This window comes from Anaeroplasma bactoclasticum, from assembly GCF_003550015.1.
Taxonomy (GTDB): domain Bacteria; phylum Bacillota_I; class Bacilli_A; order Acholeplasmatales; family Anaeroplasmataceae; genus Anaeroplasma; species Anaeroplasma bactoclasticum.
In genome coordinates this window covers 1-40,594 of the sequence record NZ_QXEV01000016.1, presented here as the reverse complement: position 1 = coordinate 40,594, position 40,594 = coordinate 1, and the positions used below count along the sequence as shown (strand labels likewise).

Genomic DNA, 40,594 nt, shown 5'->3' with positions numbered 1-40,594 from the left:
AGGAAAACATAAATAAACTAGATGATAAGACAAAGGCTCTAGTTTATGAATTTGCTGAAAGAGAAATATATGATGAAACCATTGATTTAAAATGCTTAAAATGTGATTATGAGGAACAAGATGTTGACTGGGAAATGATTGAAGAAATTTGGGATGGAAACAAATACCCAATTCTATACTGCCCAAAATGTGGTAAACCACATTATGTACCTTTAGATATTTGGAAAAAGAAAAACAAATATAAGAAATACTAAATCGAATTAATTTGTTTTAAAGCCTAGGTAACCCTAGGCTCTTTGTCGTTATAAATATAAAATTAAGCTTAATATACAATTTCCTAATAAATAAAAAATGCAGGCATCGCCTGCTATTCTTATTAAAGCAAATCATCTAAAATATCTAATATAAGATTTACGCCTTCAAAAATATGATCTGTTCTTCTTAATTTTTGTTCAGTAAGAACTTTAGGATCAGTATACACTGCTTTATTCATTGTATTAAAGCCATATGAAAAAGTTACAGTGGTTTTATCTTTATCAAATACTGCTTTTGCATCATATTTATGATATGTAATTGTATTTTCTTCTGTGTGAAGGTGCTTAATCCTACATGTATCTGATAATTCTTTTTTAAGTGCTTTTATTTCTACATCAGATAAATTCTTATATTCAATAGTAATATCCTTAACATAGCCCATAAGTGCAGCAACTATTGCACTATATCTTTCTTCATTAATAAATACCTTTGAGCCTTCTCTTTTATATGGAATACTACTTTGATCTAGCTTCTTTATAAACTCTTCAAGTCGAATACCATAATTTCCTATTGGTAATGTGTTTTTCATAACTCTCTCCTCCTCGTTATATATAACAATTCAATAAAAATTTTAGCATAATACAAAAGCAATTTCAAATTGAAAGAATAAAAGGCTTCCGCTGAAGCCTTTAGTTCTTTCTAGCATTATGAACAAATGCCTTTGTTTTTTCTTTGTCTCTTAAACCATCTTTTCCCCTACAGCCTGTATTCACATCAACGCCATAAGGATTACAATATTTTACTGCATCATATACGTTATCTGGATTTAATCCACCTGCAATAAATACAGGCTTATCTAATGTTTCAACTAATCTTTTATCTGTATCTAGATTATGGGATAATCCAGTACCACCAAATTGGTTTGTTTTTAAATTAATACTATCTGTAAAATAGAAATCTACATATTTCATTTTAGAAATATCATTTAAAAGATTTCCATCTGAATCAATATGAATTAATCTTAATAATTTTTTATTTGGTAATGCATTATGTATTTTTTCTACTTCACTCTCATCTAAATGAGAATGAAGCTGAATATAATCTACATCAATATATTTAGCAATTTCAATAATTTTATCTCCATCCTCTAGATGAGTAATTAATGTAGTTTTAATATCTTTTGGTAGATAATCTTTTATTTCTTTTGCTTTTTCTTTGGTAAGAAAATCATCAGATGTATGCATTTGACCTACCAATAAGCCTATAATATCTACACCTTCATTGACACACATAAGTGCGTCTTCTTTATTTCTAATACCTGCCATTTGAATATGTATCATTTTATACCTCTTTTATTCAATGATTCCACCAAGGGATACTAAGTCTTCTCCTTGAATACCTAAGCTAGAAGCATTATCTTTATAATATCTTACAAGATCTCTTACACTATAGCTTGAACTATTCATATAATAATCAACACCATTAATGGTAACATATGCCTTAGCATAAACAACCGTATTAAATTTGTCTTCAGTAACAGGAATTACTGCTGCCCACTGCGCAAAATTACCGTTAGGGTCAGCTTGAGTTTTACCATCAACATAAGATACTATTGCTGGATTACATTCATATTTAGTAAACTCTAAACCATCTTTAGATAATGCAACACCAAAGGATGCATTTTCATCTAATTCTAATAAAGCATCAAATATTTCTTTATCAATAATTGCACCAAAGCGAATATGCATATTACTGATTTCAATATCTACTTTATTAACAACTCCAACTCTCTTTACATATACAACAATATCTTTTCTATAAGATGATGATGCTGTATAGCAATTAAATAATTTATTCGTAGTATTAAATCCAATTTGATTACTAGCCACTTTCGTATCAACAATAACAAAAGAAACTGCATTTGTGTTATCATCAATGGAGACAGTAAAAGAGGATTTTGTTGTTAATTCATCTAATGCCTTAAATCCTGTACCAGATTCTTTATCATTGCCTAAATACTTATTATCAACTCTTAAAGAAATTGTCCCTTCTGTTGCGCCTGCACCAATAGTTATAACTGTTGAAGTTAATGGATCAGATATAATTCCATTATCTGCAGCAAGCCCTACAACGCCAAAATTACTTGTTTTAAAGGCACCCATTGTATAATCTTCTTCTAAAGATCCAATAATTATTTCATTACCAATAGATAAATCATCAAGACTTGTTACTTTTTCATAATATGTATCTTCTTCATCATAATAATTATTGGAGTAATTATACATTAAACTAGCCTTAGTATCTTCTCTAATAAACTCTGTTGGAGCATTTGTTTTATATCTATAAATATTTAAGTCATCAATATTTACATAAGATAAACCACTTGTATTTAGTTTTTCAAAGAAGAATCCAATTCTTGCCTTATCATATCCACCATTTGAGCTTAATTCAAAAGAATATGATTTTGCAGATGTAGTTAAATTAAAGGATTGTCCTTCCTGCCAGCTTAAACCAGAATCTGTGGAATACATAACATGTAATACACTTCCTGCTTGGCTAGCTTTAGCTTTAAAGGTTATTCTAGATAAGTTGTATACATCTTCTAACATGAAAAACTGAGCTTGTTGTAAGGAATTCTTTGCCACAGTTAATCTCATAGACTGAGAGTCTGAAATTGCACTTACTGTTGATGCAACTGCTTGATACCCACTCCACATAAAATTAGTTTTATGAGAGTATTGTTTATAATAATCATTGGAAGCGGTAGTTGCTGTAAAGCCTTCTGCTGCCTCAAAGCCTGTAGAATCAACTAAGAATTCATTCGTTCTTACTTCTGTATCAGGTGATTCAGGTTCTGTAGGATCTACTCCTTGATAATTACCAGAATTTTCAAATGCATATTCTACATATTCTGGATGATCAATAAATGGATTTCTATTCTTTTGGAACATATATACTACATTATTTCTATAGATTTCCCTATCAGAAACAGGATCCTGATAATGCCAAGCTAATATAGTAGAAAGCTTTGCAAGTCTACCATTTCCATTAGATATAGATGTAGTATCAGAATCATCAACAAGCATTAAATTAATATTCGCTGTTTTTGTTTCTGTTACATTTTTATTATTTTCATCCTTTACAACGTTTCCTTGTTCATCTAAAACATTTTCTTCCCAAGACATTGTAGTGTCATCATATTCACCATATCGAATCATCATATAAAGAAGCATTCTGGCTACATCGCCTTTTACTTCATCATTAGGTTCAAATACGCCATTTCCGTATTTGTTACCATAATTTTCTATATAGTCTCCAGTAACAATTCCAAAATCATTATTACTTTTTCCTATATTTAGTTTTCCTTCAGACGCTCTTAAATGATGACAATCTGAATATGGTTCACAGGTCTCTTTATTAAATCCATGAGATTTTGGCCATGTGTGCTCTCTATTCCAATATAGCTTATCAGCACTTGACTGATGGCTTCCATTTTCTATAGATAAGCCCGTATATAAGCACTGTATATGTCCTTCATTATATGGATCTGCATCTGCATAAGAATCAATATTCCATGCAGCAGTATAAGGATTTTTTACATAATTTGCAGAAATAACATCGTGAAGAGTTTCTCTAAATGTAGCTTCATCTACTGTTGTATCAATACTATCATAATATCCTGTTGGAATATTTTGAGCAGTACAGCTCATTAAATAGTATGAATTTGATGCATAGGAATGAACATTTAATAATAATGCGCCAAGCCCTAAAAATCCAAGCGCAAGTAATGGTTTTTGTAATCTCATAAAACACCTCCTATACCCAAGGTAAATCCGCTTGACCACTAGAGGTTTCTACTGGAGCTGTAGTTGTCTCAGTTGTTGTCTCCGTTTGAGTTTCTGTAGTGGTTTCTGTTGTAGTTATTGTTTCAGTAGTTACTGTTTCTGTTGTTGTCTTAGTTGTAGTTTCTACACTAGTAGTTGTTTCTACTGTAGTAGTAACTGTAGTTGTTGCAGTTGAAGTATTAGCACCTCCATTACAAGATACTAAATATACTCCAAACCCTAACATGAATAGTGGGATTATATATCTTTTTTTCATGGAAAAAACTCTCCTTTACGAAACAATTATACAATAGATTGTATAAAATAAAAAACTGTAAATTGTTGAAAATTACAATTTACAGTTCTATTTTTTATTTTCCCAAGCAAAACTTAGTAAATAAAGCAGTAATAAGCTCATCTGGATTAGCTTCTCCTGTTATTTCTCCTAAGTAATCAAAAGCATTTTTAATATCTATTTCAATTAAAGAAATATCATATCCTAAATCCATTGCGTTCTTTGCGGAATTTAAGGATTCCATTGCTTTTTCCATTAAGCTTGTTTGACGTGTATTATTTAAATAATTACCATTCATAGAATCAATAGAATCTATTTTAGTTACTTCTTCAATTCTTAAGGCTAGAGCATCTAATCCTTCCTTGTTCTTTGCAGAAATATAAATCATTCCTGGTAAGGATATTTCTTCTTTTAAATCCATCTTATTTCCAATAAGAATACGATTCTTGTCCTTAGTCATTTCAAGAAGCTTTTTATCTGTTTCATCTAATTCCTTTGAAGCATCAACAACAAGTAAAACTAAATCTGCCTCATCCATTGCCTTTTTACTTCTTTCAATACCAATAGATTCAACATAATCAACAGATTCATGAATACCTGCAGTATCTATTAAATGTAAGGTTACATTACCTAAGGTTAATGTACCTTCTACGATATCTCTTGTTGTACCTGCATAGCTAGATACAATAGCCTTATCCTCATCTAATAGCATATTTAATAAGGAACTTTTACCTACATTAGGCTTACCAATAATCGCAGTTTTAATACCATGGATTGCAACTGTAGTTATTAAAGAATTCTTTAATATTTGTTGCATTCCTATAATTAAATCATCAACAATAGGCTTTAAATATTCATGAGTAACATCTACTGCATCCTCATATTCAGGATAATCAATATTTACTTCTATTTTTGCTAATATATCTAAAATTTTATCTCTAAAGCTTTTTATTAATTTCGATGTTTGACTTCTTAAGGAAGCATTAGATGATTTTAAAGCAATCTTATTTGATGAAGAAATAATATCCATAATGGATTCTGCTTGAGTTAAATCCATTTTGTGATTTAAGAATGCTCTTTTAGAGAATTCTCCTCTTTCTGCTAGACGGAACCCATTCTTTAATAATGTATTTAAAACCTGGTTTGTAACATAAATACCACCATGGCAAGAAATCTCTACCATGTTTTCACCATCAAAGGATTTTGGGGCTAAATATACTAAGGCTAATACCTCATCTATTTCTTCTTCATTATCCATAATATGACCATAATGAATGGTGTGTGATTTTACTTTAGTTAAATCCTTACCCTTAAATATTTTATTTACTAGGGTAATTGCTTCAGGCCCAGATGCACGAATTACTGATATAGCACCAATACCATATGGGGTTGCGATTGCACAAATATTATCCACCATAATTGTCCCCTCCTTTTTTGCATATTCATTATACAAAATTTGGGGGTATATTTCAATTTAATGACGTTTTTTATAAACAATAATACCCATAATTCCAATCGCAATTAATAATGTAGAACCTATAGATAAGGATAGAATTAATGGTAAATGATTTTCTTCTTCAATAACTTTTGGAATATCAAAGGAAATATCATTTTTCTTTTCTGTTGTGACAATATCATATTCAATACCATCATCTCCTAAATCGATATATAAATCATATTCCCCATCTAAGGCATCTAAATTAAATGCTTCGCTAGATAAATTAGAACCATCAATATCATAGCCTAGGGATTGGAATAGTGCTACAATCTCTTCCTTTTTTAGTGGTTCTCCTCTTTCTGTTAATATGACATATTGATCTATAGTTAATACTGGAGATGTATGATCTTCTACATATACATAAAAATTAACAGATACTTTATTTCCTATAGAATCACTTGCAGAAACCAAGAATGCATATGCACCTAGATTCATATAATTATTCTCATAATCATCTAAATCAGAAACCTCTATAGAATTAGATACATCACCATCATAATCATCTCTTGCAGTAAATAATGCCTTTATTTCATCTATAGTATATCTTGTATGATAATCTGTATGAATTACTTTACTATAAGCTAAGATTGGAGGAATCTTATCCTCTACAGTAATTATGAAATCAAATGTATTCACATTATGATAATTGGATTTATCTACTGCAGTTATTTTAGATTCATAATCACCAACAATATTTGGGCTATTTAGGTAGTCAGTTATATCTAAAGTAATATCTACCCCTGAATCATCAAAAACGGAAAAACAAGCTAAAATATCCTCTTCTGTTAAGACTTCATCATATTTAGTTATTATAGATTTTGTTTGATGAATTTCAGGTATTACTAAATCAACTACATCGATAAATACCTTTTGAATTGTAACATTTTTAGCTTCGTCATAAACAACTAGCATAAAGGAATAAACACCAATGGATGAGGTTTCATAATCATAAGTATTATCTAATATTTCATAAGATGTATTCGTTGCATCTATAATAGATAAACCATCTAATATCTCATCCATTGTTTTCTTATTCTTATAGCTCATTACAATATGTAAATCATTATCAATATAGCTTTCGTTATAGGTATAAGTTAATCCCATTAAAAATGAGAAGGAATATGCTTGAGCAACGGATAAATAATCCTCCAATAAATCTTCATCATTTACTGCTATATAAATAGGAGTATCTTCCTTTACAAAGACCTTTCTATAATCATTTACATATTCTCCAATATTAAATTCTTTATCTACCAATATGGTATAGGAAAATTCATCTTGAAAATCAATACTATAAAACATTTCCTCATCAAAGAAATATTCTATTCTTTTTAATAAATCATTTTCATAGTATTGATTTTCTAATAAATAATGACTATCCTCATCAATCATTCCATATAAATAAGAGGATACTTTTCCAGTTTCTACATTTCTGCCTAAATCATAATATAATTTATCAAATAACGTAGAATCAACATAATACATTCCCTTTACCACATTAAAGGAATTTAATCTAGATACATTGTCATAATTTCCACAAGATACAATACTTGCGGAAGATGGAATCATAAATATTCCAAAAAATAGCATAATTGCTGTAATAAGTGAAAGAATCTTCTTTTTCATTTTTATCACCTTTTTTCCCTTTCATTAAATAAATAGTCAGAAAAGATAAAAAAATTGACAAAAAAAGAAAAAATCTGCAAAAAAATTGCAGATTTTACTTTTTAACCTCACTTACGAACTCATATAGCTCTAAAGCTTCGCTCTTTTTTACAGTAGCTTCTAAAGACTTAACTCTAACAGTTACAATCTTATTTCCAAATTCGATAGTAATTAAATCTCCAACCTTTAGCTCTTTAGATGGCTTGGCAGGCTTATCATTTACTAAGATTCTTTCTGCTTCAGCAACCTCTTTAGCTAAGGTTCTTCTTTTAATTAATCTAGAAACCTTAAGATACTTATCTAAACGCATCTTATTCGCTCTCTTTATTATCGTTATTTGTTTCAACTAGATTATCGTCTACGTTGAATTCTTTTTCTTCTAAAGCTTCTGTCTTATTCTCTTCAGGCTTTTCATCTAAAGCTTCAGTTTTAGGCTCTGTTGGAGTATCTATAGTCTCTACAGGAGAATTAACTTCCTTTGGTGCTACACCCTTAGTGTATTTTTCATCACACCACTGTAAGTGACCTGTTGCGACAATCTCATCAATATCTCTTTTGTTAATTGTTTCAATCTTAAGTAGATATTCAGCGATATTTGTTAATAAATCCATGTTTTCAGAAATTACCTTACGAGCTCTTTCATAGCACTCTTCAATAATTCTTCTTTGTTCACGGTCAATTTCTAATGCAACCTGATCAGAGAAATTCTTTTCCTTTAGGTAATCTCTACCTAAGAATACAGAACCACCCTGCTGTTCATATTGAACAGGACCAAGCTCAGACATACCAAATTGTGTAACCATGCTTCTAGCTAGGTTTGTAGCATTTTGGAAGTCATTAGATGCACCGGTTGAAACCTCATTAAATACTAATTCTTCAGCAACTCTACCACCTAAGAAGCCAGTAATTGTTTCTAGCATCTGAGTTTTAGTGTGGAAATAAGTTTCTTCCTTTGGCATCATTAGGTTATATCCACCAGCCTGACCTCTTGGTACAATTGTAATCTTTTGTACCTGGCTTGCGTTTTCAAGCTTAATACCAACAACTGCATGACCAGCTTCATGGTATGCAACTAATCTTCTTTCCTTTTCGGTATACTTCTTAGATTTCTTAGCAGGACCCATCATTACACGGTCTGTTGCTTCATCGATATCTCTTGGAGTAATTACCTTACGGTTATCTCTTGCAGCAAGTAATGCTGCTTCATTTAATAGGTTTTCCAAATCCGCACCAGAGAATCCTGGAGTTCTTTGAGCTACATCACCAAGTCTTACATCTGGAGATAGGTGCTTATTTCTAGCATGAACTGCTAAAATAGCTTCTCTTCCTCTTACATCTGGATTAGAAATAGTAATCTGACGGTCGAAACGACCTGGTCTAAGTAAAGCTGGGTCTAGTACATCTGGACGGTTTGTTGCAGCCATAATGATAATACCTGTATTACCATTGAAACCATCCATTTCAACTAATAGCTGGTTTAATGTCTGCTCACGCTCATCGTGTCCACCGCCAAGTCCTGCACCACGCTGTCTACCTACCGCATCAATTTCATCGATGAAGATAATACATGGAGCATTTTCCTTAGCAGTTTTAAACATATCACGTACACGGGAAGCACCAACACCAACAAACATTTCAACGAAGTCAGAACCAGAAATAGAGAAGAATGGTACTCCTGCTTCTCCAGCTACTGCCTTAGCAATTAATGTTTTACCTGTTCCTGGAGGACCTACAAGGATAACACCCTTAGGTACTCTAGCACCAATTTCATTATACTTTCTTGGGTTTTTAAGGAAGTCGACGATTTCAACCATTTCTTCCTTCTCTTCATCACAACCTGCAACATCCTTAAATGTTACACTCTTACCTCTAGATAGCTTAGCTGTGGATTTTGCAAAATCAAATGCTCCACCAGCACCACCCTGGCTCTTCATTAAGCTTCTAAATAAGAAGAAGAAAATGATAGCCATAATAATATATGGTAGGAAGCTAATTAGAATAGATAACCACATATTATCCTGTACAGGAACTAAATAGAATTTATATCCTGCATATTTTGTAATAAATGAAGATAATATGTCATTTGTTACATTAATAGTAAATCCAACAGTATCACCATTTCCATTAATATATGTACCTGTTAGGTTATACATTAAATAATTATCTCCACCAACTGGAGTTGCGTTAATTGTTCCTGTTACCTTACCAGAATCAAGAGCATTAACAAATGTTTGATAATCTAATGTATCCGGATTACTCTTAGTAAAGCCACGGATTAAGAAGAAAATACAAACAATTAAGATAACAACCACAAGGATAAAGACAATGTCAAATCTTCTTCTTGACTTCTTTTCCTGAGGCTCTTTTTGGTTATTGTCCTGCATAAATACCTCCTACTTCGAATAAACCTTTTCTTTTAATACACCAATATATGGTAAATTACGATAATGCTCATTATAATCTAAGCCATATCCTACAACGAATTCATTAGGTACAAGTCCACCGACATAAGCAGGTGTAATATCTACCTTTCTTCCTTCTGGCTTATCTAATAAAACACATATTGTAACACTTTTAGCTCCTGCTTCTACTAACATTTTTCTTACAGCATCTAATGTTCTACCTGTATCTAAGATATCATCAATTAAAATGACTTCTCTATCTTTAACTATAGGTAATCCTCCCTTAACTGTAACAACACCAGTAGACTTTGTTCCATCATAAGATGATACTTTCATATATTCTAATGTACAATCAATATCCACATATTTTAATAAATCAGACATAAAAGGAATACATCCCTTTAAAAGTCCAATAAATAATGGATTTCTTCCTTGATAATCCTTAGAAATTTGTGTACCTAGTCTTTCAACAATGTGTTTAATTTCATCTTCAGAAACGCTAATCTTCTGAATATCATCATTCATCATGCTTTATAACCTCACAAACTAAATAAATATCTCCACTATTTTTCTGTTTTGAAACAGAATCACTTTTGGCATAATCATATACCCAAAGTATTTCTCCATTTCCATTAATTACTACAGGAACTTGTGATCTATTCTCCTTAGGAACCTTCTTATCAATTAAGATTCTAGATACCTTTTTTGTACCTACATTAAGGTGAATATTATCCCCTTCCTTTATATATCTAATGGTAAATGGGAATTCTAAAACATTATAGCATAAATTAATGCTTTTTGCCAAAATATTATTATGTGATTTTGTGAAATAAAACATATAGTTTCCAATTGTAATGGTATCCTCTAGATTCATTAGATAAGAAGCATCGCTTATTTCTGTTTTTAAAACAATTTTTCCTATATTATAGCTTCTTACAAATAGATATTTTCCTTCTAAATGAATCTCTTTAGAACCATTAGATTCTTCCATTATTTTTAATATTTTAAGAATAATATCATTATTCTTTCTGATATTATTATTCTCTAATAATAAAGCGATAATATCCTTTCTTAAAGCGATATCTAAACCATTAAAGGATTCATAGCTTATTTCATCATTATTTTCCTTTAAATAGGCTTTACTTTGTCTTCTAATATAATCAAATGCCTCATGTGCTTGAATAGAATATTCCTCAATTTTCTCACCTAAGGAAGGACATTCCGCCTTTAATAAAGGAACTACATGATGTCTTAATCTATTTCTTAAAAAATCATCCTGATGATTAGAAGAATCCTCAAAATAAACTAAATTATTGTTTTTAACATAAGAATATATTTCTTCTTTATCTACACAAAGAAGTGGTCTTATAATTTTATATTCTCCATCATCATTTAATATTGCAATACCACCATAACCATATAGATTAGAGCCTTCCATTAATTTCATTAATACAGTTTCTATTTGGTCATCCATATGATGGGCTGTTGCAATCATATTTGTATTATATTTAGCACATAATTCTTTAAAGAAATTATATCTTGCATTATGAGAATCATTATGGAAATTATCCATTCCATCATAATGATAATTTAAAAGCTCAAAAGGAATAGATAAAGAATCTGCAAATTTCTTCATTTCTGCCTCTTCTATTTCTGATTCCTTTCTTTTGTGGTGGTTTACATGAGCTAAGATAACCTTATATCCTAATTTATATAATACATATAAAAGAGCTACAGAATCTGCACCACCAGAAACTGCAACAATTAAAGGCTTATCAATTATTAAGTTTTGTTCCTTTAAAAACTTTGCAATCTTTTTTTCCATACACTCTTTTAAAAAGGCTCTCAGGATTCTTGAGAGTCTTTTTCTTCTTCCTTTTCATAAGATACAATATCTAATACGTCACCACGTAAATCCCAATCCTGATTTGCTCCTACAGCAAATTTAACACGAACAATTTGGTTTTCTTTTCCTCTTAATTCTGATGCATAATTTTCAGCATCAGGTGTTATAGTACCAGCAAAATAATATTTAAATGCTGCACCATTTTCTTTGTAATTAATATCCTTTAATGTATATAATCCATATTGATTTTTAGATACATGTGCATCAAATTCATATACATTTCCTACAGCATCTTTACCTAAATTATATATTTCTTCTACAGTTTTTGATGTGTCTACCGCATCCCAAGATGGTGTATTATTTCTAGAAATAATCGTTAAATTATAAGGATTATATACCTGAGGGGTATTAAATCTTACGCTCTTAATTCCAGAAACATAAACCTCATCACCAACCTCAACATCCTCTGCCATATTACCATAAACATACACTGTACCTGTAGAATCTGTAACATAAAAGCCTGCACGATACTCTGGATGATCTCCAGAAGCATATAGGAATGCTGAAACAATTCCATGCATTGAAACCCTTGAACCAACCTTAGAATTTAAAACATCCGCAATAGTCATAGAATCATCTTCTAAAGCAGCTACTGTAATTTCAAAATCTCTAGATACAGCTGCATCTCTTAAAAATGCACTTGCTGTTATCTTTACCTTTTGATCTACTCCACCTCTTGGATGAAGTACATTCGCTGTACCACCATTGATAGATATTATTCTTTCATTAGAGGATGACCAATTAATAATGATATCATCAATAAATGTATCAAGTAAAAATGTATCCTCTGGCTCTTCAGGTAGCTCAATAGAATTTAAGGTATTCTTTAATAAAATCTCATCTACAGATTCTAATCCCTCTTGAAATCCTAAATATCTTTCTTGAGCCCCTTGGGCTTTATCTTTATCTTCATTACGCAGAGATGACATTGCGGTATGACCCATTGTAGCTAAGGCCGCGATGGCTGCAGCTAAACGGTTTTTAACCTTCATAAAATCACTCCCTGTTATTTAATTATTCTATAGCAAAGATATCAATTCCTTTACTACATAGCATATTATACTATAAAAATTCAAGTATCTAAAGGAAACTTTATGTGAAAACTCACAAAAATAATGTGTTTTGTAAACAACAAAAAGGGTTTCGAACCCTCGAAACCCTTAATGTTAATTTTCTCAATTAGTTTTTCTCAAAAACTGATTATTCAACTACAGAATAATGAATAACAATTCTCTGGAAACGTACCTGAGTATTTTTAGTTACATTTGAATTATCATCAATTAATGTGAATGTAGTACCATTAACTGTATAAACGCCATCAGCGGCAGTTAAGACTGTATCGCCAGCCTTAACTACTGCACATGCGCCATCAGATTCAGTATCAAATTGAATTAGAACCCAATCAATCTTATAACCTGTTTCTGTTGTAAATGTTAAGCTATTTCCATTAGCTTTTCCTTTTGTACCATATAAACGAACGCCATCAGTTCTAATTGCAGTATCGTTTGAACCATCGCCCTTAGCATATGTTACTTCAAAAATATCATCATTTAAACCTAAAGTAGTTGTCAAATTAATACCCTCTGCAGCTGCTGTAGTATTTGAAGTAACTGTAGAATGTGCGTTTGCAGTATTTGCATCATATACCTTGAATGTAATATCCTTAGTAGCTGTTACATCATCTCCAAGTTTAACTGTTGCAGTAACTGTAACAGTAGAAATAGTCTCACCTAATGTTACACTCATCTTATTATCTGTAATTGTTACACCTGTTCCAGACTTAACTGCCCAAGAAATTGTTGTATCTGTAAAGATTGTACCTGCTGTAGCTAACTGTACATCAGTAGCATTTGCAAACTGATCTGCGATTGCAAGTTCAACTCTTGTAGCATTTACCTTTTCTTGTGGAGTTGCATCTTCAGCACTATAAATTACTGCAGTTCCTTTTGCAGTTTCTTTTGTAGCACCATATAAAGCATACTCTCCAGAAGCTGTAATTACCTGACCAACTGTAAGATTGCTATAATCTAATGTTGAGCCTTCTTTTACAGCACCGAATACTTCAAATTCATTAATACCATCTGTAATCATTGCATATGGATCTTTACCTGATTCAGTATAAACCTTAGTTACAACACCCTTAATGAATACTTCATCACCGACTTTAACATCAGTTATGCACTCTGTAACATCCTTAAATTCTACTGGCTGTACATCAAAATAGAATTCTTCTACTAATTCCTTATCACCACATGTTAATGTAACTGTGAACCAAATTCTAGTTGTTGTTCCAACCATACCGAATGTAATATTGCCACCATCAACTGTTGCCTTATCAGATTCAGTCTTCTTTGCATATGTAGCCTTTACATCACTGAATACAGTACCTGAAGTAGGTAATACAACTGTAGCACCAGATTTTACTTCAGAAGCAATTGCAGCTGCAGTTCTTTCAAATTCATACTCAAGCTTTTCTTCTTTTGTCTTAGTTAAGCCAGTTGCTAAATATAATGCACCCTTCCACTGACCATCATTTCCAATATAAGAATCACTAGAAGCTGAGATTGTATTATATGTATTATAAGTACCAAAGAAATAATTCTTTCCACCTACAGTACCAACCCATGCACCATGCTCAGAATCATATGCCCAAGCAAACTGCTCATCAGCAAGATCTAGCTTACCAGCAGATGTTAATGATAAGTACTTACCATTAGCAAGCTTAATTGCATAAGAAGATTCCATCTTCTCAACTGTAACAGTAATAGCCTGTGCTGGAGCTGTTGTAGTTGCAAGTCTGTTAGATGCAATAGCACCTGTTGCATATAATACTTGACCAAGCTTTTCCTGATTTAATCCTAAGAAATAAACCTTATCTTCTTCTGGAGCAGTAACTGCAACATTATCAGAAACATATCTTGGCTGATTCTTAATTGTTAATTCAACTACCTTTGTATCTGTTTCATCACCTAAAGTGAATGTTACATTTAAAGTTACCTTTGTATCTTCATCAACAGAATCAATAATTAATTTAGAAGTAGCTGGATCAAATGTAGCAATATCAGAAGCAACTAATTCATAAGAAATCTGAACTGCAGCAAATGTCTTACCAGCTGTAGGTAAAGTATATTCTCCTAAATCATCAATATCTAATTCTAATGCTTCCTTTTCTGCAGCAACCTTATCAGCAGCAGTCATTTGCTTTGTATAGATTTCAATTTCCTTAGCAAATGAAACGCCATCCTTAGCTGCAGTAACTGTAACCTTGATTGTCTTTTCTGTTGTTTCTGGAGTAATAGTTAATACATTACCTTCCCAAGCACCTAAGCTAGATGCCTCAATAGTAAGTTCAACACCATCTGCAGTTGTAATTGTAGTCTTATCTAAAGTAAATACTTCAGTAATTGCATCTGGGAATTTTGCAAGTGCAGCAAATACCGGATCAACTAAATTCTTTAATTCGCCTAAAGATGCATTTGCATCATCAGTTGTCTTAGTGAATGTTGTTTCATCAGAAACATAAATACAATAACCATTATTATTAGATAAAATACCAGTTACGTTAACGAAATCACCAACAGCAAGTGTCTTAACCTGTGTTTCAGCTGCCTTAGCAATATCGCCATCTAATGTTGCAGCATATTTAGATAATTGAACCTTTACTTGTACGCCAGCCTTTTCTAATGTAGCAAATACACCACCGCTCTTAGCTGTAGTTGTTGCATCAATATCAACAACCTTCCAAGAAGTAAGATTTACTCTTTGGCCTGTATGATACATTAATTCCTTATCGCCCTGGCTATATTTTACAAATAACTGATCAGCAGCAAGACCCTTTGTTACTAATTCTAATTGCTCTGTTGTAAGTGCAGGAAGTTCTGTAGAAACCTTAACGATATTTTCCTTATTCTGACCTACTTCAATTAAGCCATTGTAATCTGTAGACTTACATGCTGGAATTTCAACTGGTGTACCAATTTCTAATTGATCCCAAGTTTCTTGGTCACAATATGCACGATATACATAGTAACCTCCTTCTAATGTCTGGTCTACAACATATAAATAACCATTACCATAAGAAGCATCAAATCCTGCCTTGTGTGCAACATAACCCTTTAATGTGTATGCTTCTGCACCTGGTTCATCATAGAATGTATGTAATAATTCTAATGCAGTTCTTACATGGTAAACATTTAATCTATAATTACGAGATAACTTCTCTTTCTTATATGTAAATTCAGCCTTGATTTGAGCCTTTTCTCTATTTTGCTGCTGAACTACATGGATTGTCTTTCCATCTTCATCAACACTTAAATACTCCTTTGCAGAATCAGGAATGCTCCATTCAATTGTAACAGTTTGCTTATTGAATTCAAATGAAGTTGGAACTTCAAAATCATCTTCAACTGTTCCATTATTATATGCAAACTTGAATGAATCGATTGCATCAGAAATAGTATATGGATTAACTAATACTGTAAACTGTCTTTTTGCTTCTCCACCAGCAAAAGTAATAGATGCAGTTAATGTAACTGTTACTGCTTCCTCTTCTGGTCTATCAACTGTTGCAGTGAAAACACCCTTTGTCTCATCGATAGTAGTACCAACTTTAACTAATTCATTATCAGATTCCCAATCAATAGTAACCTGTGTTTCGCCACTTGCTAAGTAAGCAGGAAGTGAAACATTACCACTAACAGCAGTACCATCCTGTTCGAAAATCAAATTAGCTAATAATTTTTCTGCTGCCTCATTAACTTTATTATCAGTTGTAGTTGTTGGCGCTGGTACAGTAGTTGTCTTTTCGTCAGTTGTTGTAGTCTGGTTATCATTTCCACAAGAAGCTAGCGCAAATACACCTGCAGCTGCAACTCCTAGTGCAGCGCGGGATAAAAATTTCTTCATTTTAAATATTTCCTCCTAAACCTTTTTATATATATTATTATTATTTAAAATTAAAGTTTGAATAGCGTAATACATGAATTACTTGACTGCCATCTTCCTCTTGAATACCTGTTGTAGAGAATTTCTTTCCAACAAGAGATGTTGCATTAAATCCATCTTCAACAGTAGTGTAGAAGGTAAATGTTACAGTTTCAGCATCATCTGCATTTTTATTAAAATCATAAGTATTTACAGCTGTTGCAGTTATAGTTAATGTATTTCCTTCGACTACTGCTGCAGTTACGGTTGCATCCTTATATAATGTCTTTTTCTCGAAATAATCCTTATATTCAAGATTAGAATTAAACTGAATATAATAATTCTTTTCTTTACGAGTTAAGTAGTCTCCACCAGTTTGCATTGGAACATAAGTTATACCAGAAACTTGGTATTGACCACTGTACTTTTGAACAGTTCCAGTAAATGTATATAAGCTACCAACCTTTATATATTTTGTTGCATTAGAGCTTGTATAACCTGTATATACATTTATTGTATATTGATTTCCATCTGAATCATAATCCGTTACCTTCCATGTATATGTTCCAGATCCAGAAATTTGAACATTTGAAACATATCCATCGAAACAAACCTTTTTACCTACTCCTTCTTCAGCATCATAATAATTATCAAAATTATCATGAAGATCTTTTACAGAAACGTATTCTGAATCTTCAGAGAAATATGGGTCTTCATCGTTACTCCAAATATGAAGTGGAACTCTTCTTGCGAATGTTTGTGCATTTTCAAAATAATCAAAATATGCATCTTCTACTAAAGCTTTAGATTTAGAATAACCATTTTCAACAATTTCAAGATTCAAATTCTTCCATGCTGAATCTGCTGTTTCTTTATACCAAATATATGCAAGGTATCTAGAACCATAAGAATCAACTACTGGAGGAGTTTGAGATCCTTCAAGTAATAGCGCATAAGCACTTTCTAATTTCTTCTTTGTGTAAAGAGATGCGCTTTTTCCCCATTTTTCAACACCACCAGTAGATTCTGGTGTATCTACAGAATAAAAACGAATAGTTACGGATTCACCACTATGCTTACACTTAAAATTAGCAGTATCGCCATCGGTTGCTGTTTGTAATGTAACCTCTTCTATACCATCGGTAAGGAAGCTTGATGTATCACTATAGCTCTTTGTAAGAGTCAATGTCTTTGTTATATCATCATAATTATCCTTTGGTACAAATGTTGTTGTAGTAGGAGTTGGATCTTCTGTTGTTGTTTCTGTAGTTGTTACAGTTGTAGTTTCTGTTGTAGTTGGAGTTATTTCCTTTGTTGTAGTAGGATTAGATTCTCCACAGCCAACAAGGCTTATGCCTGCAGCAAGAGCTGCTGCAGACACTGCCAAAAACTTAAATACTTTTTTCTTCACTTTTACTTACCGCCACAAGCCTTGTAAGCATCAGCTAAAGCTTCTGCTCCAGTCTTCTGACCACGAATTACATATAATAACGCAGCTTCCATCTGGTCTCTGGCTGTTGAAGAACCACTGAATGCTGGAGATGTATAGAATCTGTCACTCATTGTTGCAGCAACACCTGCAGTAACAGCAACGATAGACTCACCCTCTAAGAAATCTGCATATTCATCAATAGAGAATGTGCTAATTCTAGTTGGGTTATATCCAGAAGTCATTGAGAATGCTGCTTGGAATGTTGCATCCTCTAAGCACTTAACAAATTCCCAAGTCATTAACTGTCTTTCAGTCTCGTTCTTAGCCTCAGACTGGAACATAACTAAAGATGGACCCTGAGAAATTGCTGAAGAATTAACAGTACCATCTGCCTGTACAGAACCTGGCATTGGTGCTACACCCCATGTAAAGTCATCTGTTGCCTGATGAGATGCTCCACCAGATGAACCAATAGAGAATACTGTTCCACCATTTTCAGGACCCTTAACGAATAATCCAGATGTATATCCGCCGTTTTCAGTCTGAGTTGTGAAATAATAATCTTCATACTTCTCATATAAATCATCTAGCCAGTTAGCAAGATTATTGTTATTGAATAAGAAATGAGGTTCAGCTGCTGAAGTATAACCCCAACCATTTTGCTCTGCCATAGTAATTACCCAGTTTGCTTCTGAGTCATATCCTAAAGGAGTACACTTAGGGTAAACTTCATTTAAAGTCTCACAAGCAGCCCAAAGCTCATCCCAAGTTGTAGGTACTGTAAGACCTGCTGCATCTAATGCATCCTTATTATAATATAAAACCTCTGTTGACTTTACGAATGGGAATGTTAAGATATCGCCATCTTTGTATCCATATTCAGCATATGCACCATAATTTGTTGCGAAACCTTCCTTATAATAACCCTGAACGAAGTCAGCAAGTTCTTCTTCAGTATAACCAATTCTTTCACCATTTAATGTACCAGTTGCATTTACATAATCGCTCATGTCAACTACCTTACCAGTCTTTAGATACTGTGCAACATGGTCAGCATAGCAGTATGCTAAGTCTGGCTGATTACCTGCAGCTAAACCAGCGATACATCTAGAACGTACATCATTATATCTACCGATTTGAGAATGCTCAATTGTCCAATCAGGATACTTTGCATTGAATGCATCAATTGCAACCTGTAATGTTTCCTGTAAGGAATCACCCATTGTGTGATAGAAAACAATAGTCTTGTCTTCACTAGAACCACTAAAATTAGAAGTATTTAAAGTGGCAGTTAAATCTAAAGTTTTGTCCTCATGAAGTCCAGTTGGAATTGGAGCCTCAGTAGTTGTTGTTGAACCACCGTCTGTTGTTGTCTCAGTGTTTCCTGTCTTTGTTGCATTAGAATCTCCACCACAAGATGCTAATGCTAGTGCTGCAAAACCAAATAGCGTTGCAACTCCTAAATAAACCTTTTTCATATTTTTATTTTTCTCCTTTTAATCTTTATTTAAAATTACGTTTTTAACGCAAATTTTAACAATTTTTAACCCTTTGTTCCACTCTTAGATACACCATGCATGATGTATTTACGGAAGAACATAAATAATATAAACAATGGGAATGAAACTAAGCATGCGGCACACATACGTAATGTTGTTAAAGAATCTCCCTTAGGCCATAAATTAGTTGGATATAAAGTTCCATCGTTTGAGAATCCTGAAGTCATCCAGTTGGAAATCAAATGATAGTCTTCTGTATTAACTAACCTTGGCCAAATATATGAATTCCAAGTTGCGATAAACTTTAATAGTGTAATAGAAATTAATGTAGGTGCAGCAAGAGGAATCATTACTTTAACTAAGAACCTCATATTGCCACATCCATCCACCTTTGCCGCTTTATATAGCGATTCAGGTATCGATTTAAATGTGTTTCTCAGTAGATAAATGTAATAAATACTTACTAAGAACGGTAAAATCATAACAATATATGTATTTGTCCAACCAAGCTTAGAAACAGTAACATAATTTGTAATTGTGTATAATTCACCAGGAATCATCATTGTACCAAGCATTAAGGAGAATAGTATACCTTTACCCTTAAATTCGATTCTTGCTAAAGCATAAGCTGTAAGAATAATTACAACTATACCAAATATTGTTGATACAACACCAATTAAAACAGTATTGAATAAAGCCTGGCCAAATTTATTGTTTACATTTGTTAGCATGTAAGAATAATTCTGCCACTTAAATTCTTTAGGGAAGAATGTAGGGGTTGTTAATCTATATTCATCTTCTGTCTTTAAGGATGAAATAATCATCCAATAGAATGGCAAGAATGCAAAAAATGCACAAATAGTTAAGAACAGGTAAGCTCCTGTTGCTTTAGTTATATCTAATGCCTTTTGTTTTCTTTTTTCTTTTTCAATATCAAGACCGGTTTTTTCTGGGCTTGCTTTTACATTTGTAGCTTCCATCTTACCCCTCCTAATAATGAACTTTCTTTTTACTTACGTACATATTAATTGCCGTAAATATCATAATAATACCAAACAAAATTAACGAACCCGCCGCGGCGTAACCCGTTTGTTGTAGATTAATACAATCATATACATAACCAACCATAGTACCCATTTCACCACTATTCATATCTTGGCCAAAAATACCTATGATAGAAGAATAAACCTTTAAACCACCCATCATACCTGTAACAAGTAAGTAAGATAACATTGGTGAAATTAGTGGAACTGTAATCCTCCAAAGAGTAGTATTTTTGGAGGCTCCATCAATTTTTGCAGCATCATAATACTGCTTATTAACATTTTGTAAGGCACTAAACAAAATTAAAATCTTAAATGGTAGTCCTGCCCAAATAGAATAAATAACAACAACAAGTCGATTTCCCCATGGGTTTCCTGTTGATAGCCACATCTGCCATTGACCGCCAAAGGCCCTAATTATATCATTAACCAAACCATAGGATGCTGTACCTAGAACCTCTCTTTCTTTCTTTGTTCCAATTACATCAAAGAAAGTAGCAAATACGGCACCCATAGATAATGCGTTTGTTAAATATGGTAAGAATAATACCGTTTGATATGCCTTTTGAACTGCTTTAATCGAATTTAAAGCAACTGCGATTAATAATGCTAATAGCGTAGAAATAGGAACAGATACAATCGCAAAGAACAATGTATTATCTAATGCAGTTAAAAATTTCATACCTGTTGTTCCTGTATCATCTAAAATTACTGCACGGAAATTATCAAAACCAATAGTTATATTTTGTGTAATATTACCTTTTTCATAATGCTCCATGAATGCTGAAATAAAGGACATTACAATAGGATAAAAGGTAAATACAGCCATTAAAATTACTGCTGGTAAGACGAATAACCAACCACCAATAGTATCTTTAGCTACTCTTTTAATGTGGTTTTTTCTTCTTCTTTTTTTCTCTTCTTCTATTGCTTGTTTTCTTGCCTCATCATCAAGAATAATACCATTTTCCACTATCTCAACCTCTCTTCCGTATCGCCATCGAATAAGAAGAACTTATTAGGCTTTAAATTAAACTTAAGTTCAGTTGCATCAGTAGGAATTGCTAAATCAGCATCTACAATTGCACGAACAGAAGGTTTAGTTGAATCCATATGTGAAGATACAATGGTTTTATCTCTACCCATTACTTCAACATGCTGTAAGCTTAATGTTAATACTCCCTTTGGATCATATATAAATCCTTCAGGACGAATACCAACATAAATCTTATAGCAATTCGTATCGATAGATTGCTGAATTTGACTAATTCTATTCTTTAATGCTTCATATTCTGTTTCTAACTGCTTAACAGCATTATAAAGCTTCTTATGAGTCTTAACTGCTCTTTCAGGTGTTAAATCCTGAGTTCTTTCATCAAATGCATTCTTAGCCTGTAAGAATTCTTCATGCTTTCTATCAGCTTCATCCTCAAGTAGAACTAATCTAGCCTTGTAATCATCTTTGAATTCCTTATCTGTATCGCAGATTTTTTCATCTCCAATATAAACTCCACCATCATGGATAGTACCTGTAAAAATATTGATTGGAGGTGTACCTAAGAAATTTGCAACGAATAGGTTCGCAGGGTCATCATAAATGGCCTGTGGCTCACCAATCTGCTGTACAACACCAAGCTTCATAATAACCATGATATCGCAAATAGACATTGCTTCTTCTTGGTCGTGGGTTACGAATACTGTTGTAATACCAGTTTCAACCTGAATTCTCTTGATTTCCTCACGAGTTTGTAAACGAAGTCTAGCATCCAAATTAGAAAGTGGCTCATCAAGTAATAATACATTAGGCATCTTAACTAATGCTCTTGCGATGGCAACTCTTTGCTGCTGTCCACCAGAAAGCTCAGATGGCTTTCTTCCCATTAATTCTTCAATTTGAACTAAGCCTGCAGCCTCTAATGCTCTTTGCTTAGCTTCTTCTTTAGGAATTCTCATATTTGTTAATGGGAACATAATGTTCTGCTCAACAGTCATGTGTGGGTAAAGTGCATAATTTTGGAAAACTAAACCAATACCTCTTTTTTCTGGTGCTAAGTCTGTAACGTCATCATCACCAAAGAAAATACTACCACTTGTTGGCTCCTCAAGGCCGGATAGCATAAATAGTGTTGTAGACTTACCACATCCAGAAGGTCCAAGCAAACCTACAAGTTTTCCACTAGGAATTTCGATACACATGTCGTTAACTGCTGTAACTTCATGGTCTGTCTTTTTTCTAGCAGGGAAGATTTTTGTTAAGTTATTAATAGTAATCTTCATTTTAACTACTCCTCTTTTTTATTGTCTGGTTCTTCTACCAGATTATTTTCGTTTAAAGCTTTTCTTAAGCTAACATCAACATTCATCTTAAAGCCTCTAACAGCCAAGGATTTTGGTAAATTTTCAGATTCATAGCCTGGAGCCTCAAGCCATGCATTCATATAAACACCAGCATGTGTTCTTTGTGTAACTGAATAATTATTCTCCTTTGAAAAAATCATGTTGATTTCATCCGTCTCATTATGATAATGGACGGTAATATTAATACCACAATCTTCAGGGACCTTAAGGGTTACTGTAAGCTGTGTGTAATAATCTGTGCCATAAACATTAACCTGTTCGGCTGGATTATTATCTTCTTCCTTGCCCATCTTTCTTCTAATCTTCTTATAAACCCAATAACAAACAGCTGGGATAAAGCGTGGCCATAATAGAATGTCTCCTAAAAGGTAAATAATTAAGAAATAAATTAAAACAATGATTGCTCCTGATTTATTTGCAAGAGCTTTTTCATTTTGATAGCTACACTTTTCATAATTAGCATTTTTTGCAAGGAATTCTTTTTCTAAATCTACTAGCCTTGAATCCTTTGAATTTTCATTAAAAACAGTAACGAATTCTGTTAAGGATGCATGGAATTCATTTGTAAAATCTAAATGTGTGTTTACGCTAATATAAGCCTTTCCATCACAATCTAAGAAAGTAATGTTTTCGATATTTGCTACTCTCTTTTCTAAAATTTCAAAATAAATATAATTGTAATTTACAAGAGTAACAACCGTATCATACATTCCATCATCATTAGTATCGTGATTTAAAAGACTAATATCGACATTAGAAACTAAACCATCACCTGTTCCCTTGCCAGGCTGATATGTTGCTTCGTCATAATTTATAACTAATGAGGTTCTGTTATTAATTAAGCCGTTTGCTTTATATCTACCACCAAGGTTATAGATGAAACCAGAATAGGATTTATAAGCATTTTCTTCTTGCTTCTTATCCTCTTCTTTATTATCAATGACAGAAAGTGTTCTAAATAGTACAATTCCTGTTCCATCTTGGAAAGTTTCTTGATATGCAATTTCTTTATCGTCATATCCAGCTAATAGATTTACACTTCTTGCATATTCACCATTGTTTAAGTATTCCTCTAAATGCTTTGGTAAATCCTTTGTCATTATGAGACCAGGAGATACTAAAGCAATTAGAACACCAATTCCAATCGTAAATATGTAATAAAGGATTGTTAAAAAAATTTTCAACTTCTTATTCATTTTTGATTTACCTACAATTTATTCTTCTATAGGTGCTTTTTCGTCTTCTTCTTGTGCTTCTTGGGCAGTGGCTTCATCTACCTTTAAAGCGTCCTCCATTTGGGGTTCGGTAGCACTTACTACCTCTTCAGCTGTAAAATCAGTTTCAGGAGATTCAAGTTCAGCTTCTAAAGCTTCCTTAACTTCTACAGCCTCCTCACTTAAGGAATCATCAATAGAGATTTCCTCAGCTTGAGTCGTTTTCTGGTTTTGTTTAAATAATATTTCTCTTCTTGCTAAATTTTTTCTTGCTTCAGCAAATTGCTTACGCTTGAAAACAGGAATTAAGAAATAAATGATGACTATAACTGCAACAGCTATAGCGCAAATAACAAAGAACCAGATGTCGACGGTTTTAAAACCGTGTAATAAAAACATATAATCACCTCGATGTTCTCTATAATATAAATTATAATTTATATTGAGCAATATTACAACAAATTTTTCAAAACGTTTTCATAAAAACTTCGTTATCAAATAGAATTTTATAAAATGGAGATTTTACAAAATAATTGTTATTAAAATAGGCCTTTTGTCTACTTGTTTTTATACCCAAATATTATATAATATGCCCGAGGATGTGAGAAAATGAGTGAATTACTAGCCCCAGCAGGCAATATGGAAGCATTAATTGCTGCAGTTTCCAATGGTGCAAATGCCATTTATTTGGGTATGAACCGCTTTGGAGCAAGAGCTTACGCAAACAATTTTAGCTTTGAAGAGCTTGAAGAAGCTATTCATTATTGCCACTTAAGAAATGTAAAAATATATGTAACTATGAATACCATCGTCTTTGATAATGAGCTTGAGGATGCATATAAGCAAATCGATATTTTATACAATTTAGGCGTAGATGGATTAATCATTCAAGATCTTGCAATATTCTCTTATGTAGTAGAAAACTACCCATTACTTGAAGCTCATACTTCTACTCAAATGGGTATTGATGATAAAGAAGGAACTCTTCTTCTAAAAGAATTAGGAGCTAAAAGAGTTGTATTATCTAGAGAAGTACCAATAGAAAAAATCAAAGAAATCAAAAAGGAATGTAAAATTCCTCTTGAAATCTTTGTTCATGGAGCACTTTGTGTATCCTATAGCGGTGGTTGCTATATGTCTGGCTTAATTGGCTATAGAAGCGGTAATCGTGGTAGATGTGTAGGCTCCTGTAGAAAGCCATATGAGCTAATAAATACAACCCAAAATGAATCCTTAGGTACTTCTTATATTCTTTCTATGAAGGACCTAAAAACCCTAGAAAATATCAATGAATTAAAGGTTGCAGACTCCCTTAAGGTTGAAGGAAGAATGAAGGAGCCAGTCTATGTTGCAAATATCATTAAAACCTATAGAGATGCTTTAGATGGCAAGCTTTTAAAGGGCGAAGAGTTCAATTTAACTAAAACATTTAACCGTACATTTACTAAAGGTTATATTTTCCATGAGGATAAAAAGAATATAGCCAATATTGATAAGCCAAATAATTATGGATACTTAATTGGTTATGTTTCTGGCAAGAAAAATGGTTATTATGAAATAACCTTATCTATGCCAGTAACTCAAGGAGATATTATAAGAATTGACCATTTAGGTATAGATGTTAATTTATCTTTAACTAAAATCTTTGATGCAAATGAAAATCTAATATCTAAAGCAGATAAAAAGTTCTATATTCAAATTAAAGAAAAACTATTCACAAGTGATAAGGTTTATAAAACAAAGGATATCTTATTTACTGAAGAATTAGAAAAATCCTATCCAAAGGAATATAAAAGATTCCCTCTTCATATCACAGTTTATGGTAATCCAAATGAGCCATTAACAATAATTGCTGAATGTGAAGGAAAAACAGTATCCTATACTACAGATTACAAGCTAGATAAGGCATTATCCCGCCCTACAGATTATAATTCCTTCTTAAAGCAATTATCGAAATTAAATGATTCTATTTATTCTTTAGCAAGCCTAGAATTTAATGCCTATGATATTTTCTTACCTGTAGGTAAAATCAATGATTTAAGAAGAATAATTGTAAATCTTATGGATAATGAAAGATTATCTAAAAGAACCCCTGTTTTAAAAAAGGAAATTCCTTTTGAAAAAATTGATTTTAAACAAGAAAAGAATATCTCTGTCTTCTGTACAACAGAAGAACAATATAAGGCTTGTAAAGATTTAGGAATAGATATTATTTACTACAACAATTATATTAGAAGAAACGAAGTTACATATAAAGATATGGATGGAGAGGTTTTAGTTGGTGGCTATGGTGGAATATACCACTATAGAGGCAAAAACAAAATCACATCCGATTTCACAATGAATGTGGTAAATTATAAGTCTGTTTATATATTACACAAGCTTGGAATAAATAGAGTTTGCTTATCCTTAGAAATCAATAAAAACCAAATCGATGATTTGGTAAATGATTATTATAAAAATATTGGTGGATATCCAAATTTAGAAATGATTGTTTATGGTCATTCCCTAATGATGTTTACTCACTATTGTCCATTAAAGGTAAAGGGACAATGTGGTAAATGTAGGGAAAATAAATACATTTTAAAAGATGAATTTGGAGAATTCCCAATTATTAATCACAAGGATTGTACTACTACTATTTTAAATGGAAAAACACTTAATTTAATGGATGAATTAGATTCTATTCCATATATAAATACCTATAGAATTCAGCTAACTATTGAGGATTATGATGAATCTGTTAAGATTATTAATACACTTAAAAATAAGCTTAATGGAGATACTACTAAAACCTTCAATAAGGAATTAGAAACTAGAGGTCATTTCAACAAAGAAATACTATAAAAAAACACATCCTTTTAGAATGTGTTTGTAAGCAATATAATGGTGTCCTTCTTAGCGGCACCTTTTATTTTTAATATTTCTTCCATTGTAGGATTTAAGACAAACATTGTAGGTCCACTACCGGATACATGTACAGAAATACCCATATTTTTTATTGCATTAAAGCCATCATTTAATACCTTAGATACCTTAAGTGCTACAGGCTCTAAATCATTAAAAATATTTAAATCTAGCATAGGAATATTTCTTGTGCTTAAAGCTTGAATAATATTATTAATTTTATCTTCTTTTCTATTACCATCATAGCTATAATTCTTATAAATCATAGCTGTAGATAGTCCAATATCTTGCTTAATAATTAAAACATTAAGCTTTGGTGTATCAATATCTAAAGGATGAATAATTTCTCCTCTGCCAGTACATAGGGCAATCTTTGTTTCAATAAAAAATCCAACATCACTACCAAGCTCTGCAGACATTTCGATTAGCTCTTCTTTTTTTAGGTTTGTTGAATATAATTCGTTTAACCCCTTTAAAATGGCTGCCGCATCTGAAGAACCTCCAGCTAACCCGGCCGCTGACGGAATATTCTTCTTTATTGTAATAAACACCCCACCATCAATTTTAGTCTTTAAAAAGAAAAGCTTTGCAGCCTTTTCCATGATATTTTCCCCTGGAAATGGATCATTTAAAATGATGATTTTATCATCCTTTTCTAAAGTGATTTCATCATATAAATCGATAGGTATCATTAAGTTATTTACCCTGTGATAGCCACACTCTTTTTCCATTACCTCTAAAGCTAAATTTATCTTTGCGTAAGCTTTAATTTTTATCATAATTATCCTCGATATAGTCACTCATTTTAATAAAATCTACTATGTCTAATTCTTCACTTCTAGCTGTAGCTTTTATATTTAAATCCTCTAGCATTTTTAATACAAAATCCTTTTTATATACCATACCTAAATTGTTATATAGAGTCTTTCTTCTTTGATTAAAACAAATTCTTATAAATTCAAAAAATAATTCTTCATTTTTAGCCTTATAAGGTGGATTATCATATAAATCTAAGCTGATTACTGCACTATCTACATTAGGGGAAGGAATGAATACAGTTCTTGGTACCTTAAGCTCGAGCTTAGCCTTTGCTCTATATCCAATCGCAATGCTTAATGCATTATAATCCTTAGTCTTAGGCTTACCACATATTCTTTCTGCAACCTCTTCTTGCATCATCATTACATATCTTTTGATTTTATCTGTTTTAGATAATAACCCTAAGATTATTGGAGTAGTAATATAATATGGCAAATTTGCAACTAAATATACGTTTTTAAAGTTCTTTTTATATTCATCAATGTCTTTATTGATATCTACTTCCAAGATATCCTTATTAATTACCTTTAAATTATTACAATCTTTAAAATTCTTATCTAATATTGGAAGTAAATCCTTATCAATTTCATAAGCCAAAACAAAGCCCGAAGCCTTAACTAAATGCTCCGTTAAGCTACCAAGACCAGGACCAACTTCAATAACTAAAGTATCTTTATCAATATGTGCATGCTCTACAATAGAGGATAGAATATTTTGATCATTTAAGAAGTTTTGACCAAACTTCTTTTTGGCATATAAATCATTTTCCTTTAATGCTTGATTGATATAACTAGATGTTCCTATTTTACCTTGCATAAAAGATCTTCTAACTCCTCTCTTGTAATTTGTAATAAATTAAGTCTCTTTAAAAAGGTCTTCGCATTTGGCCTACCAATATTTAATATATCGGATACTTTATCTCTTAATTTTTTAGATTCTATATTTCCATTTAAGCCTAAATCATATAAATCCCTTAAAGAGATAGTATCTTCTAATTTGTTTGGTGTATAAATGCTATCTAATGCTTCTTTTATAGCTTCAATAGATGCATGTTCTATTCCAACCTTTTTCTTATTATTTGAAATACATTCCTTTTTTCTTAAAAAGGCTTGAGAAGCATTAGGTATGGCATTAGTAATAATGCTTCTAATTCTTTCCCCTGGTGAATCTGGGTCTGTGAATATAATAATTCTATGCTTTTTAGACATTTCCTTAATAAGCTCAATGGTATCATCACTAATTTCACTACCATTCGTAATAATGCATTCCGCATTCGGATATGCCGCTTTTACCTTGATTTCATCATGGGTTCCTTCAACTACAATAATATCCATATTAATCCTCAAAATAGAAAATTCTTTCAATTTCCTTATAGCTTGATGACTTTAAGCCTTTAATAATTGGAGAATACTGATCTAATATTTTTAAGCTTCCATCTGGTAATAATACACGAATCGCATTAATATCACTCTTTGGAGAATGCATATATGCAACACCAGAAACCTTAACATTCTTATAAAAATATTTACCATATTCCATATTGGAATATTTCTTTTTTAAGTCATCTAAGAACTTTTCATCTGGTTCATTTACAAGCTCAACAAAATTATATAAATGACGCTTTTCAAAAGCGTTAGCTAATTTATTTAATACCGGATCACTACACCAGGTTAATTGCTTAATAAAGCCATTAACATTGGTATCATCTAAATCAATATAAGATTCAATATCATCATTGTTTTTAAGCACATTTAAAAAAGAAACAATAGATGCATCTATTCTTACACCTTCCATAGATAAATCCTTAATTCTTTCATATATTCCTTCAAGGATTGTCTCATAGGCTCTCGCAACAGGATGGTAATATACTTGGAAATACATATGATATCTACTCATTAAATAAGCTTCAATAGAATGTACACCAGAGGCTCTAACACACACAGTACCATCAATAATCTTCATACTTCTTAAAATACGGAAATAATCAATATGACCATAGGTTGCGCCTGTCATATAAGCATCTCTAGATAAATAATCCATACGATCAACATCAAGTTGACTTGATACTAAGGATTCAATTAATGGATGCTTATTATCATGTCTAATTACACTTGCAACATCCTCAGCAAGACCATCTTGAATCGATAAGATTTTATTTACTTCAGTTTCCTTAGATAATATTAATTTTACAGTCATATCCTCATGAGAGCATTCTAAAACATGCTCAAACGCATGAGAATATGGTCCATGACCAATATCATGTAATAAAGCCGCAATTAAAAAAACAACTCTTTCATATTCAGAAACTTTATCCATTCCTTCTACATTATCAATAACTAAATTTGCCATTTGATATGCACCTAGAGAATGAGTAAATCTAGAATGCTCTGCAGTTTGAAAAACCATAGAAACTCCAGAAAGTTGTCGAATTCTTCTTAATCTTTGTACTTCTCTTGAATCAATTAAATCACTAATGATTTTATAATTGACTTGAATATATCCATATAAAGGATCACGGAAAACCTTAGCTCTAGAAAGCTTTGTAAACATGCTTATCAACTCCTAATTTTTATTTTTCATTAACATGCTCAAATGCAGCCTCAATTAATACCTTAACATGCTCATCCGCTAAGGAATAATATACCTCTTTACCAACCTTACGGTTTTTAATTAATCTTGCAGTTCTTAAAAGTGCAAGCTGATGAGATACTGCTGATTTTGTCATATTAATTCCTGATGCAATATCATTTACACAGATTTCTTCATCACCCAAAAATAATAAAATTCTTAATCTTGTTGGATCAGCAAGCATTTTAAAGAAATTACTCATCAATTCAATTTCTACAGAAAAAGCATCCAAATCCTCAACATTTAGCTTTATAGGTTCTTTCATACATGCCTCCAATTTCAAAAATATTATAAAATAATATTCCTCATATTACAAGAAAAGAGAGGTTTTACCCTCTCTTATTCGTGCACTTCGTCCTTTTTAATGATGAAGGATACTCCTCCACCCTCTTCATTTCTTACAATCATATTCATTCCAAAGAAATCTACTGTCTTTTTAACAATAGACATTCCAAGGCCAAATTGACCCTTAGAGCCTTTTTCATATGGTTTAAATATAGAATTTAAGAATTGCTCATCAATGTGCTCACCATCATTATAAATTTTAAGATAGTTAGATCTTAATGTAATCTTAATTTCTGTTTTTGCATAACGCTTTGCGTTATCAATAATATTTCCAATAACAGTAGACCAATTTTCTTGGTATCCCATAAAGATAACATTATCCTCTAAATCTAAATTAAAATCCAATTTTGTTTGGAATTTGTAATTCGATATAACTCGATTTACAAGCTCTGTCATATTGATTCCTTCAAATGGCTTATCCTTTGTTAAGTATTCAAGTGAATTGTATTGTAATAATCTATTTACTTTATTTTTTAAGGATTCTGCCTGTTCAATAATAGTATCTAAAGCCTCAGGACCTGCCATACCATCTTGTAGTGCCTCGGCATAGGATTTAATAACTGCAATAGGTGTTTTAAAATCATGAGAAATATTTTGAAGCATATCTTGCTTTGTCTTCTCATTATGACCAATTTCTTTTCTCATATCCTCAACAGATTTTGATAATTCACCTATTTCATCATCACTATCATCGATATATTCCTTTTCATATTTATTCTTTGGTAAATTCATAATATGATATTGAATATTTTTTAATCTTCTAGTGATTCTTGTACTCCATACATAAATACACATTATTGCAATAAATAATATTGCAAGGAATGTTGAAAACATTCTTAATGCTACATCTCTTGTAAGATTACTTGTGAATGCATCATCTGTAAAAATGAATGAATACTTTGTAAACTCTCTATTGCATGAAAACACATAATAAAGTGTATATCCATTTTTTGTTTTATAAAAGTCAGCACCTTTATATTTTTTTTCTGGTATTTTGTTATTTTCCATTGAATCTTGATTATCAACTAAAAGATTCGTTTCTTCAGGATTTTTCGGTGGCTTTTGGTCATCTTTAGAAAATTCAAAATTAACTTTATTTTTTAAATAATTCTCAAAATACTCCTGAAATTCTTCTAAGGAAATATAATCATTGGCCGTTTTTGAAATATGATAGCCTAATTGTTCATTATATAAAGTATTATCTTTATCAAAAGTAATATAATGAAGCTTCATATCATCGAAAGGGGATTTCGCATCATTTGTTGTAGGATCTATTACAATTTGTGAATCAAGAGAATACATTCTTAAGACTGCTTGTCCTTCTGCAACCCTTTGAATAGAAAAATAAGAAATAATAATAAATATAATGGATGTAGATAAAAGAAGAGTAAATACTAAAACTAATAACTGGGTTGAAATTGAAAACTTCTTCATCATACAAGTAATCTATAGCCAAAGCCGTAGATGGTTTCTACACTTAGATTTGGCATTTTTTGTCTTAAACGCCTCATTAAGTCATCTACAACTCTATCTGAGCCAAAATAATCCATTCCCCAGACATTATCTAATATCTGATCTCTAGAAAATGCCTTAGATTTATTCTTTAATAAGAATAATAAAAGGTCATACTCCTTGGATGTTAAATTAATATTAACACCATTTTCCATTACAATTCTCTTATCATAATCTATTTCATATCCATTGAATTCTTCTGTATTAGACTTTTTAGGAGATACCATTCCATAGCTTCTATTTAATAAATTCTTAACTCGAAGCATTAATTCTCTTACAGAATAAGGCTTTGCAACATAATCATCGCTACCAAGCTCTAAGCCCATTACCTTATCAATATCTTGATCTCTTGCGGATGTAAAAATAATAGGCATTGTTGGATTTTCTTGACGAATACTTTTGATTAAATCATATCCTGAGATAACCCCAGGAAGCATTATATCTAAAATCCATAAGGAAAAGTTATCTTTTATATGCGCACTTGCATCTTCTCCGTTATTAAATACTTCTACCTCATACCCTTCGTTAATTAAATATTTTTCAACTAAAGAAGATAAATTCTTTTCGTCTTCTACTAAACCAATTTTGTACATATAAAACACGACCTTTCTATTCTTATATTTTATCATTATTTTTTCTATAAAAGCAATAAAGAACATCTGGGCAGATGTTCTTTATCGCAAATTGGGAGAGTTATAGTTTGCTTATGAAAAAGTACCTGCCTCTATTTAGAGACTAGATATTCGTCTTCTTAAGACAACTATAGTCTACCAATACATTATTGTTAATTTATCATACAAAATCGGTAAATTCCACGAAATTTATGGGAAATTATGAGATTATGCTTCGTATAAATCCTCGTAATCATCCATGTATTCGTTATACTTATCCTCGTCGATGGAGTTATCGTCATCCTCATCGGATTCCTCATCCTCAGAATCTAAATCATCATAAGACTCTTCGTCTTCATCTTCGTCTTCCTCAGACTCATCATCCTCGTCTTCGTCCTCATCGTCAGACTCTTCATCTTCATCTTCTTCATCAAGTTCCTCATCATCTTCATCGTCAAAGATTTCTTCATCCTCTTCATCATCATAAGCGTCTTCTGCGCCCTTAGGATTGAAGAAGGCACCATCCTTGTCGAACTGATCTAGAGATTGGCGAGACTTTAAATCCCAATTGTCATCGCCCATATATACAAATTTCGAACTAGTAGTGATGTCAACATATAACTGAGTTGCGTATACATTATCAGGGTCATCAATGCCTTTTGCAGCTAAAACCTCGTTAATTAAATCATAAATATTAACTACAGTACCCTTTTCGTTCATAATTTTTAAAGCAACTTCTAATAATGACATCTGCGAAATGTTTTCCATAAATTTTGCCTCCATAATAAAAATGCTATTATATTTTACCTAAAACACTTGCAATTTGCAAGTATTTTTATATATTAGAAAAACGGTTTTCTTTATCTAGAGTAATCCATAATTTTACGTTTTGGATTTCATCACCTAAATCTAATAAAGAATACTCTAATTCTAATTTGTTATCTTTTATAGATAATACTTTAGTTTTAACCTCAAAATCGAAAAAAAGACCAGTAGAGCTTTCATAATGAAAAGGAGTATTTATATTCTCCTTTAGAATCATTGTCATACTGGTATTTCCTTTACGCTCAAATATTAAGGAATCCCTATTTATAGTTAAATAAATCATCGTATTTTCCATACTTTTATCTTGGAAGATAATTAAATTATCTTTTTTTTCATAATTTGCACGGAAAAAGACTTTATTAGAATCTTTATCTAAACTATAAAATAAAAGCTCCATTAATATTCCCTCCGTCCTTCAAAGGCCTTTAAGATTGTCATTTCATCTGCATAGGATAAATCAGATCCTACAGGTAGCCCATGAGCTATTCTTGTAATTTTAACATCATATGTTCTATATAGCTCATATAAATATCTTGCGGTAGTTTCACCTTCGATAGTGGCATTTGTTGCTAAAATTAATTCTTCAATTTCTTTATTTTTAATTTTTTCTGTTAAGGATTCTATATTTAAATCATTAATGCCAATTCCTTTAGAGAAGGATATTGCACCATTTAATACATGGTAAATTCCTCTAAATTCATTAACTCTTTCAATAGTAATTAAATCCTTAATTGTTTCAACAACTAATACCTGCTTATGATTTCTAGATGCATCACTACAAATATTACAAAGACTATCTTCTGTCATATTTCCACAGGATGGACATATATGAATATCCTTCTTTATACTTAATAAAGCATTAGAAAAATCTATTAAATCTACCTCATCCATATGGAAAAATGCATATAGAGCATAACGCTCTGCAGTTTTTTTACCTACTGAAGGAAGCTTGGAAAAGCATTCAATTAAATTTTCCAATGAAGTAGGGTATTTATTCATTAAAATCCGAATCCCATTCCGCCGAATCCACCTAATAGCTTCTGTGATTCAGCTTCAATCTTTTTATTTGCATCATTTAATGCTAAAACAATCATATCCTGTACCATTTCTAAATCATCAGCTGCAGCCTCAGGATCAACAGTAACACTTACTACCTCGTGGCTACCCTTAACCTCAACAGTTACAACTCCACCACCTGCAGTACCAGTAAATACTGTAGATTCAAGCTTCTCCTGAGCCTCCATCATCTGTTTTTGCATTTTCTTTAATCTCATCATTTGTTGCTGATTCATTTTCTTATTCCTCCACTATTTTTAATTCATTATCATCAAAAAATTCTAATACCTGATTTACTAGATTTGATTCACTATTTTGTATCTTTGCCTTTGGGGCAGCTCTTTTTACAACACCAAGTGGGAAATCCTCTAATACAGGCTTAGGATTATCCTTACTATATTTACTCTTATAATCTGCAATAATTCTTCTCCATACAGATGTTGGTAAACATATGTAATCCTTAATATTTAAACCATATTCATTTAAAATTTCAATAATTTTTACAAAATTTTCATATTGCATTGCACGATTACAGAAGGAAACATCACTTAATTCTACAATAAATGAATCCTCACTTACTGCTTGTAAATTACCATGAACTAGGATTTGAATTCCAACTCCATCATACTTGCTTGAAATTAATGGCCAAACCTTTAATAATGCATCTCGCTTAGCCTTAGAAGCATTATTAATTATATTCTCAACATCCTTAATTGTTACCTGTTCTGGACCACCATTATTTGTTGTATTTACAACATTATTTGTAGTAACAACTACAGGTTTTTCTTCTATTTTTGTTGTACTTACAACAATATTTACATCATTTTGGTCATTTGTAACATCATCATTTGTTGTATTTACAACGTTTTGTTTTTGATTTCTATATGCCATCATCTCTTCTCTAGATGGAATATTTGCTACATTAACGACTCTTTTTTCAGGAGCATTCGCCTTCATTTGGAAGCCATTTTGACTCATCATTTGAATTGTTTGCTCTAAGGATTCTAACCTTGATTTAAAGCTTGCAATATCATTTTGTTCATTATCATTCATCTTTAAAACTGCAAGCTCAATATAGGCTCTTTTTTGAGTAGAGAATCTCATTTGATTTGATACATCATTTAATATATCTAACCAATGATAAACTACGGATTTTTCTACATTTCTTGCTAAATCCATAAATTCTGGATTTTTAAACATTAATTTTTCTTCTAATACTGCATTATTCTTATATAATAATAAGTCTCTTAAGAATAGAATAACATCATTAATAATTCTAGGTACTTCTTTACCTTCCTTTATAATATTATCAAGTAAAGAAATAGCCTTTGTTTCATCTTTGCTGATACAAGCATTTAATAATTCAATGATTTTCACATAAGAAATATTACCACTTACAGATAATACATCATCTAAGGTAATTTCAGGGTTTTGAGAGAAGGATATACATTGATCAAATAAGGATAATGCATCTCTCATACCACCCTCAGCTGAAATTGCAATTTGATGTAATGCCTCTTCTGTAATTTTTACATTTTCTTCATTTGCTACTATTTTAAGTCTCTTTAAAATATCATCAATAGAAATAGATTGGAAATCAAATCTTTGACAACGAGATAAAATTGTATTTGGAAGCTTATAAGGTTCTGTTGTTGCTAAAATAAAGATTACATGTGCTGGTGGTTCTTCTAATGTTTTTAATAATGCATTAAATGCTGCATCCGATAACATATGAACCTCATCGATAATATAAACCTTATATTTACCTTGAGAAGGTAAGAATTTTACTGTACTTCTTAAGGCTCTAATATCATCTGCACCATTGTTCGATGCAGCATCAATTTCTACAACATCAGATATTGTTCCTTTTGTAATTCCTTGACAAATATCACATTCGCAACAAGGCTCTACAGTAGGTCCTTTTTCACAATTCATGGCTTTAGCCATGATTTTAGCTAATGTAGTTTTACCTGTTCCTCTTGGACCACAGAATAAATATGCATGAGCCACCTTATTTAATTTTATTGCGTTTTGCAATGTTTTAATTATATGCTCTTGTCCTACAACATCTAAAAACTTTTGTGGACGATAAGCTCTATATAATGCTACATATGCCATTATTATTCCTCCTTATCCAAGATAATAAACATGTTTAACACCATTACCATCATAATAATGATAATAAGATATATATGTATCTGGAGATACAATCAAATCATAAACAGAAGTACTAAAAGAATCTCTGTTTAGATTTTTACCAATATAAGAAAAAGCTTGAGACATTATGTCTGTACAATATTTTGAATTGGTCGTGTTAAATAAAAATGAACTATTATATGGATCATCATAATAAGATAGAATAACAGAAGTAACCTTCTCATATTCTTCCTGTGTCATATCTACTCTAAGACCAATAACAACATTAAAATATTCGTTAGATGCCCAATCCTTTTTATGATAAAGTCTTGCATTATGAACCTCTAAGGTTTGAGTGATTTCTAAGGTATTGTAATCATCAGACTGAACCTCATAATCTTCATAATTTCCAATAGAATATCCTGCATGTCCACCAGCATAGAAGCTAACAATTTCATTCACTATTGGAGCGATTGTTAATTGATCCGGACTAACAAGAATATCACCCTTTCCACCCGGATAACAATCATGTGTACTTTCTTCATAATACATAGATTTTTCACCATCATATGCAATTTTATAATACTTGATATTTGAAGTGGAAAGTTCTTCTTGGTATACACCTTTACTTATGAAATTATTGACTAGAACATCTTTAGCAACATGTTCTACAATAACACAAGTAGTATAGGATAGAAGTATAAGTATTATAATACTTCTTAGAATATGCCAAGAAATTTTTAAAATTTTTCTCATAATACTATTTTATCATAATTTGTAGCAAAATGAAAAATAAAAAATTGTCAGTTAACTGACAATTTTCTACTTATTATATATTACTTTGTTTTTGGCTTAATAACGATAGCTCTATTTTCGCCTTCGCCTTCAGATTCAGTATAAACATCTCTCCAATCAGCAAGCTTTTCATGGATGATTCTACGTTCATATGAATTCATAGGCTGTAGCTTAACTTGAACTTTAGTTTTTACAACTTCCTTAGCTGTCTTTGTAGCTAAAATTTCAAGCTGACGAGCACGATTAGATCTATATCCACCGATATCTAGGGAAGTAATTACATGATCCTTTGTATATGTAGAAATTAAATTACGAAGAAGAATTTGTAATGCTTCTAAAGTCTTACCCTTAACTCCGATTAATAAAGAATTCTCATAAGAATCAATCATATAATAAATTTGTTCTTCACCGTTGATGCTTCTAGCTTCAATTTGATAACCAATTCCTAAAGCTTTTAAAATACCTTCTAGGTATTTTTTACCTTCTAATGTTAAATTAACATCAACTAAAGCTTCACAGTTTACACCATCTTCAGTCTCACCAAGAACATTAACGTAAATTTTATCACTAGCAATATGTAATTTCTGAACTGCGGTATCCATAGCTTCATCAGCACTTGGAGCAATAAATTCAAATTTTTTCTGCATACTTTTTCACCTAGTCAATAATATTATTTTGCTTCTGAGCCTTTTCCCACTTATATGCATTAATCCAACGACCAACCTGAGACTGGAATAACTGATAAATACTACCAATTAACCAATAAATACCTAATGATGTATTAGATAATGCCATGAAACCAAACATAACATTCATAATAACCATCATGTATTTCATCTGCTTACCTTGATCTGCTTGCTTATTCTTATCCTGTGGATGTATCTTTTGATACTTCTGAGGACGCTGACTAAGCTTCTGAGAAAGGATTGTCATAGCAACGAATAAAACAGCAACAACAGCAGCAAATACCTTATCATACCACATTGTTGCTTGGAAGAAACTTGTATTCATTTCGAATAAACCAAATACTTTAGTATTTGTTAATGCAAAAGCACCAGAATAAGTGTAGCTTACTGCATTATTTACAACTACAGTAGTAGTAGCATTAATTCTCTGAACTACCTCGTACATAGCCATAAATATTGGGAATTGTAAGAACATAGTACCTAAGCATCCTAATGGATTCATACCATGCTTCTTATACAATTTCATCATTTCCTGTTGCATCATCTGCTGGCTTCTTTGATCCTTGCGGTTTTGATACTTTGCCTGAATCTTAGCCATTTCAGGTTGCATCAACTGCATCTTTAAAGAAGAGCTATTTTGTCTTGAGTAAATAGGCCATGCTAAAGTTCTTACAATTAATGTAGTAAATAGGATACCCCAAAAATAAGAATTTCCAATTCCTTTACCAATGGTAGAACAAAGCCATGCAATTGGCCAAGAAAGTAAGTTAATTGGCCATGCCCATAGGGTATTCCAAAATCCCTTTCCTCCATCCCAAAGATCAATCCATTCTTGACCATAGGAAGTATAAGCTTTAACATACCATGTGGATGAATCCCAACGACAGCTTGATAAACCTACCGCCAAAAATGCACAAAGAGCAATAAGAATTAATTTATGTCTATGCTTATAGAAAAAATTAACCATTTTTTTCTCCTTTTATTAATTTTTGTTTTCTAAATAGATATTCTAGCTGCTTCTTAAGCTCATCATAGGATAATTCCTTAATTTGCACTCTAGCAATGATAAAAACATCTGTAGAAGAATCCAAATCAATACTCAGGTTATCTATAACTGCTGTTATAAGCCTTTTGATTCGGTTTCTTTCAACAGCATTACCTATTTTTTTTCCTACACTAATCGCATAACGGAAGTGGCCGGTTTCTGTATTATTCCTTTTATATAATGTTAAATAAGGATTAGATTTATAATTCTTTTCCTTAATTATCTTTTCAATTTCTTCTGATTTTTTTACGCGATATTGTTTTTTCATAGAATATCTCCACAATTAACAATAAAAAATACGACCAAAAGAATTAATATAATTGTTCTGGTCGTACTAGTTATGTCAATTATTAAAAATATGAAATTAAACTGTTAACTGTTTTCTGCCCTTTTTACGTCTAGCAGCTAAAATCTTTCTACCATTCTTAGTTGCCATTCTAGCGCGGAAACCATGAGTTACTTTTCTTTTTCTTTTATTAGGTTGATAAGTTCTTTTCATCTCATTTACCTGCCTTTCTTTAAGAAACCATGCTATCTCATTCTATCAAAAACGATATATGATGTCAACAATTATTTAATTTTTTATTTGAGTTTCCCCATTTTTAAATTCATACGAAATTTTGTCAATTTTAGGAGATGTCAAATCTGACCCCCATTACAGTCCACAAATCTCGTCTTCGCTTATTTCTTTTAGGGTAAATTATTGAAATTAAGTCCTTGCTAAAAAATGAAATAACCCCTTTTATTCCATCGCTTATTCTATATAACCAAAATAGTACCTTTTCTCTTATTTGTTTTTTGATTTTTCTTATTGCTTTTCCTACAGCCTTCATATTTATGACATTGCTAAAAAACATTACATATGTTAGTAATGTATTTAAGACTTGAATTCTTTTATATCTTCTAACCTTTATC

39 protein-coding genes are annotated in these 40,594 nt (G+C 31.7%); 2 read left to right on the top strand and 37 right to left on the bottom strand.

Annotated features, from left to right (window positions below; translation table 11 throughout):
* A partial coding sequence (locus tag EI71_RS10190) for a hypothetical protein (protein ID WP_162849759.1) occupies nt 1-254 on the top strand: 254 nt, incomplete at its 5' end.
* A gap of 122 nt (nt 255-376) precedes the next feature.
* Here the strand turns inward: EI71_RS10190 and EI71_RS06905 are convergent.
* The 19 genes from EI71_RS06905 to EI71_RS06815 all read right to left on the bottom strand — a co-directional run bounded on the left by EI71_RS06905 (nt 377) and on the right by EI71_RS06815 (nt 24,713).
* Nucleotides 377-844 carry a hypothetical protein gene (locus tag EI71_RS06905; protein WP_119016526.1) on the bottom strand — a complete coding sequence of 156 codons (468 nt, stop codon included), beginning with the start codon at nt 842-844 and terminating at the stop codon, nt 377-379.
* Nucleotides 845-944: 100 nt separating this feature from the next.
* Nucleotides 945-1,595, bottom strand: coding sequence for a phosphoribosylanthranilate isomerase (locus EI71_RS06900; protein WP_119016525.1), 651 nt, complete (start codon nt 1,593-1,595; stop codon nt 945-947).
* A gap of 12 nt (nt 1,596-1,607) precedes the next feature.
* Nucleotides 1,608-4,061: an endonuclease I family protein gene (locus EI71_RS06895; RefSeq protein WP_119016524.1), complete on the bottom strand. Its 2,454-nt coding sequence runs from the start codon at nt 4,059-4,061 to the stop codon at nt 1,608-1,610.
* A 10-nt stretch (nt 4,062-4,071) separates the two neighbouring features.
* A complete protein-coding gene (locus tag EI71_RS06890) occupies nt 4,072-4,356 on the bottom strand; it encodes a hypothetical protein (RefSeq protein WP_119016523.1) in 285 nt (94 codons plus the stop codon).
* A gap of 94 nt (nt 4,357-4,450) precedes the next feature.
* Nucleotides 4,451-5,791 (bottom strand): tRNA uridine-5-carboxymethylaminomethyl(34) synthesis GTPase MnmE, encoded by a 1,341-nt coding sequence (gene mnmE / locus EI71_RS06885; protein WP_162849852.1) that lies wholly within the window; start codon nt 5,789-5,791, stop codon nt 4,451-4,453.
* A 57-nt stretch (nt 5,792-5,848) separates the two neighbouring features.
* Complete coding sequence (locus EI71_RS06880) at nt 5,849-7,498, bottom strand: hypothetical protein (RefSeq protein ID WP_119016522.1); 1,650 nt, start codon at nt 7,496-7,498, stop codon at nt 5,849-5,851.
* Nucleotides 7,499-7,592: 94 nt separating this feature from the next.
* Entirely contained in the window at nt 7,593-7,847 is a 255-nt protein-coding gene (locus EI71_RS06875) for an RNA-binding S4 domain-containing protein (protein ID WP_119016521.1), read from the bottom strand.
* Nucleotide 7,848: 1 nt separating this feature from the next.
* The gene (gene ftsH / locus EI71_RS06870; RefSeq protein ID WP_119016520.1) at nt 7,849-9,921 is read right to left on the bottom strand and encodes an ATP-dependent zinc metalloprotease FtsH; all 2,073 of its coding nucleotides are present in this window, start codon (nt 9,919-9,921) and stop codon (nt 7,849-7,851) included.
* A 9-nt stretch (nt 9,922-9,930) separates the two neighbouring features.
* Nucleotides 9,931-10,467, bottom strand: coding sequence for a hypoxanthine phosphoribosyltransferase (hpt, locus tag EI71_RS06865; RefSeq protein WP_119016519.1), 537 nt, complete (start codon nt 10,465-10,467; stop codon nt 9,931-9,933).
* Nucleotides 10,457-11,764 (bottom strand): tRNA lysidine(34) synthetase TilS, encoded by a 1,308-nt coding sequence (tilS, locus tag EI71_RS06860; protein ID WP_162849851.1) that lies wholly within the window; start codon nt 11,762-11,764, stop codon nt 10,457-10,459. Before tilS ends, hpt begins: the two co-directional genes overlap by 11 nt.
* A gap of 20 nt (nt 11,765-11,784) precedes the next feature.
* Nucleotides 11,785-12,837, bottom strand: coding sequence for a single stranded DNA-binding domain-containing protein (locus EI71_RS06855; RefSeq protein ID WP_162849850.1), 1,053 nt, complete (start codon nt 12,835-12,837; stop codon nt 11,785-11,787).
* 208 nt (nt 12,838-13,045) lie between these two features.
* Nucleotides 13,046-16,750 carry an immunoglobulin-like domain-containing protein gene (locus EI71_RS06850; RefSeq protein ID WP_119016516.1) on the bottom strand — a complete coding sequence of 1,235 codons (3,705 nt, stop codon included), beginning with the start codon at nt 16,748-16,750 and terminating at the stop codon, nt 13,046-13,048.
* A gap of 40 nt (nt 16,751-16,790) precedes the next feature.
* Nucleotides 16,791-18,179, bottom strand: a complete 1,389-nt coding sequence (locus EI71_RS06845; RefSeq protein WP_119016515.1) for a thermonuclease family protein — start codon at nt 18,177-18,179, stop codon at nt 16,791-16,793.
* Nucleotides 18,180-18,181: 2 nt separating this feature from the next.
* On the bottom strand, nt 18,182-19,678 hold the full coding sequence (locus EI71_RS06840) for an extracellular solute-binding protein (RefSeq protein ID WP_119016514.1): 1,497 nt from the start codon (nt 19,676-19,678) through the stop codon (nt 18,182-18,184).
* Between the two features lie 65 nt (nt 19,679-19,743).
* Entirely contained in the window at nt 19,744-20,679 is a 936-nt protein-coding gene (locus EI71_RS06835; RefSeq protein ID WP_119016513.1) for a carbohydrate ABC transporter permease, read from the bottom strand.
* Nucleotides 20,680-20,689: 10 nt separating this feature from the next.
* Complete coding sequence (locus tag EI71_RS06830) at nt 20,690-21,715, bottom strand: carbohydrate ABC transporter permease (protein ID WP_119016512.1); 1,026 nt, start codon at nt 21,713-21,715, stop codon at nt 20,690-20,692.
* Nucleotides 21,715-23,019 (bottom strand): ABC transporter ATP-binding protein, encoded by a 1,305-nt coding sequence (locus EI71_RS06825; RefSeq protein ID WP_119016511.1) that lies wholly within the window; start codon nt 23,017-23,019, stop codon nt 21,715-21,717. Before EI71_RS06825 ends, EI71_RS06830 begins: the two co-directional genes overlap by 1 nt.
* A 5-nt stretch (nt 23,020-23,024) precedes the next feature.
* A complete protein-coding gene (locus EI71_RS06820) occupies nt 23,025-24,296 on the bottom strand; it encodes a hypothetical protein (RefSeq protein WP_119016510.1) in 1,272 nt (423 codons plus the stop codon).
* A gap of 18 nt (nt 24,297-24,314) precedes the next feature.
* Nucleotides 24,315-24,713 carry a hypothetical protein gene (locus EI71_RS06815; RefSeq protein WP_119016509.1) on the bottom strand — a complete coding sequence of 133 codons (399 nt, stop codon included), beginning with the start codon at nt 24,711-24,713 and terminating at the stop codon, nt 24,315-24,317.
* 210 nt (nt 24,714-24,923) lie between these two features.
* Here EI71_RS06815 and EI71_RS06810 point away from each other — a divergent pair, with 210 nt between their 5' ends.
* Nucleotides 24,924-27,161, top strand: a complete 2,238-nt coding sequence (locus EI71_RS06810) for a U32 family peptidase (protein WP_119016508.1) — start codon at nt 24,924-24,926, stop codon at nt 27,159-27,161.
* A 14-nt stretch (nt 27,162-27,175) separates the two neighbouring features.
* Here the strand turns inward: EI71_RS06810 and ispE are convergent, their stop codons facing one another.
* The 18 genes from ispE to EI71_RS10380 all read right to left on the bottom strand — a co-directional run.
* On the bottom strand, nt 27,176-28,000 hold the full coding sequence (ispE, locus tag EI71_RS06805) for a 4-(cytidine 5'-diphospho)-2-C-methyl-D-erythritol kinase (RefSeq protein ID WP_119016507.1): 825 nt from the start codon (nt 27,998-28,000) through the stop codon (nt 27,176-27,178).
* Nucleotides 27,987-28,856 (bottom strand): 16S rRNA (adenine(1518)-N(6)/adenine(1519)-N(6))-dimethyltransferase RsmA, encoded by an 870-nt coding sequence (rsmA, locus tag EI71_RS06800; protein ID WP_119016506.1) that lies wholly within the window; start codon nt 28,854-28,856, stop codon nt 27,987-27,989. The genes ispE and rsmA overlap by 14 nt, the downstream gene beginning before the upstream one ends.
* On the bottom strand, nt 28,841-29,374 hold the full coding sequence (gene rnmV / locus EI71_RS06795; protein WP_119016505.1) for a ribonuclease M5: 534 nt from the start codon (nt 29,372-29,374) through the stop codon (nt 28,841-28,843). Before rnmV ends, rsmA begins: the two co-directional genes overlap by 16 nt.
* A 1-nt stretch (nt 29,375) precedes the next feature.
* Nucleotides 29,376-30,590 carry an HD domain-containing protein gene (locus tag EI71_RS06790; RefSeq protein WP_119016504.1) on the bottom strand — a complete coding sequence of 405 codons (1,215 nt, stop codon included), beginning with the start codon at nt 30,588-30,590 and terminating at the stop codon, nt 29,376-29,378.
* 19 nt (nt 30,591-30,609) lie between these two features.
* Nucleotides 30,610-30,933 (bottom strand): ArsR/SmtB family transcription factor, encoded by a 324-nt coding sequence (locus EI71_RS06785; RefSeq protein ID WP_119016503.1) that lies wholly within the window; start codon nt 30,931-30,933, stop codon nt 30,610-30,612.
* 74 nt (nt 30,934-31,007) lie between these two features.
* Nucleotides 31,008-32,450, bottom strand: a complete 1,443-nt coding sequence (locus EI71_RS06780; RefSeq protein ID WP_119016502.1) for a sensor histidine kinase — start codon at nt 32,448-32,450, stop codon at nt 31,008-31,010.
* Nucleotides 32,447-33,118, bottom strand: a complete 672-nt coding sequence (locus EI71_RS06775; protein ID WP_162849849.1) for a response regulator transcription factor — start codon at nt 33,116-33,118, stop codon at nt 32,447-32,449. Before EI71_RS06775 ends, EI71_RS06780 begins: the two co-directional genes overlap by 4 nt.
* Before the next feature lie 246 nt (nt 33,119-33,364).
* Nucleotides 33,365-33,904 carry a DNA-directed RNA polymerase subunit delta gene (gene rpoE / locus EI71_RS10385; RefSeq protein ID WP_211321067.1) on the bottom strand — a complete coding sequence of 180 codons (540 nt, stop codon included), beginning with the start codon at nt 33,902-33,904 and terminating at the stop codon, nt 33,365-33,367.
* A gap of 67 nt (nt 33,905-33,971) precedes the next feature.
* Nucleotides 33,972-34,358 carry a DUF1934 family protein gene (locus EI71_RS06765; RefSeq protein WP_119016499.1) on the bottom strand — a complete coding sequence of 129 codons (387 nt, stop codon included), beginning with the start codon at nt 34,356-34,358 and terminating at the stop codon, nt 33,972-33,974.
* On the bottom strand, nt 34,358-34,960 hold the full coding sequence (gene recR, locus EI71_RS06760) for a recombination mediator RecR (RefSeq protein ID WP_119016498.1): 603 nt from the start codon (nt 34,958-34,960) through the stop codon (nt 34,358-34,360). Before recR ends, EI71_RS06765 begins: the two co-directional genes overlap by 1 nt.
* On the bottom strand, nt 34,960-35,253 hold the full coding sequence (locus EI71_RS06755; protein ID WP_119016497.1) for a YbaB/EbfC family nucleoid-associated protein: 294 nt from the start codon (nt 35,251-35,253) through the stop codon (nt 34,960-34,962). Before EI71_RS06755 ends, recR begins: the two co-directional genes overlap by 1 nt.
* 4 nt (nt 35,254-35,257) lie before the next feature.
* Nucleotides 35,258-37,135, bottom strand: coding sequence for a DNA polymerase III subunit gamma/tau (gene dnaX, locus EI71_RS06750; RefSeq protein ID WP_119016496.1), 1,878 nt, complete (start codon nt 37,133-37,135; stop codon nt 35,258-35,260).
* 12 nt (nt 37,136-37,147) lie between these two features.
* Nucleotides 37,148-37,909 (bottom strand): hypothetical protein, encoded by a 762-nt coding sequence (locus tag EI71_RS06745; RefSeq protein ID WP_119016495.1) that lies wholly within the window; start codon nt 37,907-37,909, stop codon nt 37,148-37,150.
* Nucleotides 37,910-37,989: 80 nt separating this feature from the next.
* Entirely contained in the window at nt 37,990-38,595 is a 606-nt protein-coding gene (gene jag / locus EI71_RS06740; RefSeq protein ID WP_162849848.1) for an RNA-binding cell elongation regulator Jag/EloR, read from the bottom strand.
* A 10-nt stretch (nt 38,596-38,605) separates the two neighbouring features.
* Entirely contained in the window at nt 38,606-39,601 is a 996-nt protein-coding gene (locus tag EI71_RS06735; RefSeq protein ID WP_119016493.1) for a YidC/Oxa1 family membrane protein insertase, read from the bottom strand.
* Nucleotides 39,594-39,947, bottom strand: a complete 354-nt coding sequence (gene rnpA / locus EI71_RS06730) for a ribonuclease P protein component (protein WP_119016492.1) — start codon at nt 39,945-39,947, stop codon at nt 39,594-39,596. The genes EI71_RS06735 and rnpA overlap by 8 nt, the downstream gene beginning before the upstream one ends.
* Nucleotides 39,948-40,043: 96 nt before the next feature.
* On the bottom strand, nt 40,044-40,178 hold the full coding sequence (rpmH, locus tag EI71_RS06725) for a 50S ribosomal protein L34 (protein ID WP_119016491.1): 135 nt from the start codon (nt 40,176-40,178) through the stop codon (nt 40,044-40,046).
* A 130-nt stretch (nt 40,179-40,308) separates the two neighbouring features.
* Nucleotides 40,309-40,594: hypothetical protein (locus EI71_RS10380; RefSeq protein ID WP_211321066.1), on the bottom strand; the 286-nt coding region annotated here is incomplete at its 5' end.

Bases quoted from the DNA above. Each gene is read 5' to 3' on its own strand.
- EI71_RS06790 (WP_119016504.1), bottom strand. From the start codon at position 30,590: ATGTTTACAAAGCTTTCTAGAGCTAAGGTTTTCCGTGATCCTTTATAT.
- rnpA (WP_119016492.1), bottom strand. From the start codon at position 39,947: ATGAAAAAACAATATCGCGTAAAAAAATCAGAAGAAATTGAAAAGATA.
- EI71_RS06745 (WP_119016495.1), bottom strand. From the start codon at position 37,909: ATGAGAAAAATTTTAAAAATTTCTTGGCATATTCTAAGAAGTATTATA.
- rpoE (WP_211321067.1), bottom strand. From the start codon at position 33,904: ATGGAAAACATTTCGCAGATGTCATTATTAGAAGTTGCTTTAAAAATT.
- EI71_RS06850 (WP_119016516.1), bottom strand. From the start codon at position 16,750: ATGAAGAAATTTTTATCCCGCGCTGCACTAGGAGTTGCAGCTGCAGGT.
- ispE (WP_119016507.1), bottom strand. From the start codon at position 28,000: ATGATAAAAATTAAAGCTTACGCAAAGATAAATTTAGCTTTAGAGGTA.
- EI71_RS06825 (WP_119016511.1), bottom strand. From the start codon at position 23,019: ATGAAGATTACTATTAATAACTTAACAAAAATCTTCCCTGCTAGAAAA.
- hpt (WP_119016519.1), bottom strand. From the start codon at position 10,467: ATGATGAATGATGATATTCAGAAGATTAGCGTTTCTGAAGATGAAATT.
- EI71_RS06780 (WP_119016502.1), bottom strand. From the start codon at position 32,450: ATGATGAAGAAGTTTTCAATTTCAACCCAGTTATTAGTTTTAGTATTT.
- EI71_RS06815 (WP_119016509.1), bottom strand. From the start codon at position 24,713: ATGTTTTTATTACACGGTTTTAAAACCGTCGACATCTGGTTCTTTGTT.
- tilS (WP_162849851.1), bottom strand. From the start codon at position 11,764: ATGGAAAAAAAGATTGCAAAGTTTTTAAAGGAACAAAACTTAATAATT.
- recR (WP_119016498.1), bottom strand. From the start codon at position 34,960: ATGAATAAATACCCTACTTCATTGGAAAATTTAATTGAATGCTTTTCC.
- mnmE (WP_162849852.1), bottom strand. From the start codon at position 5,791: ATGGTGGATAATATTTGTGCAATCGCAACCCCATATGGTATTGGTGCT.
- EI71_RS06880 (WP_119016522.1), bottom strand. From the start codon at position 7,498: ATGAAAAAGAAGATTCTTTCACTTATTACAGCAATTATGCTATTTTTT.
- rnmV (WP_119016505.1), bottom strand. From the start codon at position 29,374: ATGGATATTATTGTAGTTGAAGGAACCCATGATGAAATCAAGGTAAAA.
- EI71_RS06855 (WP_162849850.1), bottom strand. From the start codon at position 12,837: ATGAAGGTTAAAAACCGTTTAGCTGCAGCCATCGCGGCCTTAGCTACA.
- rsmA (WP_119016506.1), bottom strand. From the start codon at position 28,856: ATGCAAGGTAAAATAGGAACATCTAGTTATATCAATCAAGCATTAAAG.
- EI71_RS06765 (WP_119016499.1), bottom strand. From the start codon at position 34,358: ATGGAGCTTTTATTTTATAGTTTAGATAAAGATTCTAATAAAGTCTTT.
- EI71_RS06895 (WP_119016524.1), bottom strand. From the start codon at position 4,061: ATGAGATTACAAAAACCATTACTTGCGCTTGGATTTTTAGGGCTTGGC.
- jag (WP_162849848.1), bottom strand. From the start codon at position 38,595: ATGCAGAAAAAATTTGAATTTATTGCTCCAAGTGCTGATGAAGCTATG.
- EI71_RS06810 (WP_119016508.1), top strand. From the start codon at position 24,924: ATGAGTGAATTACTAGCCCCAGCAGGCAATATGGAAGCATTAATTGCT.
- EI71_RS06900 (WP_119016525.1), bottom strand. From the start codon at position 1,595: ATGATACATATTCAAATGGCAGGTATTAGAAATAAAGAAGACGCACTT.
- EI71_RS06875 (WP_119016521.1), bottom strand. From the start codon at position 7,847: ATGCGTTTAGATAAGTATCTTAAGGTTTCTAGATTAATTAAAAGAAGA.
- EI71_RS06905 (WP_119016526.1), bottom strand. From the start codon at position 844: ATGAAAAACACATTACCAATAGGAAATTATGGTATTCGACTTGAAGAG.
- EI71_RS06890 (WP_119016523.1), bottom strand. From the start codon at position 4,356: ATGAAAAAAAGATATATAATCCCACTATTCATGTTAGGGTTTGGAGTA.
- rpmH (WP_119016491.1), bottom strand. From the start codon at position 40,178: ATGAAAAGAACTTATCAACCTAATAAAAGAAAAAGAAAAGTAACTCAT.
- EI71_RS06820 (WP_119016510.1), bottom strand. From the start codon at position 24,296: ATGAATAAGAAGTTGAAAATTTTTTTAACAATCCTTTATTACATATTT.
- EI71_RS06735 (WP_119016493.1), bottom strand. From the start codon at position 39,601: ATGGTTAATTTTTTCTATAAGCATAGACATAAATTAATTCTTATTGCT.
- ftsH (WP_119016520.1), bottom strand. From the start codon at position 9,921: ATGCAGGACAATAACCAAAAAGAGCCTCAGGAAAAGAAGTCAAGAAGA.
- EI71_RS06755 (WP_119016497.1), bottom strand. From the start codon at position 35,253: ATGAATCAGCAACAAATGATGAGATTAAAGAAAATGCAAAAACAGATG.
- dnaX (WP_119016496.1), bottom strand. From the start codon at position 37,135: ATGGCATATGTAGCATTATATAGAGCTTATCGTCCACAAAAGTTTTTA.
- EI71_RS06785 (WP_119016503.1), bottom strand. From the start codon at position 30,933: ATGAAAGAACCTATAAAGCTAAATGTTGAGGATTTGGATGCTTTTTCT.
- EI71_RS06840 (WP_119016514.1), bottom strand. From the start codon at position 19,678: ATGAAAAAGGTTTATTTAGGAGTTGCAACGCTATTTGGTTTTGCAGCA.
- EI71_RS06835 (WP_119016513.1), bottom strand. From the start codon at position 20,679: ATGGAAGCTACAAATGTAAAAGCAAGCCCAGAAAAAACCGGTCTTGAT.
- EI71_RS06775 (WP_162849849.1), bottom strand. From the start codon at position 33,118: ATGTACAAAATTGGTTTAGTAGAAGACGAAAAGAATTTATCTTCTTTA.